The following is a 57,671-nucleotide window of genomic DNA, read 5'->3' as shown; positions in this document are numbered from 1 at the left end:
TAGCGTGTATATGTCATCAAAGTCAGAGTCGACATTCATTGAGATGTCATGGTCAACAACCACCATACCAAATGGCTGACCACCTGAAGTATTCAGCTCTCGGTTAGCGATTAAGTTATAAAGCGCAGTGCGCTTAAGTGAAACTGCTGTGTTAAGCTCATGAGAAAGTTCGTTCCAAGAAACATCGAGAAGCTTTATACGAACTTTCTGATAATTAACAGGGAGAAACGCCAGTGTTTCGACGCCTCTCCAGCTCGCTTCTAGTTGACTAAAATTAGGGTGATGGATGATGTTCGATACCTGCTTCGACATTCGTCTATCGATTTCTGCGATCAAACGAGTCACACCTGCAAAGAAAAGGTCACTTCCCTTAAGCAAGTCTTCATCTAATTGAGCGAGTAGTAATAATGCGTCTTTCAAGAAAGAAGCATCATTACTATTCAATTCGCAAAATTCCGTTTGCAGTTTCGGGTCAAACATCCATCATCCCACTTAGTCATTACATACCAGGTTTTAACCTGGGATTTTCGTTACCATACGAACTGAAGTCGTCAGTTCTTCTAGTTGTAGCCAAGGTCTTAGGTGCGCCACTGCTGAATATGCACCTGGCTTACCTGGTTGTTCTACAACTGAAATCTGAGACTCACAAAGTGGTGTTTTAGAACGCTCTGCATTACCAACGGCACCTGAGTTGGTGTATTGGTCAATCCAGGTTTGCAGTTGTTTCTGAACATCCGTTGCTTCAAGGTTAGAGCCAAGCATGTCACGCCCCATTACTTTGAGGTAATGTGCAATTCGGCTACTCGCCATGATGTAAGGAATACGAGCAGAAATTGCTGCGTTACTTGTCGCGTCAGGGTCTGTATACGTCTTTGGTTTTTGTGTTGTTTGGCTACCAATAAACACACCATAGTTGGTGTTTTTGTAGTGAACCAAAGGTAGGAAACCAAGGTCGCTCAGCTCTTTTTCGCGTTCATCAGTCAAGTTAACTTCAATCGGACACTGCTGCTGAATGTCGCCAGCTTCTGATTTGAACGTTAGGTTTGGTAGGTTTTCTACTTTACCACCGTTATCTAAACCACGAACTGCAGTACACCATCCAAACGCCGTGTGCGCTTGAGTCATTTTTAGACCAAAATCGAACGCAGCGTTAGACCAAACCAACTCAGAGTTGTTTGCTGGTTTCGGATTACCCTCTGCGTCAGTATTAAGTTCTTCAAACTCAAATGCGTCAGTCGACAAACCTTTTTCGCCGTATGGCAGACGAGCCAATGTTTGAGGTAGTGTTAGCACTACATAGCGGGCATCGTCACTCTCACGGAACGCGTTCCAAGACGCATACGCTGGTGAATCAAAGCCAGCCGCTACAGGCTTACCCTCGTCGAAAGTTTCAAAAGAGTTGAACTCAAACATTTCTGGATTTGCTGCTGCAACGAATGGAGCGTGGCTCGCTGCGGCGGTTTCACCCATATAACGTAGCAGTGCTACATCTTCATCTTTGTGTGAGAAAGAGTAATCACCGATGAGTGCACCATATGGTTCACCACCCGCAGTACCAAACTCTTTTTGATACAAGGCATCAAACAGTGGACTGCGGTCAACCGCTGGTGCGTCCTCAAACTGTTCAATTAGCTCATCTTTTGTGAAATCAACAAGCTTGATCTTAAGAGATTGGCCAGTTTCACTTTCGCGAACCAGCTTATTCAGACCACGCCAAGAGCCTTCTAAACGCTGGAACTCATCATCCTGCATTACCTTTGAAAGCTGCTTAGACATTTGCTTGTCGATTTGTGCTATTGCGTTTTCGATAGTCTTTGAGACATTTTTGTCCCAAGTTACCGTACCACTGAGCGCTTGCTCAGCCAGTACAGAAAACAACTCTTTCGTTGTGTCTGCCGGTGTTTGCGTCGTAGCAGCAATCGCTCTGTCTAGAACACTGCCCGCCTCTGCTTCTGCGCCCGCACCTGCTTGGCTTTCTAATTCAGAACTCATCACTCATCTCCTTTGCTTTCGATGCCCAACTCACTAGAAAGCGCGTTAATTTGATCTGCACTTTGCAGAACTTCTTTGAGCAGCTTTTCTAAATCACGAGAACGATCCGCTTTTGACAGCAAGGTTTTAAGCTGTTGGCGGGTCTCAGCAAGTTTTTTGAGTGGTTCTATTTGCTCAACTAGAGCATCAGGTTCGAAATCTTTCATAGAAGAGAAAGATAACGCGGCTTCAAACTGGCTATCATCGTCTTGCAGAGTGTTGTCGACTTTTAACTTCAACTCTGGTCCAACACGTTTCAAAACCGTATCAAAGTTATCTTTGTCGATTTGATAAAACGTTCTCTCTTCTAGGTCTTCGCGATCTTCCTTGTGTGCAGAAAAATCACCAATAACACCCACTACAAAAGGCAACTCTTTCGTTTCAACAGCGCCATTTGTCTCAACATCATAGGTAATACTTACCCGGTTTTTACTTACACGTTTGTGTTGTGAATTCAAAGCCACGTTACTTCTCCCTGTTAATCAGATTAAGCTGCTTTCGACTCTAGCTTGCCGGTCGTGCAGTCAAACTTAACGGTGTCGCCTTTCTCGATCTTACCGCCGTCACCTTCTTGGTAATAAACCTTGGTTAGCGTCGTGTATGTGAGTGAAAAGTCTTCGGTTGGTAGTTGACCGTCTGAGCCAGAAATGTTGTAGCTCGCGATACGCGCCTTCTCCATAGTAATGACTAGGTATGGATCTGCACCTGCACCGTCACGAGATGGTTTAGTCAGTAGAATTTCCACTGTCTTACCTTCTGCACCCGGTGCGAATAGAAAGGTTGTTAGATGAGGCGATGCACCATCTGAAGTTCGGCTAATGTTTAGTGCATCAAGCGATACCATCCCTTTGTCTGCATTGTTCGCATTACCTACGTCAACACTAACACCACGGTTAGCACCCCATGACATATTATCGACAGCAAAGAAGCCTTTCTTGCCACCGATATCACCGATTGTCGCTGCACCTTTAATGCTTGTTAATCCATCAATTCGCATAAAAATAGAAGCCATGATTGTTCCCTTTTTGTATAAATAGTCATTTATGACTGTGAGTAACGATTACCACTCGATGTTCGAAAGCCCTGAATCGGTGTTGCTTTCACTGGTAGTGGTTGTTTCCTTTGGTTTCACTTCTTCCTGAACTGGTTCAATAGGCGTTATCGCTTGAGCACTAGCAGGTACACTATGCGTTGCTTTGTGCTCTGCACTTTCCAGTCCAGCCAAATGTTCGATTCGCTGATGTACGGCACTATTGTCGCCGACCAACTCTTCGAGTAATTCTGGTAATGACATCCCTCCCCAACGTATTGCCCGCTTTAACAGTAAGTAAATCGGGCTATGTGGCTCATGTTCTAAAAAGTAGTCTGCTATTGACTGTAAATTCGCTAATGCTTGTTCTCTCGTCGCTACACCGGCTGTGGGCAATGACACGACATTCAATGGCGCCTGGGCTACGTCAGTCGCAACCTGTATAGGTTCATTCGTATCAGGTTGAACGCCCGAATCAATTTGTTCAGATGAGCTCTCTGGTATCACTTGAACCGTTTCCAAAACGGGTTCAGGGTCCAAAGGCCAATGTGCAAACTGCTCACCCACTAAATATCTCAACGATGAAATAAGTCTCTCTATTGCGTCTTTTACAAACTTGAAGCTAATTGCTGTTGCACCGGCCTCGCGACACTTTTCGGTGAGCAAGGTTTCAAGACGAATCAGAGCATCGAGTGAACCTCCCAATGATCTAATTCGTTCTTCTACTTCAGCTTTTTCATGTCCATATGCAATCACTGCCTCATCTTTAAGATTAGACAAACTTCCGTCTTTTTCCGCCTTGTAAAAACGGCCAAAGTCGATTTCGCCTACCAAAGGCAGCATTTGCAATGGCATGTAGAGCAAGCCACTCTCGGCTGTGTCACCAACAAGTTGCAATAAAGGTTTTATTCGATGTTCAATAATTTCAACAGCTTGCTCTTGCTCTGTGTCCCCTTTGCGCTTTTTTTCCGGTAGCATTGGGTGCAGACTCGACCAAAAACTGTCTACAACAGCTTCCATCGACATCAAGGCACTATTTAGATTGTTAAAAGGCTGCGGTGTAAAAAGCTGAGCAACGGTAAACCAAGAGAAAATCTCGAGGTCTTTAGATTTAGTCGCCAAGCACAGATGGCAGGATTCAGAAAGCTTGTTCCAGTTTGTCGTATTGGCATCAACGAGTTCTGCATCCTCAAGTGCATCTGGAACTTCAACGAGCTGCCTAAACGACGACTGGGCCATGTTGAACTCATTGCGATAACCGCGGAATAAAGAGCGGTTATCTTTGAGATATTCACCACTTGGGGATTCATCAGAAATTGGGGCCAATAAATCATCAAACATCGACTAACTACTCCTATTTCTCGTGGAAGCTCGCGGCAGTACCCGTGATACCGGGCTTGTGCTGTGATTTAGTGAAATTGGACCAAACGAAAGCGGCTAAGTAAGCGATAGCCCACGCTTGCGCTTGATTACTATCTTGACTCTCTGCTTTTTTCCAATTGTATTTGCCACATCTAATGACAAGGGGTTGCTTGCGGTTTTTGTAGTCGTAATGCTTTGCTGAAGGCAAACTTTCACATTCTTTGGAAGATGGAAGTTTAAACTTGTTAGATAGCAACTTAGATAGGATATTGGTTGCTAGGAGTACTGTTTTGTCGCCTTCTGCAAGGCTGCGACAGTGAGTGATAGCGGTACGAAGCTTGTTAGCACATTTACCACTAATATTTGCAGGCACAGTAATGACACACTTTGGATTATTCCACACAAACTTTTCTTCACCATCCAATCGTGCCAGGCGCGACAGGTTATAGAACGCATGACCATAAGCTTTACCCCATGCCATCTGTCCGACATTAAGCTGTAGCTCAACAATATGAGGAATCTTTCGTTTGCCGGTCGGCTTACCATCAACCGTGGTGGAAAAATCAATCTCTACCTGAAGGAAAAACTTTACGTCTTTATACTGATCTTGGATACCCATGCCCCATAGATCCTTTACTGCTTTTCCATGCAAATCTTTGATTGCCTCAAACTCCGGAGTCATGGATATGAAGTCTCTAAAAGCATTCATTTGTGCGATAGTGCTAAATACAATCGTCGCTCGGGAAATATCCTTTACTTGGAGCGGAATTTTGCCGCCTGGTTTATCTGTTTTTGGGTCATCCCAATTGGTAATACCGCATTTAGCAGCAATACGTTCTCGAGTTTTAAGTGGACCTCGTTCATATCTTATTGGCTTGCCACTTTCATTCTTGACTGTGTTGGATAGGTGGCGCATGAATTCATGTAGCTTTGGATCAGCAAGCTTTGCTTGCTCTACCAACTCTTCAATTTGTTCACGTGGATGATCGTTGTCCCAAAACGTTGTTTGAGATATGTGACCCTTAATCGTATATGGTGGTGGCATGGTTCCCTCCGCTCCACTTAGTCCAATTTAATTCGAATTACGTTCTACTTTATCCACCGATCTGAACGGTCGGTGCACCAAACACAATACTGCCGCCATGTGCTGTGGTGTCGCCCATTCGCGCCGCTGGGGTACTATTAATCAATACTGTTGCGCTGCCTTTAACAATCGAGTCTGGCGGTCCAACACATACTAGCGAGTCCCCCATCTTCGCTGCTGGTAAACCGCATATAAGAACGGTGACCGCGCCCGGACCAACTATAGGACCGCCAACATGAGGAATAGGCGGTGTACCAGGTGTTTGCATCGGACATGTGTGCATGTCTGTTAATCTCGCTGCACTAGGCATTAGCTCACCTCCTCGGTTAACTTACCGGAACCGCCATCGGCTATATCCAGTGCCATGTTGAACACTTTCTTGTAATAACCTTTATACCCGGACCATTCAGGTAGTGCTGCAGCCGTGTTGATAGCACCCGCCACAGCCTTTGCATGCAAAAAGTCAGCGGGCATGACTACCGGATTTTCAGCAGGAGCAATGCTCCCCTGACCACTCCAAAACACAGCTTGACCGACCCATTTAGCCGCACTCTCATTCGCAAGTGGCACGATTGATTTCTCTATTTCACGGCGCATCGCTTCATTTGGCTGCTTTACCCAGTTTGCACTCGCTGCTACCACAGAATTTTCTGCTTGAGTTAAGTCGTCGTGTCTCAATCCCGTCGCTAACGTCGCCCACCAAATTGACTCTCGCATTGGTAGTGCGTGTGCAATAAATGTTGTCAAATCAATGTTCAGCGCCGCTTTCTGTAATACCTGTATCACTTCTATCGGCGACAGCGCTTCGTTTACAAGCTCCTTCGCTTCATCTGATAGATCAAAGTAAGATAGGATTTTTTTTGAGTCTTGGTAGGGAATCTTTTTCATTAGTTCACCATTAATATCGTGCCTTTAATGGCAGTTTGACCCGATGAACTGACTTCAGACTGAGCTGCACCAGATAGCTTAGCGGTAACATCCCCTTTAACTTCCGCGTTGAGCCCTTGAAGTTTTGCGCCGGTGCTGCCTTTCGCGGCAAAGCTGGTTGAAGCACTCAACGACATTGAAGTACCCGCCTTGCCACTAAATGCCCCATCAGATTTGATGCTAACGGACGTTCCAGATTGACTCAGACTGCCACCATCGACCGATACTTTAGAACTGCCACTCACTGCTACCGTACCGCTAGAAATTTCAATCTTGTCGCTAGTAACTACAATTTTGCTGCTGCCGACTTTCAACGTTAGAGTGTCATCTGCCGTTAAGGTAATTTCCTTACCTTGCTCGTTAATGCTTTCTTTGGCAGTAAGCTTGTAAGATTTATCGGTGCTGTAGGTAATGCCTTCTTTAGACGTTAACGTAGTTTGCTTCTCAACGGTTTGAGTTATGTTTTTGGTTACCGTCGACTTCATTTCACCACCGATCGTTTCGGTGTAATCGTTGACGACCTCTCGTGTCATATCCTTAGCAGCGTGCACATATAACTGCTCGTTATCTTTCTTGTCGTCAAACCGTAACTCGTTACTCTCACCGGTTAATTTCGTCATTACCCCAGATTGAGTAGTATTAGCTGTTGGGTATGGTGGCTTGTTCCCGCTGTTGTAAACACTTGAGACGACAACGGGCTGATCTGGGTCACCATTAACAAAGCTAACAAGTACCTCTTGGCCTGCTCTAGGTAAGAATTGGGCACCATAGCCTTTACCAGCCATAGGTTGGGCAACTCGTACCCAGCAACTCGTTTTATCACCTGTTTCAGGATCCCAATGAAACTTAATACGAACGCGCCCTAGCGCGTCGTTAGCAGGCTCACCCGCGGTGCTGCCCGCGACTGTCGCGGATTGAAGCCCGTGTAAAACTGGCTTTTCAATGTATTGAGGATAGAACGTCTGACCTTCTGGGATGACTTTTACATCGGAGTGAAACTCTCCTTTTTCGTCATCGAAATCGTACTTAATTTCGGCGACTAAATACTGTCCTATTTGACTACTATCCGTATGCGCGTTGAGCTTGAGAAAGTAACCTGCACAAAGGCTTGCTGAGGTCGTCGTTGCCAACGCGCTATCGTAGTCTGAATCTAGCTGCCCTCGCTGGGTTTCAACGACATCACCCGCTAAATCGGTGTAAGACCCCGTGGCACTTGCTGCCGGATAACGATAATCAGTTAGCTTTGTGTTATTGGACAATGAGTACTTTGATTTTTTCGCCTTACTTGTAATTAGTTTTGACTGGTTGTAGTCATAACCTGCTAGCTCGAGTGAAGCACTGTGGAAACGATGTTCACGCTGCCAAGTATCCAAAATCTCATAATCACCCGATGGTTGCGAAGCGTAATCTAGCGTCACCATTTTGTCGGAAGCAAAGGGCTTACTTGCTTGCTGTAAAAACAGCTTGTTTGCATCGCTGTCTTTACCAAAGTAGAAATGAACACCTTCTTCCGCTAAGAGCCTAGTGACAAATTCGAAGTCCGTTTCATTAAACTGAATGCAGTATTCACGCTTGGTCGACGGCATGCTTTTGACACTGTAGGCTCCTTTGAAACCCAACTCATCAAAAATACTTGTTACGATTGTTTGTACGCTCGCCTCCTGGAATACACGACACTTTCTAGAGTGATGCAGTAGGTACAGCCAAGGCTTGACGGTTAATCGGATACTTGAATAGGTCGAATCAATTCTTTGCGACTGAGACTGTGTTCTAACGACGTAGCCCTGGAATGTTCTAAGCTCGCTTCGGCTTGTTCCCGTTTCAGAGTACAGCTTTAAGCTAATCGGCTCACCGACCCAGTCAGCTGGATTCGCTTTAGTTACTAGCGCATTGACTTGCCACTCATAATCTTTGCTGACGGCTTCAAATCCAAAGAAGTTTGTTGCAACGTACTCTTTGTTATTAGAGTCTGTAACGACTAACAAGCTTCCTTGTGGTTCAATAATCTCTCTCATCGAACCTCCTCAAATCGTGACTTACCAACTAGTTTCATCATCATTCGCTCCTGCTCTTATCAACATTGACAAGCTCCGCAAAGCGAAGAAGCTGTATAGGCGGATAAAGTGACATCTGTCTCGCCACATCCATATTGATAGTGATTGAGTAACTCTGAAGCTCCGCAATCGGCAACTGACCCGGCTCGATATTTTCAAGCAGCACTTTCTTCGCTTGATTAGCCGCCAATTGACCTACGCGATAGTATTTATTTGAAACTGAGATCAATGCGTCCGACTCAGTCACCATAGAATCATAGGCTGATGCCACAGGTAAGTTGTGCTTCAGAGCGGCGCTAGTAAAAGCATCACGGTTGGATAAGTTGTATGAGCTAGAGCCAACATAAACGACATCTACACCTTTTTCTGACAGGCTCTGCATTTTTTGTTCAAACTGGTTTGGAAGTGGTTTGTCATCGTCTCCCAGTTCATATGTTTCAACTATGGTCTTGAACTGCATTTTCTCTTCAAGGGTCTGCAGTTTTTCTGTATTGAGTGCTGAGTTGAGCTCAGCTGACGAATAGACAACGCCAATCGTACTTACTGGGAAGTACTCTCTCATTGCCCTAATCTGAACTTCTTCTTCAATACGGTTTCTAATCCCAGTAACGGTTGTACGTCCTGAGTACGTTGAATCTTTGATGATTCCCGCGCCAACTGGGTCCGCAACAATCATAAATAGAACCGGAATCTCGCCCAGTTTGGTTTCGTTGCCATAGTCTTCCAGTGAGCCAATCATCGCTTTACTCACACTGGTTCCCCAAGTGACGACCAAATCTGGCTTTAACTGCTTGGCCTCGTCCAGGAATGTCGGCAGTTTACTTTTATCTCGGTCAACGTTACGAAGCACAATATCAATTGGGAGTTTGTTAGCCTCAACATAATCATGGAAACCTTGGCAGGCTTCTTCACAGCCACGCCAAACCGTCATATAGATCGTTTTGCGCTCTTCTGAACTCGCGATGCTGGAGTACGTCAAACCTGATATCAAAGTCAGAAGAGGAAACGTGATCAGAGATCTCATACGTCGACTCCTTTGTTAGCTTCAACAGCAGGTTTCTTCAGAATAATTAGGATTGCGATACCCGCTACGATTATCCCACCACCTACGATACTCATGGCTTCACCAAAGGTATGCGTCGCCAGTAGCATCGCAACCAGAATAGGTCCAATTACACTGCCGATACGTTCGGAGGTACGTAAGAATCCTAGCGTCTCGGTTCTGCCAACTTCAGGTGTATCTTCCGACGCTTCAAGAGCACAAGCGATGAGTGGCGCTTTTAGAATAGAATGAGCAACACCCATCAGCGTTACGGCAAGAAGTATCTTGAAAATTGAGTCGTCACCATAGAGAGAAACTAAAATCGCACCTGACAAAATCGTTCCAAGTACAACCAGTTGTTTTGTCTTTTGAGTGCGGTCTGCAATGCCCGATGCGATTGGACTCAAAGGAATAATGACGAGAGAATAGATCATCATAATACGACCTATTTCAGACTGACTCGCATCGAGAGATACGAGATAAAGTGGAACTAAAAAGTACAAGAAGCCAGTCAGTACGATTTTCGCTGGAATTGCGCAGAATAGAATAACGGCCATAAAGCGAACGTTTTTCATCAGCAGCAACACACTTCCTTTTTCGCCTGGAGCTTTTTTACCCTCACCGGCATCCAACTCGCCAATAAACATTCTCCAAGCAAGAACGCCAGCAAACGCAGCAAGTAAGGCTGACAATAAGAACACCGGCTGATAACCGATGCGATCTGCGATAATTGCACCCAGCGCGGTACCACACATAGTGGCAGTCATCAGTACACCGACAAACATTGCCATGCCTTTGGCACGATTCTCTGACGTGACTACTGCCGCGATGTAGCTTTGGCAGCTAATGGTAATAATCGCATAACCAAATGCAGTCACACCGCGGGAGATGACTATGTCCATAGCATCCGTTGCGAATGCACAACCAAAATAACCACCAATCGCTGGAATAAGACCAACGAGGAAAAGCTGCTTCTGTCCCCAGCGATCTACCCACTTAGCGGCAAACGGTGTGCAAGCAGCAATGACAAACATGAATACCGAAATAGGCAGCCCTAGCATCACATCTTTAGAGATCCAGCTGGATGGCTGATAGAACTCGTTGACAAACAAAGGCATAAAGGACTTAGACAGTTCTTCTGCAAAAGAGAACACAAACAACGGGATTCGAGCGTCTACAACATCCCCTTTGTGCATCCCTAGTTTATTCTGCAAACTGAACCTATCGGACACTGACTTCAGTTTAGAATCTACTTCAGAAGAGCTAGAGCTTTGTGGCAATAGCTTGGCAAACAAAGATTTGAATCGCGATTGTAAGTCCTTTGAGTCTTGGTTCAATCTATCAGCAAACGTACCAATAACACCGTGGTAAGTAATCTTCTCGTTTACTGAAAAATCCCCTTTGACTTGCCTTTTTAGAATCGATTCAGATTCTTCCAAAGGTCCGGATACATAGAACATGACGACAACCATCACGACTTCAAAACAGACGAGAAGAACTGCGACCAAAACAATAGCGATATCGAAGAAAATATCGGTAAGCTGCGACTGAACATACGTAGAGCTCAACCCAACATATACTCTACCGCTTACCTCTTCTGCACTTTCTATTGGAAGTTGAAACAGGTCACTACGTGAAGATTCTGAGCTAAATAGAGATGGTAGCAACTGTGGCAGTTCCTTCATCACCACAACAAGTCGTTCGATAAACGACGCACTTAAATACTGACTTGAGGACTTCTCAAACGTGATCGCGTAAGTTGGATCGAGTTCCTCGACAGCACCTGCTTGGTACAAAACAGTGTCGTTTTGAGTAAGCGCAACGAAAGTGAGTTCTGGGTACTTTTTAAGGGTCTCATCAAGGTATGTATCCATACCGCTAATTTCTTGATAAGGCACACCTACGTTGATCGCTAACTCAACGTCATCATGAATGATTTGAGCGATCGAATTAGCTTTTTTTAGAAGTTCTGGCTTAATCGAAAAGTTGAACTCTACGAGCGTGTACGCCGCGCTTAAAAAAGAAGCAATGAAGGCGCTAATAATTGTGATATAAATCAGTCTTTTATTAATTAAGCTCGCAATAGTTTGCGCTTGATTCACTTAACCACCTCAGTTCCATCCTTGGTATTTTCGGTGTTATTTCTTGAAAGCGACTGCAGGCGCTCCAGCTCAGCAGACACTTGTGCTTTCATTTCTTCACTTTGCTTGATTTGTTCAGCAAAGCTTTGGCTCATAGAACCATCTGGTGCTTTTTTTCCGTCAACAGATTTATCACCTGATGAATAGTTGTGAATGAGTTTCAGAACATTTGCCACATCAGCAAATCCAATTCGAACCACTATAAATACGATCAATGCAGTGATAAGAAATATGACCACCGTCGCTTCTAATAAATGAAGTCGAACAAGAGCATAGACACCAAAAAGTGCAGTCTTGTCATATTCGATAACTAGGCTGCCGGTTAGATTACTGAAATCACCGAACGTTTGAAGCCCGCTATAAAGCTTTGTGTCATCACTGTATAGCCAACGCTGCTCGTTAGACGTTAGAGCGCGTCGGATGACATCTTCAGGAATTGCCGTGGGGGAATTTACTGCACTCGTGGTCTGCAATAAAACGCGACCATTGTTATCGATAAGCGAAATAGCGGTCACGTCAGATTCGCGCGCCTTAGCTTGATCAAATTGTTCGATAAGGTTATCAGCTGAATGGAATGGAATACCTAAGCGTTCAACGCGCTGGATAGAGGTATCTAGCGAAGACGAAATAACATCTAGCTTTGAAGACACTACACCAGACATTAAACTGTCAAACTTCATGTAGTTCATCAGGTATAGAAGTCCCAACACAGACATGAGAATTACCCAAACGGTAATCACCAGTCTCAAGTGAACTTCAAAAAATGCTCTCATCTTCCCAACCTCAATAAGTGAAGAAGTACTACTCACTTAAATTCTTTCAAAAATCTTCGCGAATCTAATGCTCAAGTAAACTTTTGTTCGCGTCGTCCTAATCCAAAAGTAGACCATACCTCAGGGTTATGCCTACTAAAGTTCATAAAACGGAATCACCTTTAAAAAATAACAACATAACAACACATTAACAACCATTCAAAAATTGGGTGTAATGCATTCACGCCATAAATCAGTTCTTTTTTGAATTGAAATTGTGTAGATAAATTGTAAGGTTGGTAAAGGCACCACAGGGATTTGTGGAAATTAGAACTTAGGTTCTAATAAGATAAAGTCCGACAATAGCCAGCAAGTTTATTTACATTTATGCTTTATATTTGTTAAGGAAAGACAGATGCCAAATACCCTTTTCTCAAATAATTCCTATGCAAAAGAAACAGTTACTAGCCCACCATTGACGGGCGACATCACCAGTAACAAAAGACCATGGAAGGTACTTCTGGTAGACGACGAACCTGACGTTATTACTGTTTCAAAAATGGCGCTACGAGGCCTTTGTTTTCAAGGTTCTGAAGTCAAAATTCTTACAGCGTCCTCAGCCACAGAAGCACGTAAAGTTTTGAGTGATAATTCGGATATCGCACTGGCTTTTGTCGATGTAGTTATGGAGACAGACTCCGCGGGATTGGAGTTAATACGCTGGATTAGAGAAGAGAGAAATGATCAACATATTCGACTGGTGTTACGTACCGGCCAACCTGGTTCGGCGCCAGAGGAAACTGTCATACAAAAGTATGAGATTAATGACTATAAAAACAAAACCGAACTCAATGCGATTAGATTAAAAACATCTGTGCTTACCGCTTTAAGAGCTTATAGAGACATTAAAATCATCTCCTCCAACCAGAAGAAACTTGAACATGTTCTTAACGCGACCGAGACAATTTTGACTCATTCTAAGGTCAACGGCTTTCTTCTCTCGGCCTATACAGAGCTTAAATCATTCATTAAACAGGATAACGTGAGCTTAGGTGTTTCGATTGAGAGCAATATGCCCTACTCCCAACCTACTCAAAAACAGTTTCATCTCACAGACCATAACACGCTCATTGAAGGAGAATCGATCAGTTCGGTTCAACAAATGCTAGCAGACGTAATCATCTCGAATCCAAACCGCCCTATGGTTAAAATAGAGGATGACCACTACGTTCATTACATGAAAATTAATGAGTTTGAATCCGTCACACTGGTTTTCGATTTTGCCAAACCCATTTCTCAGGGGGTGAAAAACCTTCTTCCCCACTTCACTTCAAATTTCGTCTTGGTCTTCGAAAACTTGCGAGCGAAAAATGAAGTTCAAGAAGTACAACAACAACTCATGCTAATGTTAAGTGAAGCCATTGAAACTAGGTCGAAAGAGACGGGTGCACACGTATTAAGAGTAGCTTTAATCTGTGAATACATCGCTAAGAAACTAGGTCTGGGTGAAAAACATGTCGAAATTATCAAACACTCAGCGCCTATGCACGATCTTGGTAAAATCGGTGTTCCTGAGCGAATTCTTCATAAGCCGGGTCCGTTAGATGATGACGAATGGGCAGTAATGAAAACCCACCCTGAAATAGGTCATAAGTTACTAAGTAAACTCAATTACGGAATTCCTCAGATGGGTGCAATGGTTTCGCTTTCCCATCATGAAAAATGGAATGGCTCAGGTTATCCGAATGGTACAAGTGGACCCGAAATACCGCTCGAGGGTCGTTTAATGGCTATAGCAGACGTGGTCGATGCACTTGGTTCGACTCGTTCTTATAAAAAGGCCTGGAAAAATGAAGACATTATTGCCTTGATTCAAGAACAAAAAGGGCATCATTTTGACCCAGATATCGCTGACATTGTTATCCAAAATTTCGATGAAATAATGGAAATCCGAAAGCAATATCCAGACGCCGATCAGTAATCTCGAATCACGGAAGTATCTATGTACACAAAAAAGCTAACCCGGCTTTTAGACAGCGAACATATTAAGCAAGGCGATGTAGCAGGTTATTCAGCCTTACTACTGGAAACACTTGTTCAATCACTTTACCTTCACGATGCCAGTTTATGGCTAGCGGTCAGCAGTGATCAAATTGACTGTGTTGGCTACCAGACTATCAACAGTGATGAAGCCAAACTCTTTTCACCGATCGATAAACACTCTTTTGGTCAGTTTGCACTGCAACTTTCAAAGAGCAGTCACCTAGTGTATGCCTATAACAATGCTGAAAATGCCAAATGGATGGGTGATGTCGATGTGACCCATTTTAGAGCGATACTTGTGCCAGTGAAGTTACATGGACAGTTGAATGGCTTTATTATGCTTCGCCAAAAACCTCATCAAGCCACGCCAGATAGTGCTGCAATCCAATTTGTGATAAGCACCGTTTTCGCATTAGGTGCTACCATTCAGACAGCTCAGCAATCTTTATCCCTTGACTCGCCTAGTCAGCGAGAGCTTCAACTTGAACAGAGTGTAAGAGAGCATAACAAAGGTATAAAAGAGATGCTTCAGAACCTCGAGAAGGCACAAAACTATCAAGTTGAGGTCGAAAAGATGGAAGCGCTAGGTAAATTAGTGGCTGGCGTCGCCCATGAAGTGAACACCCCTTTGGGCGTTGCAATGACGTCTGTTTCTATCGTCGATGAGCAAATAAAAAAGCTTGAGCGCGCTTACCAAAATCAACAGCTAGACGAGTCAGTATTTGTCGAGTTTCTTGAGTCGTCAATCCCTGCGATTAATATGACGAACACAAATTTGGAGCGTGCTGCTTTATTGGTACAACAGTTTAAGCAAACCTCTGACAACGAAGGCCATGGAACGGCGGAAGTCGTATTCTTTAAACCCTTATGTGAAAATCTTATCGCAAGTATCGCACCACTATATCAACCTTATGATGTTGAATTTATGGTCGATATACCGGAAGCCCTCAAGCTCGAGACCATTCCTGGTGCAGTTGAACAGATACTCACCAACTTTATCAACAACAGTTGTCAGCATGGATTCAAAAGCAGCCAAGAGCCACATAATCTCGTGTTTATTAAGGTATTTAAGGTTGATGACAAGGTCATCATTGATTATCAAGATAATGGTGTTGGAATTGATGACGCAGTAGCTCATCAGGTTTTTACCCCCTTCTATACTACAAACAGAAATCAAGGCGGAACGGGATTGGGGCTCTCTATTGTCTATAACTTAGTAACTCAAAAGTTGAAAGGCGATATTCGAATCGTAGAGCAAGATGCCTCCATTGGAGCGCACTTCCAGATCCGACTACCTATAAATGCTGTTTAACAACTAGCTTTCTAATGTGAGCTCAAAGGTACCTGAAACGCTGTTACCGATAGTACAGATTTTCTTGGCATCTTTGAGCAACTGTTGAGCGGTTTCTGTATCCGGATGAATTCCTCGACTTAACTCAAGTTCATAACTCGCAAAGTGAGCCGGCAAAGTTAGGCCCTTGTGCCCTATCACCCGAATTTGAAATGGGTTGATATCGACTTTTCTTCGCTTCGCCAGTCTTTGGACGGAAATAGCCATACAAGATCCTATTGAATAAAGGAGCATAACAGCTGGATCATCTAACAAAGGGGCATTAGAAAATGGCTCGTTACCCCTTCTAAACTTTACACCTTCACTCTCGCTGAAAGAAACAGTTATTGGCCCTTCACTCGATGGTTTCACTCTCAACGTCATATTCTTGCTCAACAAGGTTAGTTTCTGAAAACACTACTGGATCTTTGGCCTGATGTATATATTCATCGTCAGAGTCTAGATAAGCAACAAACTGCCTCGTAAGTGCCGAACTGTTTTCGTCAAATTGCACTTCTTGCTCATCGACCGCATAGTTTTCTAACCGTCTTTCCAACTCATCAATCAAATACAAATGAGCAAAGTCTACAATGGTCTCATTTGGTACTGAGTAGCTTTGGTGAATATCTTGTACTGAGAAGTCTATGACTTCTTGAAACGTCATCCCTGCTTCATCACGAAGATAGGCAGTAACATTACTCGCTAGCATCTCGACAATTATTGAATGTGGCGGTATCGATGGGTCTGGATCACTCGCATTTTGTTGATATTCGTCAGACATAGACTGGCTACGAAGAGCAATCATGGCGGCAATATCATCCTCGTCATAACCGAGTGACAAATAGAAGGTCAGCCAACATGTGTCATCATAGTACGCTTCTAGGTCTGCGGTAGTTTCTGAGAATCCATTTAGGTTCGTTTTTAACCGGGTTTCATTCAGACCACTTAGTTGCTCGTTGATACGCGTCAATTGCTCTAAATTATCGCGTGGTGTAATGGTCCTTGGATGGTTTTGATTTAACGCCGACTCTGAAGCGGCATCATTATTCGGATTACTCCATGGATGAGTAGCTCCTGCTTCTAACTCCGCATGTTTCGGGTTTTGGTCAACCTTCTCGGACGGTAGTAGATATACCAACACAAATAAGACAATTAGAGGGACCAACATCCAGTGGTGTTTTATCATTTCGCCTTTCACTCCCAAAGTCCCAGCTATAACCAATAGTTAGTAGCAATTGTCGATGATTTACGAAATTATCTATCGTAGCTAGAGAGCTTAGAAGTAACAGGGGGGACTGCGGGGTAATATACTTTCGATGAAAAACGCTGGTTATTTCGTTTGTTGGCTTAACTCTTGCTGCAGGCGAGTCATAATGGGACCGCATTTTCGCTCGCTAACCCAAAACAGTTCGGCTGGAAAGGCGATTTCAACGTTCACCATATCAGAGTGAAACTCAGTTAAGCTTCCTAAAAGGCTACGCTCGTCTGCCATCGCCTTTGGCACTAAGGCCCACCCCATACCTTGCTCAACCAATCTGATTACATCTTCTTGGCTGCTAGCACTCCAAATATCGGGGGAAAACGAGAAGACCGATGCTAGTTGAGGATTCTTGTTCATTGCACTGCAAGTAATCTGTCGATTTTGATACATCTCTTTGTCAGTCACTATCTCTTGATCAGCGAACGGATGATCGGGTGAACACGCCAATACAAAAGTAACCTTATCACATCCTTTTACACTCAGCCTATAATCCAGTTTTTCTCCTGTTACTGCCATAGCCAGGTCAACGTCTCCATCTAACAAAAGCTGTTGAAGCACTTTTGATGTACCTCTTGTTAAAGTAACTTTAACGTTGGGATAATCTCTGGTTACTCTCTCAATAGGAACTTCATAAAGCTGCGAAGGTATCAGCTCGTCAACTCCTATATGAATTTGGCTCTCCATTTCTGCAAAACTATCTTGTGCAATGTGCTCTATCCCATCAAGTTGTTGAAAAAGTACCTGAGTCTTCGCAAAGAGCTGCTCGCCTTGAGGAGTTAATGTCGGTATTCGAGTAGAGCGATCGAATAAGGGGATCCCAAGATGTACCTCTAGATTAGAGATAGAGTTACTGACGGTGCTTACTGCTTTACCAGTGTCGCGAGCTGCAGCTGAAAAGCTGCCTAACTCCGCAGCGGCTTTAAATACGGTAAGTTGTTCTAGTGAAAGCATAAAGAGTAACGTTTGATGAGTTATCTAATAAGAGTAACACTCAAACTACAGAAGGCAAAAAAGACCTCCGAGGAGGTCTTTACACAGTAACTTTAAGACAAAGGTGCCATATTTGGCACGCCAGCATTACGAGATGGTATGAGTGGTGTTGCTGGTTCATGTGATGGTACATCTGTCACCATTGCCTCAGTGGTGATCAATAGAGACGCAACAGATGCCGCAAACTGCAAAGCCGAGCGCGTAACTTTCGTTGGGTCTAAAATCCCCATTTCCATCATGTCACCATATGTATCGTTCGCGGCGTTATAACCCATCGCACCATCGCCCTGTTGTACGTGGTGAATAACGACGGAACCTTCTCCGCCTGCGTTAGCGACGATTTGGCGAAGCGGTGCCTCCATAGCTCGAAGTGCTAAACGTATACCAACATTTTGATCCTCGTTTTCACCCAATAGACCATTCAGTTTTGAAGCTGCTCTTACCAAAGCAACTCCACCACCTGGCACTACACCCTCTTCTACCGCTGCTCGTGTGGCATGAAGTGCATCGTCGACACGGTCTTTCTTCTCTTTCATTTCAACTTCAGTCGCTGCGCCTATTTTTATAACCGCCACACCACCAGCTAATTTAGCAATTCGGTCTAGCATCTTCTCTCGGTCATAATCTGATGTATTCTGATTGAGTTGTTGCTTGATATGAGCGACACGGCCATTTATAGCTTCTTCTGTGCCTGCGCCATTGATAATGGTTGTCGTCTCTTTAGTCACGACAATACGGTTAGCATGACCTAAATGCTCCATTGTCACATCAGCCAATGTCATGCCTGTATCTTCTGATATGACAGTACCAGCAGTTAGAACAGCGATATCACGCAACATTTCTTTGCGGCGGTCACCGAATGCCGGTGCTTTAATTGCTGCTGCCTTTACGATACCGCGCATAGTATTCACTACCAAAGTACCCAAGGCCTCCCCTTCAAGATCCTCAGCGACGATGAACAGTGGACGATTTGCTTTCGATACTTGTTCCAATACCGGAACTAACTCTCGAATGGTAGAGACACGTTTATCAATCAGCAGAGTAAGTGGATTTTCCAACTCAACAGTCCCAGTTTCAGGCTTGTTAATAAAGTAAGGGGATAAATAACCTCTATCAAACTGCATGCCTTCTACTACATCGAGTTCGTCTTCGAGTGTTTGCCCTTCCTCAACGGTAATCACACCTTCTTTGCCTACACGCTTCATCGCATCAGCAAGAATGTCCCCGACCAAACTGTCTGAGTTAGCTGAAATAGTGGCAACTTGGGCTATCGCCTTCTCGCTGTCACAAGGCTGAGACATCGCGCGCAGCTCTTTTACTGCTGCCACAACCGCTTTTTCGATTCCTCGCTTAAGATCCATAGGGTTCATACCTGCGGCAACCGCTTTTAGCCCCTCGTTTACAATGGACTGGGCAAGTACGGTCGCAGTCGTTGTACCGTCACCAGCCGCGTCATTTGCTTTAGAAGCGACTTCTTTGACTATTTGTGCACCGACATTTTCTAGCTTATCTTCAAGTTCGATCTCTTTTGCTACGGATACACCATCTTTGGTAATAACAGGACCACCAAACATTTTATCGAGAACGACATTTCTACCCTTTGGTCCTAACGTCACTTTGACTGCATTAGCAAGGATATTCACACCGTTTAACATTTTAACGCGAGCATCGTTAGCAAAGGTTACATTTTTAGCTGACATAGTATTTCTCTCAATTCTAGTAATCTTGGATTAAATTATTCAGTCACTACAGCGACAATGTCATGCTCGCCAATAAGAACATAACTATCGCCATCTATTTTTTCTTCCATTTGCACTGCAGCAGGATTAAACAAGACGACCTGACCAGGCTTAACTTCTAATGTTCTGCGCGAACCGTCTGCTAACAGGTACCCGTGACCGCATGAAATAACTTCGCCTCTATTAGGTTTATTCACGGATAGTCCCGTTAAAACAATGCCGCCATCTGATTTTGCTTCTTTCTGAATGGTTCTCAGCAGCACACGTTCTTGTAATGGTTGAATATTCATCGTAATCGCCTCTAACTAATGAATGACTTATATAGACCTAAAGGTCATCGCAAAGCAGTCCATATGCAGGGTTACGCAATACAAATCCAATTGTTTGCAAATATGTTCAAGGTTTATCTTTGCCTGAGTATTTCAAAGGTAATTGAGTAGAATTTTGAAGGGTTCGTTTCAACGATATTGATACCGTATCAACGCTCTATTGTGGACATTTACACGACTTATCCTAGCAGTAAGTTGAAGCAAGGAATATTCGTACTCATAACCACAATCCCTTGCTATTCAATCGGCTTACCTACCAATCGCTTTCTTGGGTCTATTATAGATAAATCCTAAAAAGCTCAAAAAAACTAACTTTCGACTGAATCGAAAGATTGAAAAAACGTATGCTGATCAAAAAAGGTCACTCGTAATTGAGTGACCTTTTTAACAGATGACTAAATTTAATTAGTCATATTCACGCCAGATGGAAGAATCAGAACAATCAATTCCACTGTGGAACATCTCCCAAATCGTTTCATAAGGAACCGGGATAGGCTCTATGCCATTTTCCCTCAAGATTTCCATCGATTTTACACAACGACTATCGATGAAGTATTTACCTGTGCCAGTTGTCACACCATTCATCGCCCCCATCTGCTGCTCTTCAAGGGGAATCGGTAGAATCTTCCAATCTTTAATCGCATCTGGCAGTTTTCCGTGATAACCGTAACCTTCGACATCAGGCAAACCACACATGCCATCGACAAGATTCATGTGCAGGCAATCGTGGTGATATGTGAGCTTACTATCGAACCACACTGTTTCACTCGTGTAGCCGTAGTCTTCAAAAACACGACCATACACATCACGCCCTTTTGGTGTACCACCACTAACGATATAAGGATCAATGTCTTCTGAACAATCTTCAGCCTTGGCGGTAGCATAGTGCCAAACGATGTGTTTATTTGGAAAAACGCGCCAATCCGCTTGGTCAACACCAAATAGACCACCACTCGCCGCAGTAGGATCAGGCTCTTTGGTTGCACACTGATACATACGAGAGTTGGGATCCTCTTGTAAAATTGCCGCCACTGCAGCTTGTGCAGCCGACTCCTGACCATAAACACCCGGCGACTTAGCACCAGCCCACAGATTACCTACTGTGATCCAGTATCCACCACCATAGATAGATAAAAACTTAGAACCACCCCAAGCAGCGTTATAGTTAATAATCTCATCTGGATACCATCCAAGCTTGTTACGGATGATAATTACGCCCTCTTTTTCGTAAGCGTCATCACGTGCATCGATTTCGTTAACAATTTTATCGAATAGTTCTGGGTCTGTTTCTTTTAGTGGTTTGTTAGCACGACGCTCCATGGTCGCTTTAAACTCTTCATCGGTATTATCTGCAAATAGCGATTTAAGCTCAGGGGATTCGATATCCGGGCCATAAATGCTAAACGGGTCACCTACAATACAAGCCTTCAGTGGAGCCCCTGCCCAATCACAGAACATTTTAATGCCCTTGCCACGGACTTGTTCTTCCCACATTTCATTGTAGAGTTTCCACTGTTCCTTTTTACATTCTGGTTTAGGAACTGGGTTGTAAGCTAACTCTTTCACGGTTGGATAAGTTCTGTATGTCATAATATTTGCCTCGCAATAAAAAATTTAAAGGCATCCTTGCTCTAACTCAAAAAGTGCCAGATTTAACCATCGATAGTATTTTCGTGAACCTGAACAGACGCACATGATTTATCTTCTGTAGATTCAACGCCACTCTGCACCTCGTCTTCGAAGCAGACTATAAATGAATAATACAAAAGCTCTAAAAAGGGTTCCTTCCGAAATTCGGAAGGATAGTGGCATATTAAGATGCTATGCTTGCGATTAAGGGGACGTAGAGCGTGGTTGGAGAACCTCTTTAACAAAGACATGAACCTGCAGGAGATAGAAGTGTTCACATTGGAACAGTTAAGTGCATTTTGTGCAGCGGTTGAAGCTGGCTCTTTCTCAGGTGCAGCCAGAAAAACGGGGAAAGGGCTCACGACCATCAGCACCGCAATCTCTACCTTAGAAGACCACCTCGGTGTTGCGTTATTCGATCGAGCAGGTCGGTATCCTAGACTGACCTCTAACGGAGAGCGTCTATATGCCCAAGCTAATGTGCTGTTTAGGCAGGTAGAAACAATTATTAGTTCTGCCGAAGATTCGATTTCTTCCGTTGAATCCACTCTCACCATAGGTCTTGGAGAGCTTGTGCCCACCACTATGGTTGAGACCATCATCGAGAATGTCTCAGAAAAATATCCACACACCACTATAGAGATTTTAAGGGCGCCGAGAGAACAACTACTGGCGCTAATTCTGGATAAGAAAATAGAACTCGCACTTATTGCAAGTTTTGGTAACCCTCATGAAGGTATTGAGTTTTCGGGCGTGAGAATGATGCCAATGGCGCTCGGCTGTGCACCCGATTCACCTTTGGCCGATGTCCCTATAGTAAGCGCACAAATGCTTTACAGTAGTCGCCAAATAATATGTAAAAGTATTGAGGATAATCCACTGTTAGCGAACTACATGATCTATTCTCCCATTCACTGGAAAACGACATCGTTGGATGATGCGGTTAGGCTCACTGAGCAAGGAATTGGATGGACATGCTTGCCAGAAGAATTGATTGAAGAGCGTGAAGCGATTGGCAGCATGGTTAGGTTCGAGTCTGACATTATGCGAATAAAGCTCCAGATTCCGATTGACCTTGTTAGCTTAAAAGGTGCAAATGGAGGCGAAGTTCAACTGTTTTTAACTGAACATTTCAAAAGAACTTAGTGCCTTTTCATATAAGAATGGCCCGGTTTAAAAAACCGGGCCATTTCAATTAGTCATTTTCGCGCCAGATGTTGGTATCCGAGCAGTCAATGCCGCTGTTGAATGTCTGCCAGCATGTTTGGTACGGTACTGGAATCGGTTCAAAGCCACGTTTCTCAAGAATATCCATCGTTTTAGTACAGCTAGAATCCATAAAGATTCGACCATCACCGATTGCCGTTGAGTTAGCAACACCTCGAGCAATATCTTCTAATGGTAGCGGAATAATTTCCCAGTCACGGATACACTCAGGAAGCTCTTCATTCCACATACCGTTTTTACCATCGTCCGGTAAACCAATAACACCTTCTTGAACATTCAGCATGATGCAGTCTTGGTGGTAACTAATGTTACTATCGAAATACCACGTATCTTGTTTGATGCCCAGTTTCTCCAAGAGACGCATATAAAGGTCGCGTCCACGAGGAGTACCTGCTGGTGTAAGATCGCCGTTTCCACCTTCAATCTCAGCGATAGATTCTTTCGAAGGAGCACCAAGCCCAAACAGTAGCGTCTTACCCGGCATATATCGCCAGTCGGCTAAATCTAGGCCAGCAATACCTGGGCCGATAACGTTCGGATCGGGTTCAGGGTTAGGGAAAGCAGCAATAGCGCTGTTACCTGTTGGATCTTCTTCAATCAGAGCCAACAGCGCTGCACGTGCAGCGACAGGTGTCGGCTTACAAGGACCTGCCGTTTCAGCATGAAGAATGAACTCTTCTGCTACCTGCCAGCGTGCACCTGCATAAAGAGAAAGGTACTTTTGGTTTGCATATGAAGCATAGTCATTCACAATCTCATCTGGTGTCCAGCCGATACGGTTTTTAACGATGGTAATACCAGCATCTTCATACGCTTTGTCTCTTGCAGCACACTCTTCCACCATTTTTTCATATCTTTCAGGGTCGACGTCACGCATGTGCGCGCCACCATTTTCTAACCATTCTTTTTGAGCTTCAGGTGTCATGTTATCTTTAATCAGACCATGAATTTCTGGCGTCACATAAGGAATGTAAATATCGAACGGGTCACCTACCATACAAGCACGAAGTTGTGCCATTACATGTTCTTCGTACACTTTCAGACCTTTCCCGCGAACTTGGTCTTCCCACATTTTGTTGTATAGCGACCACTGTTCTGCGCTCGTCTCAGGTTTTGCAACGATAGTCATAAAAATCTCCTATTGGATTTGAGTTGATTTATCCATTAAATAAGGTTGTGATTTGACATTCCTTCGCAACGCTGCAAAGTTTGCATTAAAGATGAACGGGTCAATATACTATTTCGGACAACTTTCGTGATGACAGAAAATATTTCAGAAAAACAATAACTACTGTTTTATATTGTGGCTATTAAATAGTCGCCATGTCGACATTAGAACACCGCACGACTATTCTGTTAGAGCAGGAAAAACGGAGGCAACTCTTGAGTGATTATCGACATCATAAGTTAACAGGTCTCAGCCTCTACTTTGGTTCTCAAACCAGTGTTTGTGCACCTCATTCCGCTATACAACTTAGCCCTGGTGACTTAAACATCTCTTTATGGCAGTTAAGCCAAGGGGGTATAGAAATTAGCCGTCAGGTCTGTGATCGCTCTCTTTACTTAGAAACCACCACGCCATCGGATTCAGTCAGATTGCTGTTTTCCTCTAGCGGCGATACGACCTCTCAGTGGCGTGGGTTCAACACCGTAGAAGATACAATACTCGTTATCCCTGATAATTTTGGCTTTTATGCCAGTCCAGAGTCTTGGGAAGACATAGATATCATCATACCTAACCAAATCGCGATGGACTTAGGTATCGACCCATACACCCTTCACACTCTAACCCACCCGTTAATTCGATCGGTGTCTGCACAATTAAGGCTATTGTTTTGTTCATATGATCCTGAACACCAAGAAAGCAACGATTGGTTAAGTAAAATCTTGGAGCAATTGAAAGAGTGTGTTCATCATGCTGATGCGTCTAAAGCGCTTACGCCGAATAGTCGACAACAGCTGGTAGAACGGGCTCTAGAATATGTGCGTAAGCATCAAGAAAGCACCCCGGACATGACCGTAGAGCAATTGAGCAAAGAAATCGGAACGACAGGGCGAACTCTGCAACGTGCTTTTAACGACTCATTGGGAATTGCCCCCTACTCTTTCCTACTTAACGTAAGACTCAATGCTGCTCGTCAGGAGCTGATCGTAAGCCAATCCAATTCGCTGTCTGTCACCGACCTAGGCGCTGAAATGGGTTTTACAAGCACTAGCAAATTTATTGAGCACTACCGTCGATTTTATAACGAAACCCCTTCCGTGACCCTAAACCGCAACCTATCCAAGCCCCTCAAAAAATGATTTTTATCCCTCATTAAACATATAACCTATCTATTTTTTTGCGAGTTACTTACAACGCATATAAAAAAGCCCCAGCAAATGCCGGGGCTTAATTAAATGGCTCGATAATAAATCAAGCCGTCGAGGCTACCTTAGAATTTGAAGCCTACCGATACCGCAGCTTGAGAGCTGTCGGTAAAGCGTGATTCACGCTTTTGTTGTTTTGACAGTTGGTTCTTTTGCATACGGCCGTCAACATAGATACCAATAGGTGTTGTTAGGCGTACGCCAGCTGCCGTTGATAGTGTCGTACCACGTACTCGGTCTGATTCACCCGCAATTTCAATTGTACCGTTTGAGTGAGCTACACCTGCAGCAACGTAAGGCTTGATGTCCCAACCTTGACCAACGTTGAACGCGTAACCAACTTCACCTTCAAGTTTTGCTTCATTGCCCTTCATCTTGTAGCTGCCAGTTTCACCGCGTTGGTCCGTAATAGAACCGTTGACTGAGAATACGCGATTGAAGTCATAACCAGCTTCAATTTTAGCTGTTGGTTTTGATACTTTTGCATCTGCATCAATTGCAGATTTTTGACCAGAAACCGCACCGACACCTACGCGGAAACCGCTGTAGTCATCTTTTGCGAATGCTGCGCCAGAAGTTAAACCAAGAATTAGTGTTAGTGCTAGAGTTTGCTTTTTCATATTTAGCCTCGAAAATTAATTTGATATTTAAAAGGCCATCCATGGTTGTTAGTCACTCATACCATCGAGTGACTGACCATTACTGAAAGGTCTCCCTTGTCAGCGAGGAGAATAATAAATGAATTAAGAAAAACATCATAATTAGGTACCGCTCGAAAAATCGAATAGGTCGTTTATTATTTCACTAAATATCGACACTAGTAGTTACTGTATAAAGCTTTGTTTAATATTCATTAGATACAAAAAAGCCCCGGCATATGCCAGGGCTTATTAAAAAGTATTTATCGTTGATAGTTTACCAAAATACGGCGTACTTAACCCACCCAACGGTGTCATCTTTGTTTAGTCTGGATGCATTCGGGCGGCGAGTCTTATTCGCCCACTTGTGCTCTACCTTCACCTCTAACGAGGACCAGTCATTTAGCATGTAACCGCCACCAAACTCGACCTCCCACTGGTTTTTATCGTACTTTTGGTAATCTGCATTGCGAGGATCGCGAAACTCATGGGTCATTTTAGGATTCGCATATAACCAGTGTCCTCCGTCAAATGCATACATCGCGTACAAGCCCGGTTGAACGACTGGCGTACTGCTTTCCTCATTCGAATGCTTTGATTTTGCGTGACTGTATCCCGCTGCTAGCATAGGGAATACCATAAAGTTTTCAGTCACATTTATCTTGTAGATTATGCCACCTAGGGCCATAGTCGAGTTGGTATTTTGATTGTGTGTACCGATGATGTCACCGCTAAATCCAAGCCCTTCATCCACATAAAAGTAGCGCGCACGGTAATTAAACCCTTTAGTACCTTCTTTACCTTTTTGATCTTTATATTGGCTCGTTAAGTCTACTTGAAAGTAGTTTTTCCCGTGTCCATAAATTATGTTCGCTTGAACACCGCCATCTAGATTATGAAGAACACCAAAAGACTTAAAGATAGCTGTTGGGTCTCCATAGTTAATCTCTTCTTTCTTGTCGGTCGGTTCTTGCTTTTTTTCTAGTGCTGTATCATCACCTGCGTGTGCTCCAAACGCTACAAGTAGTCCAATTGCGCTAAGCAATTTTTTCATTTTCTTTACCTCGATTATAGATATCAAATGCTCAATTTTTCCTCGTAAAAATCAAGCAGAATTGAACGTGGTGAATTTAACGTAATTGCATTGAGGCAGCAAAATAGGTAACGCTCGAGAAAGCGAATAGATCAAAAGCGAACTAAACAAAAAAGCCCTCGATTTCTCGAAGGCTCTCATAATATTTTTCTGTTTATTGATAATGTATCTATCTTAAAAGATATTTAGAATGGGAACACAACACCGACTTTTAGGTTGTCATCTCGACGCTGCACTTTTTGCACAAACGCATTTTCATATTCTACATATGGTTTGAAGTTATCAAAGCCCGTAAAGGTCGCTTTTACCTCTACATTGTTCCAATTCTTCTTGTTGCCAGGTTGCGAATTAATCTGACTATTCTGCTGGTCAAAGTTGATAAGTTTAGCATTCAAGTAAAGATTGTCAGTTAATTGCTTACCTACAAATAAGTCCACACGATTCACTTTAGAACGCGTACTCTCCGTACCTTGAGTATCTCTATCTTCACGGTAACGTAAACTAGTATCAAACAAGCCGTTTAGGTGTGAGCCAATAGTAATGCCTAGTTTCTGTTGGTTGTTTCCATACGTTTTTCCAACATGCTCGGCTTCACCTTTGAGCCAAACGTGCTCCCAACCGTAAGTATAGTTGATGTTTGTTTCCGTCTCTTGAGTATTTTTGTGTTTGATCGATAGACCAACACCTTGGTAGCTCAAAAATAGTTTTGCGCCGAAATCTTGTTTACGCAAAGGCGCTGTATCTCCATTGGGGCCTTCCTTGTCTGCGTGTTTTGCATTGTTCATACTAAACTTAGAATCAAACTCTAACCCACCTTTAAAGTCACCTGCTTTAGTGTTTGCTACAGCCAAATTAGATGTAAAAAGTGCCGCCACGGTTAGTGCAATTGCTGTTTTTTTCATTTTATTACCTCGAAGTAACTATTATCTCGGGTTATTCCCGCTTCGAGGCGAACACTACTGATTTAATTGATACTTTAGAAATTAGGTACCCATCGGGATGTCGAATGGTACTATTTGATTTTCGTGCTAACACTCTCATTCTGACATTTACCGGACAATTTCATCACCTTCCAATTGCACAACTCGCAGATCGCATCAGTAAAAAAAGCCCAATAAATTGGGCTCAACTGTTCTTGGTTGCTTTAGATAAAGAGATAAGCTGATTGTATCTATCCGCTTTATCAACATATTTCGTGAGACTTTCACTAAAATCTTTGCAACTAACATCGCCTCGATGCGCGTTATCAAATGCCAAATAAAATGCAGTATCAAATACAATCACATTCTGTGGACTCCGGATCTTTGCATCGGTAATCTCTTCGAAGCGTCCTTCTCCCAATACTTTTGCTTCACTATCCTTTGAAATTCTCCCCGATAATCTGCACCCTTTCATGGTACCGAATAGTTCACCGAGTATACGGGGGGTGAACTTGTCTTCAATTTCCTCTAATTGACTATCTATTTTTTCCTCCGTGATTTCTTTGCTGTTACCAAATGGAACAACCGAAACAAGGGCTACAATTAATGCTATTAGTTTAATACTCATGTTGGTTACCTCTTAAACGTCTTTTTACTCACCACGGCCGCCACCTTTGGCTAAGTTAGATTCTCTTGTTGACGTGTCGTATTACACAGTAGGCTAAGTCAACTTATGTGTTTTATCTGTCGGCACAGATTAGTAAGCTCCAACTGCGCATGCATAAACAACTAGTAAACAAATAGCTAGAGTCGAAAGTACTAATTTCATATTAAACACCTCTTAAAATTAAACTGTATTTTATATAAGGTGCATCGCATGCCCCTCACCTGTAGCGTCAATGATAATAGAGTCTAATATAGTCGAACAAAGAGGAATCCATCAGCTATTGTGATACTACATGTTGCATCAATCCATTTAAGCATTCAGCTTGTAGGTTGGAAGGTAGTCGATTGTGAGTTTTGCAAAATGATGCTCTAAATTACAAGCCCTTAGATATACCCATCTGCATTTATGATGGGTATCTATTTTGCTGGTTTTTTTTTCATCATGTATTGTCCGCCCCCAATTAATCGAGGCATTTATAATGAAAAAACTAATACTTGGAGCAATCATGCTCCCTTTTGGCGTGGCCGCTAAAAGCCCCATGACTATCGACCCGGTGGACGGAAAGCCTGATGCCAGTCGCTTTCTTCTCGAGCGAGCGACAGGCTTTATGCCAATCCCAATGTTAATTACTGATCCTGCAATTGGCTACGGTGCAGGGCTCGGCGCGATATTTTTTCATGAGACGGAAGAGCAAAAAAAGATCCGTCGTGAAAACCCGGAAAAAGTAACAACAATCGCTCCAAGTATTTCTGGTGTCATTGGTGCTGGAACAAATAACGGTACTGGCTTCGGTGGTGCTTTCCACCAAGGCGTATGGTTGGATGATAAAGTGCGCTTCGAAGGCGGTCTGTTTAAAGCCAATATCAACGTAAACTTCCATGGCTTTGATACGCCAACTCGAATGAACCTTAAAGGTAACTATGCCTTTTCAAACATTGATTTCCGCTTATTCGATAGTAATTTTTTCGTCGGTGCTGGATATCACTATTTCCGTGGTGACGTCACATTCGCTGGAGATGCAGCGACTCGAATGACAAACAAAGGGGCGCGAGCAGACTTACGCCTCACCTATGACAGCCTAAATAATCAGTTTGCACCCACAGACGGCATAAAAGCCAAGATCATCTATTCAGATTACAACAAACGTTGGGGCGGCGACTTCAATCATCAGCGTTTAAACGTCGATGTACGCTCGTACCACGAAATCAACAACAAATGGTCTCTAGCATGGCGAGTAAACACGATTAATACCGCCGGAGATGTTCCTTTCTACGCTCGACCTTTTGTTCAAATGCGTGGTATCGCAGCCCTTAGAAACCAAGGCGACAACGTTGCCTTGGGCGAGGTTCAAGTTGGCTACAACATCAATACTCGCTACCAGATCATTGGCTTTACCGGTTCAGGTACCGCCTATGACCACGGTGCTAGAAAGCTCGACTGGAACAACACCATCGGTATGGGATTTCGCTACACCATCGCCCGCCAACTTGGCATTAAAGCAGGTGTGGATGTATCTAGAAGTGAAACCGACACTGCGATCCAAATTAAATTTGGTACAGCCTTTTAAGGGGGGAAACATAATGAAAAAACTATCTGTCACGCTGGTTGCTGCTTCCGTGTTCAGTACACAAGCCTATGCATCCGTAGAAGATTGCTATGCCACACCAATTACGAGCGCTGTCGACGGAGCTATCATTGGTGGGGTCATCGGTGCAATGGCAGGAGATACAAAAAAAGGAGCACTAATCGGTGCTGGCGCAGGCGTAATTGACGGCGAGTTTGCAAGAGAAGAATGTGCACATGCTGTAGATCGAGCCGAATATGAGTATGAAGTAGAAGCCGAGTATGAATACGAAGCGGAATATGGGGCAGAAGTTGAGTATGAGGTTGAATCACACTATGAACTCGAAACTCAATCAATGGATGATATATGGTAGTTCCACGTATTGGTTTTTCATTTTAAGTTCGTTTTAAGCAAGCGTGGATTACAACTTTATCTATTAACGAACCCGATGGTCACCTAATTCGCATTCAATATTACGTAATAGGACAATAGTTCTACACGCTGAATAGAACAAATCAGTGAATTACAGAATGGATGAATTATTATGACTGAACAAAACCAATTCCCTCAATTACGCAGACTTTGTCGTCTGCTAGATGAAATCAATGACGCTGCTGAATCTTCGCATGCAGAAATGATAGCCGGGAACTATTTGATAGAACGCGCCCTAGTTGTATTACGACGATGCGAGGGCGATAGTCCGCAAGTAGAATCCGGAAGACTAACACTGATCTCTGAACTGGAAAAGCAATCGCTACTCGGAGAAATTTTGGAGGCTGAAAGGGACAAAGAGCCAATACTTAGAAATGATAATAGGTAGACCATGAAAAATATACTCCTACTAGCCATGGCAGTTACACTCTTTGGCTGCTCAAATAACAACGCTTACTTGAAAGGCGCGAATAGTTACCACCTTTGTGCTGCTCTCTCTGAAAATGAGACGATCAGAAACACAAAACTAGCAAGCAACTACCAGTTCTCCGACTCACAAATAAAGTCTGAACTCGAGCGCAGAGGCATCGACCCACTAGGTATCAAGTGTGGGCGAGTCGGCGCGGAGTACCAACACAGTAAAACTATGCGTGAACTTAAACAATCACGACTAACAAACCTTGGTGCAAATTAGCCACCGCACTTCAACAATTGCTCATGGTTTATGTGAACTTCATCTATTCACAATACCGATAACCATCTCATTTGCTGATAACAATCTATTCAATTACCCTACGTGCAGACCTTAATTAAGCCTTTGGTCTGCCTAGGAGGGCAAGGTCTTTAATCTTGCTCTCGACTTATAGATAGGTATTTGCATCCACCTAACTTTGAGTCACATACTTGTTTTCCCTATTGCACCCAAGGATGATAGGACACGTCCGATATATCATTATATCGGACGATTTTTCCTTAATCCAAACGAAGCAAAAGCGGCTTATCAGCATCTGTACTATTCGTTAATGAGGTAATAATGCAAAGCCTTCTACTCGTATTTTTACTACTGATGATTCGTGTTGCAATCGGAATTCAGTACCGTAGTTCTATGTACAAAGTATGCCAAAAGCTAATGGACCTAATTAAGAAATAGTGCTTCCAATTTATTAGTACGTTTCAATGACTCGACTCTTAAATAAAGAGCCGTGCATAAGTAAATTTATATCTTTGAGAACGATATCGGTCTATCCCAATCAACTACCCAAATTGCTGAAGCATGCCACTGTGGATTAGATCGTTCAAGTGGCAACATCTCGCGTGAAAACGACTAATTGAGGTCTGTTCAGCCACTCTACCAAAGCCCAACCTAGCGTTGGGCTTTTTTTTCACAAGAACCAATCAACCTTGCTTTAACAATCCATACACCTATTCGTGTTTTCGAGCGATACCTATTTTGAGCCTGATTTAAAAATACACTACATTAGCGCACATCGAAAAACACACGCTATCGACATCCAAGTCGACCAGTTCTTGGTGTGAGTTAACAATACACCCGGTCTGGGCGCGGATTCTAAACCACTACAGTTACCTAGCATGGATGCCTGAAATATTTTTGAGGCAAATATGAAACAACAACTTCTAGCAGTCGCACTTTTTACAAGCATCACTTCCGGCGCAACCTTCGCCGAAGACTACTCAGGATTCCGTTTAGGGGTGGGCGCTGTCTCTGGACAGGAACTTACCTTTGACGGCATTACAACAAACTCTGGAAACCGCGCAAAAATAGAAGCGGGTTATGACTTCAACCGTGTTTTCGCTATTAATGGATCGGTCACGGCTTTTAGTGGCGCTGGTTACTCTGAATCAGGCGATGGAACTAATGCAGGTAGTGATATCCGCGGCAGAGATGTTCGATTAGAAGCTGAGATGGGTTACGCATTTAACCTTGCCAAAGGCTGGGATATCAAGCCATATGTTGCTGTGGGCAGTGCCTTCATCAATGGTACAAAGCGTGGCTTTATTGGTGGATCCGCATCAGCGCCTCAAACAGAATTAAATAGTTTCAAGGGCACTTACCTCACCACAGCAGCCGGTGTACGCCTTAATACACCAGTCGATGTCTATGTCGACCTTCGAGTTCAGAAGATAAACATGAACGACCAGCAGAAAGCAAATAGCGTTATTAAAGACAACTCTCAAGCAGCATTAGCTGTAGGTATTAAATTCTAACAATAAAGCAATTATCTCAAATAACAGCTTTAAACATACACAACTTACCGAAAATAAATATGTACGAGGGTGGCCGCCCTCTGAACTCGAGGTATCAACAATGATTAGTCAAAGTATCTTAAAATCTATTGGCACTAAAACACTAGCCAGCATTCTACTTTTAGCATCATCATTCAGTTTTGCGGACTATGGTGATTTCATCACCGAAAAACCGGTTGTCCTCGAAAGAAGCAATGGACAACACATCGAGTCAGCCTCATTGAAGAAGTGCTTGTATCAAAGCTCCACAGATATAGAGACAGAAGTAATCGTAAAATCAGATTATACATGCCCTGAAAAGATTACCGCCGGTGTACCAAGCATTGTACAGCAAGCTGTCGCCCCTAACGCTACTCCATCAATGTAGCCAAAACTGATAACAGGAGGCTCTGATGAAGCTGTCAAGCTCACAAACCTTAGTTATAGCGGTATTACGCTCAATGCATGCTATTGGAGAAAAGCGCGTATCTTTTTCTAAACGAAATTTAGCAACACTTATAACATTGGAACGACAGGGTTATATAACCAAGCTCCGTGAGGTAATTGGTCATGAGAATTACCCTTCTATGTTTGAGTGTGAACTATCGGAGAACACATAAAGTCATAACTTAATTAGAGGTATTCATTATGACGATAGCCCCGCTTAGACCGTTTTATATTATTGTTACGTGTCTAGACACAAAGAAAGTACTAAAAAATATTACGATGCGATATAGAACCGATGCCCTAGCACGCGATCGATTTCGGAAGCATTTTGTACCTAAACTTCGTGACACGCTATATCGTGTCACTGTCGATTTGCGCAGAGGCCACCCAAGCCTGGGCAAGGTTATCGAGTCCGTAGCAATAATTAAACAGTGTGAATAATATAATTTCGTAGTTATAAGGTTTTATTCATTCCACAAGTAACAACTAACTAGAAAATTGGTTAGTTCTAATAATTGTTTATTTAAAACAAAAGAGCAATCAAATCGATGGAACGGTTTTGTAGCTCAGCAAACAACTCTTCCTTTATTACATGTAGAAGAGCAGCGCATTGAGGCAACAATGAACATATTAAATAAAGCTATGCTGCTTGCAGCAGTAGTGTCTTTTGGCACATCCGCCGCCATCTCAGATATTAATGGTGGCGCTAATTCTACCGACGAAGACTATGGGCGCACCTTACCATTTTATGGTGATGAAGTCCGAGATTTAGGAATTAAACTACCTAAGCCCATCGGCATATCGGTATTCACTCATTCTCAAGAAGACAAGATGGGCCTTGATAACTTTACATTACAAGGCGACCCAAACATTGCTGAAGACATGCCCGACGGTGTCAGTGGTACAGTAAACACTACAAACTTGCTAGCGCTTCGCGCAGACATGTGGGTATTACCATTTCTCAACCTACACGCAATGATTGGTAAAGCCACAACGTCTTCAAATATAACCTTAGGAATGAATGATTTCGACGGCACCGTGACTCGCGACCATATTAATGGCTTAGGCACAACGAGCGACATCATTGGTGTTGGCGCGGTTTTAGCAGCGGGCTATGGCAATTGGTTCGGAGCTGTAGACACAACCTACGTTGCTACTTCCGTAAATGGGGTTGGCGCTAATCTTAATGCCCTGGTTATTACACCAATGGTGGGCTACATGCTACCGAACGACTTCAGGATCATGGTAGGTGCGCAGTATCAGTCTTACGACAGATACATTCGAGGAAATATTGATGGCCACGAGTTCAGTGTAAGACAGCACAATGACTCTTGGTCAACCATGGTAGGTGTATCTAAAGAGTTCGATGACAACTGGGAAGCGTCTCTTATGTATCAGAAGGGTCGTACACGAAATGGCGCGACTCTCATCTTAGGTAAACGATTTTAAAAGGTAACTAGTATGGTAATTTCACTCATTGTTGTTTTGTACACAGGTATCGCTTTATTCCTTGGAAACGAGGAGCGAAAAATAAGACACACAATGACCGAGCGAGTGAATCGCTCAAAGGGTAATAGCCTGTTTGATACGGTTGTAACTAAACTGTCTGGATCTTAATACTTCTAATCGATAAACACAAAAATAGCGGCTGAGGCCGCTTTTTGCGTAAATAAGCCTGATAATTTTCACTGCACTCGTATAAGAACAGGTATGTAGACAGAATTAATCCAATATCTTTTATTTTTACATGTCCCATTTCGTCATCATCCTCGCGAATATGAAGTTCTCTCGAAACTTGTAACCTAATGACAAAAAACAGAGTCATGTAACTGGCATTCACTGCTCGTTGGTAAAGTGAAGTCCCCTTTGTTATGGAATGACAGTAGCTCTAGGGTTGGGTAAATCTTGGCGACAATTAATTGGGACTTAGTCAATAGGCAACTATTCGACTCAATAATATGACCTAACTTATCTAACCTTGCCTCTTAGCCTATCATCAAAGCCCCCGGTGAAACTGGATACAAAAAGGTATATAAGAAATGAATATGACGCGAGTTTCTAGACGCTGGTGGCAAAAGCTAATCGGCATAAAAGAAGTTTGGCGACGTCCTGATGGCTCACTTTTGATTGTGAGATAGGACATGACAGAAAGATCTACAAACGGTCTATTTAAGGTGAAAGGTATCTTGAAGCACGGTCCGAAGTTTTACGACTACAGCAAAGTCGATTATAAGACTGCACACAAAAAAGTGACTCTAATTTGCCCTCTACACGGTGAGTTTGAACAAACTGCTACTAATCACCTGTCGGGCAATGGTTGCCCAGAGTGCAAAGCCGATAGGTTAAGCGAGCTTTATACACGCACACCAAGCAAAACGAGAAACGCGTTTTCAAAACATGCTGTACAGTTGAACACTTTTTTTAAGTGAAGGTATTAAGACGGGCCTATTAACCTAGTTTAAAGCTGTGGCTTACAAGCAGTTTATATTGTGTTACTCAGCCATCCCACAGTAGATGAGGGTTCAGTGTCAAAATCGTTTTTGAAAAATATCAAGGATTTAAAAAGCCCGACAAAGAGTCGGGCTTAGATTTACTTACCAATACTAATAATGGCTGCGAACAAATTGTGCATACCTACCGGCTTCATTTTGGACTGACAATGACGCGCCTCAATATCTTTCAAGTCAGGCGTGAAAGCCGAAATAACACCGTTTTTTGCGGTTAGTTCAATTTCCACTTTCGTTGCATAAGTACCTTTCTGTCCAATGGGTGTAACAGGCGTCGAGCACTGGAAGATGTAGTCTACCGATACAGTTCCCTTCTCTGCTATCACTTCGGCTGACTGTTTAAAAACATCACCCTGAATATCACGAAGATGAACGTTTTCCGCTGCAGCACTGAATGACACGGCCATTGCCAATAGTGTAATAAGTTTCTTCATTTTGTACCTCGAATAGATTTGTTAGGCGACTTCAATCACGCATTTAGACATCTTGATTTGGTTTGATGTATCTCTTACAAACCTCCACACCTCTTTGCTGCGTAAATCTAAGGGCTGTCCTTTAAATTCACTATCTTCGAAGCTCTGTCCCACCATATGCATACTCAAAATCGCCTCACAGTAACCATCAGTTTCTCTTATAACCATGTGCTCTACCGTGTGTTTACAGTTGGGCTTTATCATTGCCCTAGCTCCTTGAAGGAAGTCATCAAAGTGCTCCTTCCCATCGAAGCAAAAACCCGGGGAGATCCACTTAATGTCGTCGGTTAAGCGCAGTGTGAAAAAGTCCGAACTGGCTGGCATCGTGTCCATTTGTTCAAACCATTCCTGTATGTAGTTGGTGACTTCTGCTTGAGTGATACTTTTGTTCATACTAATTGCCTCTTATCGTCTTGTTGAGGCGAACAATATCAAGCCTATCTGGACAAGAACAATTAGCATCCATCACACAGACTGATACTAAAATCAATGTACAACTTTGAGCATTTATACAGTTCGGCTTTATGCTTTTTTACTGTGTAGAAAGTTGTATTAATAGATATAAAAAAACTCACTAATCAGATAGTTGATTAGTGAGTTTTCATTAATTGAACTTAACTAGTAGACACTGTTCAGAGGTTATGTCAGCTAATTGTTCTTGCGTCCTGGTCTAGATGCCGTATCTGCGAATAGACTCGCTCTCCTCGAGCGGTCAGCCGATACATGCGTTTCGTTTTAAGATACACGATCAGCTTACGACCAATTAAAGTACGCCAGGTACGAGGGTCAAATGGTGAAGCTTTGTTTACCACTTCGACTATCGCACCTTGACCCAAATGGCGGATAAGTGCGACCTGTTTTTGAGTAAGCCCATTCATGACTGAGCCTTCAACGTATCAATGAGTAGATCTTCAGCTTCTTCGAACGATATGTACTGCATTTCAAACATCGCCTCTACAATTGAGGCAAAGGCCGAATTAATAAGGCTACTTGGTGCACCATTATACATCCTTGCGCACTTGTCCACGTACAGTAAAACATAGCGTTTGAGGCCGTCTCTGTCATAGTCAGTACGACAACCCATTGGTTCACCTATTGGCGGTTCTTTCTCTTCAAGTTCACCTTTAGAAACAAACACAGACCCATTGAGTTCACCAGCAATCGCTGCTTCATATGGCATTCCAGCAAAACGCTCAGCATGTTCGTGAATCAACTCTTTCATACATTCCATGCATTTACGCGTATCAGCATCATTCTTGTGGGTCGAATAATATTTACTATCTCGCGCATACGTAAACAGTGACATATGGTTACCTCAAGTTCTAATTTAACTATTTAAGTAATATCATTCCTTGAAGGGGTTGCAAGTTATAGCCCAAATATTCATCAGGGCAGGAAACCCGCTCGTCCATTGTTAAGCAGCAATGTAAAGGAACTTGTATTGGGTGTCGAGTTAGGTACTTATCGACTAAACTGATAGATTGATAAATTGCTAAATCATCATCCACACTCAACTCTAAGACCGGTCAATCCCGACCTATTTCAACGTGTCGATAGCTACTATTGAAGGTTCTGGCGTGTACGTTTATTGTTCAATAGACGACAAAAACAAAACTGTTTATCATCGAACGTGCTTGAGCAGTACAACTCATTGCCTCGAAAGTGTGGTGTTCGAGCTTTGGTGGGAAGGGCGGCCACCCTTCCCACTCTTTCAATCCTTTATTGACGAGTAAATCGCCTACCTAGTAACTCCTTAGGGCTTTTCTCTTACTATTTTGCTATTCAGTAATACATTGTTTAACAACAAAACGAATCAATTATGCAACTTCCAATAAATTTAAAATTATCCTAATACAAAAAAGCCTCCAACGAAGGAGACTTTTCTATATTTAGCTGAAGATTCAGCTGTTCAAAGATACATTGTTTATTTAAAGCTGAACTGCGCACCAACTCCGGCTGATGTATCAGCCTTAGTATGGCGACCCTCTGTTTCGTGGTTTACCGTGAACGACCCTGACCACTGATCATTGAATCGATACGCACCACCTATAGCAATCGCTTTCTTGCTACCTGAGGCACCCAAGCCCGCGCCCACAGCAAATTCGCCGACATCATACGCCACAGGACGTGCGTTAGTGATTGCATGCATAGATGCCTTTACGCCATCGTATCGCTCACGCATTTCCTCACCCTGCTGTTTAAAAGCATTTTCAAGATTATCTATACGCTTAGAGTTTTGCCCAATCGCTTCACGGTTTTGAGCGATAGAGTTGCTGTTACCATCGATCTGACCTTGCTGAGAATTAAATTTTGAGTCAATCGTGCGACCTGCTGATTGCCAATCTTTTTGAGCTTGTTGATCCCATTTATCGGCAGTTCGTTGGATATCTTCAATCTTGTTGCGGTTGCTACCAATTTCATCAGCTGCTTTCTGATTATCGCGTTCCTGGTCTGCATGTGCACGGTCAAGATCTTCACCGGCTTGCTTACCTTCGTCTTCGATGCTTTTAATTCGATCACCGTTATTGCTAATATCTGTTTTGTTTTTATCAATGTCGCCACGGTTCTCGTCAACCTTGCCGTCAATGCGTGCGCGGTCTACGTCAGCTTCACGCTTGTTGTCATCGATGCGCTTACCATTGTTAGCGATATCTTCTTTGTTCTTATCGATTTCACGCTGTTGGTTCAGGTTGTCACGCTCGTTTTTCTCGATGATCTCGCGGTTACGGTCGATGTTGCCAGCGTTCTTATCGATGTCACTACGGTTGCGATCCACACCTTCGGTATTGCGGTCAGCCTGTTCATCACGAGCTTTAATGTCAGCGTCGATAATATCAACGTTACCCTCTGCACCTTCAGCTGCAGTGCGGTCACCTTGATTTGGTGCGTCTTTTAGCGCTTCACGAGCTTGATCGCGTTCTTCTTTAGTTGTGTGCTTGCGGATAACATCACCCATAGCACGTTGATGGTCATTACTTGGCGTGTTAGATAATGCACCTTTTAGATCTGCTGCGATGTGATCGCCAGCACCCCACCCATTCTCATCGCTGCCAACTTTAGTAGTGATAGCGTTAGCGATGTCGTATAACTCGGGGTTTTGCTCTGCTGCTTCGGCAAACTCCAGAGCACCTTGTGCGCGTTGTTCAGGGGTGGCATTACCGTCGAAGTACTTATCGAAGCCAGGAATTCCAGACTCACGAGCGATTTCGAAACCAGTGCCATTGACGATTGTTTCGTTGATGATTCCGTCAATAAACTGTGGCTCTGCTTCAGCCAATGCAGCACCAGAAGTAATAGCCGCCACTAGAGCCATTGCGATAGTTTGTTTTTTCACCTTAATTTCCTCGAAGACCGTTTGTACGTGAATTAAAAGTGATGGGCTATCCCATCAAGCGGCGCGCATAATACGGCTAAGAGGGTCTTTCCAATAATTAGGTGGTTGGCGGGACCTCGAATACTAGAGGCTTGACTTATAGGTAATAATTATTTTGTACTATAATAATATGCAAAAAGACAAGTTGTAGTACTAAGATACACCTAGGTTAGAGAAAGTTTGGTAGAAACTTTTTATATAAGGACATACCTCTTCTATTCACACACTCTGCAACTCCAAAACATTCATAAAATGTCGCAATTCTCCACTGGCGAAAATCCATAAACTCAACTTAACATTTAAGTAACAATGGATACTTATACTCGAAGGAGCGACATCTATGATCTCCTCTTTGCACCTCAAGTTAAACGCAATCAACAACAATAAGTACTTTCAATCGTTAACTGTCATTGTGATCATACTGGCAGCACTTACAATAGGCGCGAAGACGTTTGAACTACCTGATGCTCTAGTCGAAACTCTTCAATGGTTAGATGCATGTATTTTGCTGTTTTTCTTAGTTGAAATCGTCATCAAGTTCTTCTCTTATCGAAACAAACTCGATTTCTTTAAAAGTGGTTGGAATCTATTTGATGCTGCCATCGTCATCGGTAGTTTGATTCCTGCAGCAGGACAAGGCATCTTAATCGCTCGTTTGCTAAGAGTATTTCGAGTATTAAGATTGGTATCTGCAATCCCACAACTCAAGCTACTCATTAACGCACTGATTAAAGCGATTCCCAAGATGGGCTACATCGCTGTTCTCATGTTTATTATCTTCTATATCTATGCAGTCGTTGGTAGCTTAGTCTTCTCAGACATCAACGATATACTGTGGGGAGATGTATCAATCTCCATGCTCACCTTGTTCCGCATTGCCACTTTTGAAGATTGGACGGACGTTATGTATGAGACAATGGAAGTTTATCCCATTAGTTGGATTTACTACCTGACGTTCATTTTTCTCACTGCATTTGTCTTTTTGAACATGATGATTGGTGTCGTGATCGAGACGATGACGGCCGAGCATGCCATTGCAGAGAAAGACAAGGAATCCGAAATACCTTTACTTACTTCAGACCATACGGCAAGACAAATACTTGCGACTCATCAGCAAGTGGAAGATATCCATCAGGAGCTGCAAGAAATAAAAAGTTTGTTAAAATCGAGATTGCACTAATAGCTACCTCGAAATCACCTACATCTAAGAATTAGGCCTCCTATCGCACACGTAGTGATGGATAGAAAGCCTAATTCTATAATCTACTTAACTCGTCGAATAATTTCATCGATAGCAGACAGCATTTCGTGGTCGTAAGCATCTACCACTGATTTCTCGGCTGATGCTTGTCTAACGACGACCACATTTTCTGTTGGATCTACATAAATCCACTGCCCAAAAATCCCCAGAGCTGTATAAGCATTGTTGTCGTTCATGGTATGCCAAAACTGGTTTTTATATGACCAACCTTTTAAAGCACCCTCACCGTATCCGCCTTTTGCGAACTTGCTTGGGTCGCCACCTTGCTCAGTTTCAGCTATCGCATCTGGGTGAATCACCTGCTCACCAAGCAAGTTTTTACCACCATCAGCTAGCATCTGACCAAACCGTGCCATGTCTCTAGCGGTACCGTTGAGTCCTCCTGAGGCAAGACCTACCGATGCAGGGTCAGACATCAGATAGGCACCGCGCTCCATACCCAACTGAGTCCAAATACGTTCTTCCAAGACTTCACTAAATGGCTTCCCTTCCACTGTTGAAATAAGCCAAGCAACTACGTCCGTGTTTGCAGTTAGGTAATGGAATTCTTCGCCATGAGAACGATCTCCGTCTTTTTGGAGTTCCGCTAAAAACTGATGGATGGTTTTCGGGCCATTATAACCTTCCTCTTTTGGCGTTAAGCCAACCGTTTTTGCATGTTTAAATACCTCAGCATTTGGATCTTCATAGGACTCCGAATAATTTAGGTTGTTGGTCATATCAAGAACCTGGCCTACTGTCGCCATACCAAAAGCAGACTGAATCAACTGCGGAATGTAAGCGCCGACTAGAGCTTTTCTGTCCAATTTACCCTCCGCAACTAAAGATGCTGCGATGATGCCAGTAAACGATTTAGTCACACTCATCATTTGATGGTGAGTACGTTCACTTTGACCATCGAAGTATTGCTCAGCGACGATCTTTCCGTCCTTTAGTACAATGAAAGCATCAGCACGATGCTTGTGTAACACATCGAGCAAGTTGAGTTGCTTACCAAGGTGGTCAAAATTCATATTTAAGTTAAGAGGCTTTTTCGATTTGCGTAGCTCGATGACTTGCTTGTAGCCACCATTATCGATCTGCTTTGTGTGAACAAACTCACTTAGGTTTTTATAGGTGTAACGGTTTAGATCTGGATGCAAAATATTGAATTGCGTTGCCCCCATTTCCACTCGAGTTTTACCCTCTGAACTTGTAGCGTGTGCGATACTCAACGTGCTTGATGCGATGATAGCGAGAGCAATGATTGATTTCTTCATGGTTATTTACCTTTATCTATGCTTTTTAGCGTTTTGCTGATGCATTGATTTTAAGCAAATCAAAAATCATGTTAGTGTTAACTCTTGCAACCTAAGGTTTGAAGTAACGATGTATATCACTATAGAACGACTCAAATACCTTGTCGCCGTAGCGCAACACGGCAGTTTCTCGGCCGCCGCTCGAGAGTTAGGCGTCAGTAATACAGCGGTTAATAAAACCATCCAAGCACTAGAGTTTGATTTAGAATTGGAGATATTTAACCGACACCATGGTAAACGACCTACTCTCACAGACGCAGGCAAGAAACTCTACGTACAAGCACTTGATATATTACCCAAAGTAATTCTCATGGAGCAGCATGCAGAGATGCTTTCCAAAGGCGTTGAATCTAGTCTAGTGATAGCCGTTCATCCTTATACTCTCTCTTACGATTTCAATCTTAGGATCAAGTCTCTGACCAACAGTTACCCCACCGTTGAGCTCAAATTTATAGATGCTGAGTCACTTAGTGGTTATGACGATGACTTCGACATTTATGCAGGTCCTACACGACATGAAGTACCAAGGGGGATGAATGCATCTATGGTAGGCCATCTTGAATGGCGAGTCGTGTGCACCCCAGATTTTCCGCTTGCATCACAACAGGGTCGTCTTGAGCCAGAAGATTTAGAACAACATCCGCAACTACTCCTTAATGAGGGCTTTTGCACTAAACCAGAATACCGTGAAGCAATGCGATACTCCGCACAAGTCATCTCTGCAGACAGTTTCTACCAAATACGCGAAATGCTCTTGGCGGGCGTGGGATTTGCCGTCTTTCCTGCACACCTATGCAAACCACTTGTTGAAGCTAAACAACTGATAGATCTTGAATATGATTTTGGTAGCGCAGGTAACCTATGGCCGATAGAAGTGCTTTGGCGAAATCAACTCGGTGTTGCTGGGGAGTGGTTTGTTGAGCAGTTGTTAGAATGAAACAACTTGTTGAGAAGAGAGTTTACTTTAAGAGTGGAGCGACTTTGAAAATAATACAGAGTGTCGCCAATTGCTGGCGACACTCTATAAAAGGCTATTTTATTCCCAATCGAGAATAACCTTACCAGACTGACCACTGCGCATAACGTCGAAACCTTCTTGGAAGTCATCAACTTTGTAGTGGTGAGTGATGATTGGTGTTAGATCTAGGCCAGATTGAATCAAGCTTGCCATCTTGTACCAAGTTTCGAACATTTCACGACCGTAGATACCTTTGATCACAAGACCTTTAAAGATAACTTGGTTCCAGTCGATGCCCATGTCTGATGGTGGAATACCTAGGAGTGCGATACGACCACCGTGGTTCATGGTTTCTAGCATTGAGCTGAATGCTGCTTGTACGCCAGACATTTCTAGACCAACATCGAAACCTTCCGTCATGCCTAGCTCAGCCATCACGTCTTTTAGGTTTTCTTTTGCTACGTTAACTGCGCGCGTTACGCCCATTTTCTTAGCAAGATCTAGACGGTATTCGTTAACATCAGTGATAACCACGTGACGAGCACCAACGTGTTTTGCAACCGCTGCCGCCATGATGCCGATTGGACCCGCACCGGTGATAAGTACATCTTCGCCTACTAGGTCGAAAGAAAGCGCAGTGTGTACCGCGTTACCAAACGGGTCAAAGATAGATGCTAGGTCATCAGAGATACCTTCAGGGATCTTAAACGCGTTGAACGCTGGGATAACGAGGTACTCAGAGAAAGCACCTGTGCGGTTAACACCCACACCTACTGTGTTACGACATAGGTGAGTACGACCGCCACGACAGTTACGGCAGTGACCACAAGTGATGTGGCCTTCGCCAGAGACACGATCGCCAATTTCGAAGCCGCGAACTTCTTGACCGATACCGACGACTTCACCCACGTACTCGTGACCAACAACCATAGGTACAGGAATTGTGTTTTGTGACCACTCATCCCAGTTGTAGATGTGAACGTCAGTACCACAGATAGCGGTCTTTTTGATGCGAATTAGGATGTCGTTGTGACCAAGCTCAGGCTTGTCTACTTCGGTCATCCAGATGCCTTGTTCTGGCTTAAGCTTTGAAAGTGCTTTGATTTTCATAATATTTACCAAACTGTGCCCCGAGCCAAAAGCTCAGGGCTAAAAATCAATGAGAGAGCGATTACTTGATAAGCCCCATGTCTTTACCCACTTCGATGAATGCATCGATAGCGCGGTCTAGTTGCTCACGAGAGTGTGCTGCTGACATCTGAGTACGGATACGTGCTTGACCCTTAGGTACAACTGGGAAAGAGAAACCAATAACGTAGATGCCTTTCTCTAGAGCACGCTCAGCGAACTCAGCCGCTACTTTCGCATCACCTAACATGATTGGAATGATTGCGTGGTCAGCACCGCCCATAGTGAAGCCCGCGCCTTCCATACGAGTACGGAAGTGAGCTGCGTTTTCCCATAGACGGTCACGTAAGTCACCGCTTTCTTGTAGCAGGTCTAGAACGCGGATAGACGCGTTAACAATTGCCGGTGCTACTGAGTTAGAGAATAGGTATGGACGAGAACGCTGACGCAACCAATCAATCACTTCTTTCTTACCAGAAGTATAGCCGCCTGACGCGCCACCCATTGCTTTACCTAGCGTACCTGTGATGATATCGATACGGTCAACCACATCGTGGAACTCGTGAGTACCTGCGCCGTTTTTACCCATAAAGCCAACAGCGTGAGAATCATCAACCATAACCAGTGCGCCGTACTTGTCAGCAAGGTCACAGATAGCTGGTAAGTTTGCTACAACGCCGTCCATTGAGAAAACACCGTCAGTCACGATAAGCTTGTGGCGAGCACCTGCTTCAGTCGCGGCGATAAGTTGCTGTTCTAGTTCAGCCATATCGTTGTTCGCGTAACGGTAACGCATCGCTTTACATAGACGAACGCCATCGATAATAGATGCGTGGTTTAGTGCATCAGAGATGATTGCATCTTCTTTGCCTAGGATAGTCTCGAACAAACCTGTATTTGCGTCGAAGCAAGAGGTGTAAAGAATCGTGTCTTCTTTACCTAGGAAAGTAGAAAGCTTCTGCTCAAGCTCTTTGTGAATGTCTTGAGTACCACAGATAAAGCGTACAGACGCCATACCGAAGCCATTTTTATCCATACCCGCTTTACCCGCTTCAATAAGCGCTGGGTGGTTAGCTAGACCAAGATAGTTGTTTGCACAGAAGTTAAGTACTTCTTCGCCCGTTGAGATTTCAACAGCCGCTTGTTGTTGAGAAGTAATAACACGCTCAGATTTGTACAAACCTTCCGCTTTTACTTCTTCAATCTGATCTTGGATTTGCTTATAAAACGAAGCAGACATAGTGGATTCCTTTTTCTATCCTATTTCTCAATAGGTTATGTAGGGGATGAGATAGCCAAATTCTATTGATTTGGTGTATCTAACGAATGCAATCATTTTAGTTCATTGTGCTGCAAACGATTATCCCTTAACATGGAAAACCATTAGTGAATCTGAGGCACGAATCATGTTCAGCCAGAAGCTTATCGCGCTCCTACCCGACTTGGCGTCTTATATATTGGTCGTTAACGAAGGCAGTTTTACCGCGGCTGCTAAGAAGTTAGGCGTTACACCTTCAGCCTTGTCTAAAACCATCACTCGGCTAGAAAGCGCCCTGTCTGTAAAGCTGTTCGAACGAACGACTCGAAAGCTGATAATCACTCAAGCAGGCCAAAAGGTTTACGATCAGAGTGTTCTAATGGTTAACGCCGCTCAACAAGCGGTTGAAGTGTCACAGTCGGACCACGCCGAACCCAGCGGCTCTATCACCGTGGCAGCGCCAGAAGCTTTCCTTAATTCAGTACTGCAACCTTTCATTGCGCCATTTCTGCAGCACTACCCTGAGATTCAGCTAAAAGTGCGCGCCATTGATGGTGATTACGATCTCTTAAACCTTGGGATAGACGTCGCGTTCAAGCTAACCGACACACCTGATGAAAACCTAGTCATGAAAGAGCTAGGACCAACAAATCTAGTATTGTGCGCAAGTCCAGATTACATCCGAAACAATGGGCTCCCTACTTCACCTAGTGATTTGGAGCATCACGATTGTTTGTATCTGGCGGAAGTCGACAGAGACAACATTTGGGATTTTCTCAAAGACGATGATTTCCACACGGTGACCGTTACCGGTCGGTATGCCATCAACCACTCACAAATGCGACTTAGCGGTGTAAAACAAGGCTTAGGTATCGGTATCTTCCACGACTTCGTGATAAAAGAGTCACTCGATGACGGCAGTGTTATTCCCGTATTACCAGATTGGACGATTAAAAGTAATTACCACGGGGCTATTGCACTTCAATACGCGCAAACCAAATATATGCCGGCTCGTTTGAGAGTGTTCATCGACTATGTAGCACGTGAACTGCCATCAAAACTCATCAAATAAAAAGGACTTGTAACATGCTCAAAGGAACACATCATATCGCCGTTATCTGTTCTGATTACCAAATATCAAAGCGCTTCTATACACAAATACTCGGTTTGAAAGTACTAGCAGAAAACTATCGAGAGCATCGCGATTCCTACAAGTTGGATTTGGAGCTACCAGATGGCACACAAATAGAGCTGTTCTCTTTTCCCGAAGCGCCGCCTCGTCCCAGCTTTCCCGAGGCACAAGGATTGAGGCATCTTGCTTTTAGCGTAGATGATATTGATAGCGCAGTATCACAGCTTGTGGAGCAAGACGTCTCAGTAGAACCGATTCGCGTCGACGAGTACACGGGCAAACGCTATACCTTCTTCCAAGATCCAGATGGTTTGCCACTAGAGCTTTGCGAAGAGGTGACAAGGTAACAAATTCAATAGAAAAAGCCCAAAATCTTGGGCTTAACTCTCCCGTTTTAATAATATTTTGAACAATATCTCGCCAGAATCATATTTCAACTCGAAACAATCCGAGCTTCAAAAAGCAGTCTATATCACTAACAGGACAACAATTGATAGTTTTTTCTTTCTCACATAAGTCACTGTAAGGTTATATTTACTGCCAAACAAAGTACCAATTGAAGCAAAAATTAACAATTTGTTTACACTTATAGTATCCAAGTGTTTGAGACACTGCGTATAAACACGTATCTGATTTCAACCTTATCGACATCACTCTTACCCAGAGTATGTGAAAAGGAGTTCGAGATGAACGTACAAGCATTACCCATGCATCGTTTTATCGACTACCAAGGAAACTTAGTCAACTCACTACCCGATTGGGCTGACAAAGAGACCCTAATCAAGCTGTACCGCGACATGGTAGTCGCACGAACCTACGATGCTAAAGCTGTCGCACTACAACGGACAGGTAAACTCGGTACCTACCCTTCGCACCTCGGCGCTGAAGCAATAGGGATTGCCATCGGTCATGCCCTATCTCATCGAGACGTCTTTATTCCCTACTATCGTGATATGCCAGCCATGTGGGTGCGTGGCATCCCGATAGAAAAAAACCTTCAATACTGGGGTGGTGACGAACGCGGAAGCGATTTTGAGTTTACCAACAGCGACAATCCCTGTACTGACTTGCCATTCTGCGTCCCCATTGCAACCCAATGTACCCATGCCGTTGGGGTTGCTGCAGCGCTCAAAATAAAGGGAAACCACGATGTAGCCCTTGTGACATGTGGCGATGGCGCAACATCCAAAGGTGATTTTTTAGAATCGATAAACTGCGCTGGCGCGTGGAACATTCCTCTTGTGTTTGTCGTTAACAACAACCAGTGGGCTATCTCTGTGCCTCGCGCACTTCAATGCGGTGCCGATTTTCTTGCAGATAAAGCACAGGGCGCAGGCATTCCAGGTCTCAAGGTCGACGGCAACGACGTCGTTGCCATGATGGATGTCATTACTACGTCGATTGCCAACGCTCGCAAAGGCAAAGGAGCGACGCTCATCGAGGCAATAAGCTATCGACTCAGCGACCACACTACTGCCGACGATGCCACTCGATATCGCTCTGACGACGAACTGGATACGGCTTGGGAATACGAGCCGATAGCGCGATTAAAAACCTTTTTAGAAACTCAAGGATGGTGGGAAGAATCCAACGAGATAGAACTCGCTGCGGAAAGTAAGAAGCTCGTTGAGGAAGCTGTCGCACGCTATTTGAATACTCCTCCTCAAGCTCCAGAAACCGCGTTTGATTACCTTTACGAGCAACCGATAAAGGAACTCAGACCTCAAAGAGATGAACTCATCAATAAATCGATGCGAATGCAAGGAGGACAACATGGCTGATCAACTACATATTGAACCTCTCGCGAGCCCGATAGCATCGGTGGAGTCCACGCTAGTCGACGCCGTAAACCTAGCTTTGCATCATGAAATGGCAAGGGACAGACGTGTTGTCCTGTTAGGTGAAGATGTTGGTGATAATGGCGGTGTGTTTCGAGCAACAGTCGGACTAAAAGAGCGCTTCGGTCTTAAGCGAGTGATTGACACGCCCTTAGCAGAAGCGCTAATAGGCGGTGTCGCCGTTGGTATGGCCACTCAGGGGTTGCGACCAATCGCTGAGTTCCAGTTTCAAGGATTTGTATTTCCCGCCATGGAACACATCATCTGCCACGCTGCACGGATGAGAAACCGAACTCGCGGACGCTTATCCTGCCCAATCGTCTTTCGTGCTCCGTTTGGTGGTGGTATCCATGCCCCAGAACATCACTCTGAAAGTGTCGAGGCTTTGTTCGCACACATTCCTGGTTTAAGAGTCGTTATTCCTTCTTCGCCGCAACGTGCTTATGGACTATTGTTGTCAGCTATTCGCTGTAACGACCCCGTAATGTTCTTTGAGCCTAAGCGTATTTATCGCACTGTTAAATCCAATGTTGTCGATAACGGCGAAGCTCTTCCACTTGATACTTGCTATACGCTACGCAAAGGGCGAGACCTTACCTTAGTCACTTGGGGAGCATGTGTAGTAGAGTCGCTTCAAGCTGCTGATACTTTGTCTCGTTCTGGTATCGAAGTCGAAGTGATTGATCTTGCCAGCATCAAACCTATCGATATGGAGACGATATTCAAGTCGCTTGAGAAAACCGGTCGTTTGCTCGTGGTGCATGAAGCAAGCAGAAGCCTTGGCGTCGGTGCTGAGATTATAAGCCGCACATCAGAGCAAGCTATGTGCATGCTCAAAGCGCCTCCGAAGCGTGTGGCTGGTCTTGATACCGTTATGCCGTACTACAAAAACGAGGATTACTTTTTGATTCAAGAAGAAGACATCGTTCAAGCGGCTAAAGAACTGGTGGAGGGCTGGAAATGAAGTCATTTTTATTGCCAGATTTAGGGGAAGGTCTTGCAGAGTCTGAGATTGTCGAATGGCATGTTAACGTTGGAGATGATGTTGAGCTAGACCAAGTGATATTGACAGTAGAAACTGCGAAAGCCGTAGTTGAAGTCCCTGCCCCTTACAGCGGCAAAATCGTGAAGCGCTACGGTGCGGAAGGCGATGTCATTAGTATCGGCAGTCTACTGATCGAAATAGAAGAAGCCGTAACGGAAACCAACGGTTTATCATCTAGTTCCACTACAAATGACGCAGCGACCGTGGTTGGTAATGTTTCCAACCACACCCACCACATCGAAGTGGACGATTTCTGGGTGGGGCCTGCCCATCACACCTCCGACGAACAATCCATTACTGCCATGCCATCTGCTCGTCTTCTCGCGAAGAAACTGGGTATCGATCTACTTCAAATTAAAGGTAGTGGGCAAGATGGCGTCATCATAGACAGCGATGTCTACGAGCAAATCGGTAAGCAAGCGCCAGGCACCGAAGTACTCAAGGGTGCAAGAAGAACCATGGTCGGCACTATGTCGGAATCCCACCACTCTGTAGCCTCTGTGACCATTACCGAAGAAGCGTTGCTTAACAGCTGGGCGGACACAGAGGACATATCTGGACGACTGATTAAAGCCGTCGTTCATGCTTGCCAAGAAGAGCCTGCATTAAACGCTTGGTTTGATGCAGAGACAATGACTCGCTGTGTGCATTCGAAAGTGAATATTGGTATCGCAGTCGACAGCAGTCATGGGCTTTACGTACCAGTGCTCAGAGATGCAAACGAATACGATCAGCAAGGGATCCGACAGTGGCTTAATCAAACCGTTGAAGGTATTCGCGCAAGGCGGATAGGTCGAGAGCAGTTGCAACACGCGACCATTACGCTTTCTAATTTTGGTGCAATCGCCGGGATCTTTGCTACACCGGTTGTCACACCGCCTCAAGTGGCTATTGTGGGTGCGGGTCGCATCATTCAAAAAGTCATATTACGCGACGGACAAGCGGTTGGTGTTAAAGCACTACCCTTGTCGATTACCTTTGACCACAGAGCGTGTACTGGTGGTGAGGCCGCGAGGTTTGTCAAAGTACTCGTCGAGCACTTACAGCGGGCTTCCGCAAATTAGTTAAAACACCTTTAATACGAAAACGCCCCTATCGAGGGGCGTTTCTATTACTAATCACGTGAATTATTTCAGGTATTTACCGCTACTACCGATCTGTCCGCCGCCATTTAGTACCCAGACTCGTACAGAATGTGCAGGAACATTAAATGTAAAGCTGCCACCACTCACCTGTTTAGTTTCACCCGATACAGCATCGGTATAGGTACCGTTCTGTACGTTGCTAACGTTGATCTGCTGATTACCACCAGCCGCTAATCCAACGACTGCATAGCTACCTTCTGAGCTCAAATCACGAACGAAACTCATACCAGCACCCCATTCGTTTACTTCACTCATCGGAGCCTTTTGTAGCGCTGGCACGGCAGAGCGAATCATATTAAGACGTTTAATATGCTGATAGAGCGGATGTGACTGAGTAGCTTCAGCGTTTTCTAAGTGCTCGCCATAGTAAGCACGACCGGTCTGATCAATGGTGTCATTTGCACTCGCAATGTCTTGTGGAAGACCCGCTTGGAACATGATTTCTTCACCATAGTACAACGTAGGGATACCGCGAGCGGTCCACAGCAAGTTGTAAACCATCGCAGCGTTTACTTCCTCGCCACCGAATCGGTATTTAAAGTCATTATCTGGCCCCACATCATGGTTTTGGAAAAAGGTGACGAGTTTAGTTGCATCGCCATATACCCAATCCATCGAGAATATGCCCCCTACACCACCAAAGTGACCTCGTGTGACATTGTCACGGAACGTGGAGAACAATGAAAAATCAAGTACCGAGAAACCAGAGTCGCCACCACCATTTGGGTTCGATGGATCTTGAGTTGTTCGGGTATACCACCAAGGACGGATGACAGCCGACGCATTATCGTTGGCAATCTCAGAGCCCCAACCAGTGCCCTTCACCAAGTTCTCACCAAACACAAACAGATCGGGTTTGTGGGCTTTCCAGTTATTCACATACTCTAAAAGCTCATCGCGTTCGACATGTTTAACCGTATCCAAACGGATGGCATCAACGCCCATATCGAGATACTGACGTATCGCACCATTGATGTAGTCTTTAACGTTTTGGTTGCCAGTGGCTAAATCTATTGTATCGCCAGCCATATGCTTGCGTTGAAGCGCTTCGGGATTTTCCCAGTCACCACCTGACATAAACCCATCTAGATGATACCAATCTGGGTCTAGCCCTTGAGCATCAATGCCAAAGAAGCGATTGGGGTCGTAGCCAGCAAGCGGCAGCGTTACTCCTGTTTTCGGATCGACGATGGGCTGGATTCCCTCTGGGTCTGAGTTACATGCATCGCGATACCACGGTGGTGCCACTGGGTTATCATCATCACATCGCTTGACCGTTGAATAGTCACCCAGGTTTCCTTGGTACGGGCCGTTATCAATCAGACCTTGAGTTGAACCTTGTGGGACGTAGTACTTGATTGGCATATGATCTATCCAAACATGGCCACGCAAACCGTATTGGCTTGAATGGTTAATTACCACATCTTGAATGACCTTAAGCCCTTTAGCATGGGCCGCATTAATGAAGTCTTGATAACTCCCGCCCTCCGATTCTAACCTGGGATCAACCGTGTAGAAGTCATAAGCATGATAACCGTGATAGTCGAGACCCGAGCGGTTCTCAACCGGTGGCGTCACCCAAATCGCGGTGAAACCGAGGTCTTTAATGTAATCCAATTGCTGAATCAAACCTTTAAAGTCACCACGCCATTGCGGATCACCTTCTTTGTAACGGTCTCGATTATAGTAATTGTTACTGCTATCACCATCATAGAATCGTGCTGTCATCAAGAAGTAAATCGTCTCGCTTCTAAAGTCTCCCCCACCAATACTTGTATCACCGATACGGTACTGAAAAGACTGAAGCTTCCGATTACCCGACGCATCAACAGCCAACGTGCGGATCTCCAAGTCAACGCCAGAAGTAATATCATTGGCAGTAAACACTTGGTTGTTATATTGGCTGCTTTGCTCAGTTGGTTCTGAGCCATCTGTCGTGAAATATAGCTTAGGGGCGCTATCTTGATTGTCATTGACGCTGAGCGTTATTGACTGACTATCGGCATAGCTGCCCGCACTTGGAGATGCAACCACAGAAGGCGGGGTTGTATCCGCGCCACCCTGCTGAGTGACAACTAAACTCTTGTCGACCGCATTAAAGCAAATCTCATAGTCTCCCGCGTTTGCAATACGGTAATCTTCTGCTGGATAGCTTTCGGTCCAATCGCCGTAGTGATCAACTTTGAACCTAGGATCCGCTCCGCCAAAGCTTTGCTCTGTGCAATACAAATCCGCACCAGAAGATGTCATTTTAAGTGCTGCCCAATTGTTTGGGGTTCCACGGAAGTACCATGAGTCGGTACTCGTTGCTCCGACTGATATCATCAAGCTCGCTTGTGCCGATAGTCCCTGATTATCTTCCACCGTAACGGATACTTCTTGTTGTCCCGCTTGATTAAAAGTCACATCGATCGATTCTGTCGTTTCCCCTGTATTCCACAGGAAAGACGCAATTGAGCCATCAGGATCATAAGAGTTAGCCGCGGAGAAGGTTACCGTCGTACCAACGTCGACTGACGAGCTAGCGGAAGAGTCAATCTGAGCCACAGGAGCTTGATTTTCGTCCCCTGTTTGAATCAAAGTATAAGCGAGTGTTTGGTCATCAACCTCAACATCATAGGTACCAATAACGCTGGTAATAATGTCATCACCTGAGAAGTCTAGAACTCCGTCGTTATCATTATCACCATAGTTTTGAGTCCAGTCTCCGAGTACATCGAATTTGAACCTTTGGTTAGACTGCCCATCAAAGTTAACAGAAACACGCCACAAGCTTTCTGATACTCGTGTCATTGGCGTTGAAGCCCAATTGTTCGCCGTACCTCTAAAATAGAGCTGGCTAAAACGCGAGTCTGATGCTGATTCACAACTGGAAGCCGCTTCGACCGATACTTGCTTACTGTTGGCATCAAACTGTATAACTAATGTTTGGTCGTTGCTAACGGTATAGTCACTCGTAGGATAACTCTCTGTCCAATTGCCATCTCGGTCGACCTTAAACCTTGGTCCTCCTGATTGATCACCACTGCTAAACACTTGGCAAATCTCATATATGTTGCCCCCTTTTGAAGACATTTGTGCTACCGCCCAATCATTGGACGTACCACGATAGAACCATTCTGCGGACACTGGCGACGTTACCGTCGCCACGCCGAGCATGGTCAAAATAATCTTGCTCATGCTCGTGTTCCTTACTGTTTGGTTATGGTGATTTGCTTAGTTGCGCTATTGAAGTCAATCTTATAGCTCGCGTAATCCCCAACTTCGTAGTCACTACTCGGGTAGGCCTCAGTCCAGCTGCCACTATCAATTTTGAAGCGTGCAGGCGTCTCTTCTCCATTAAAACTTTGCTGCGTTGTATAGAGACCAGAGTTAGCATCGTAGGTCAGCTTAGCTAAGCCCCAAGCGTTTGAAGTGCCGCGGAAATACCAGGTTTCATCGCCGCCAACCGCTGTACTTTGACAGTTATCCAGCGACTGCCATTGACCATTCTTGAAGCAAAGTTCGGGAGCTGACGTGCTTAAGTCTGCGGATTTATTGTTACCAGCATTGCTAAAGATCGCGTTGAGACTTTGTACATCCACACCAAAATCATGGCAGTACACACCATTTTCTTCTTTCAACATCACGCCAGGCCAGGTTGCATTAGCTACGGACTGATCTGCAACCACACTCCAGTAATACAGCGTTGGCTCTGAATGATTTTCTGCGTTGTCATAGCAGACCTTACTGCCGACTACGGGATCTGGACCGCCGTTATCACCACCGTCATCATTAACCGTGAAACCACAAGCTACTAGTGAGTCCCATTTGCCGTTTGAGAAACATTGACCAGAACTTGCGATTAAGTCCTCAGTTTGATTTGCACCATTATCAGAGAAAATCACATTAACACTGTCTACTACGACACCAAGATCGTGACAGAAGTAATCCCCATTCGACGCCATTGATACACCTGGCCACGTCGCGTTAGCTATGCTGCCTGCCGGCGTTGCATTCCAGTAATACAAGTTCGGATTATTTAGTCCCGCACGATTGTCGATACAAATCGCGGTCGCATTGACTGGACTATCAGGCGTTGGTGTTGGTCCTGGCGTCGGGTCAGTACACCCTGCACACACTTTTGCTCCTACGTGAATTGCCGCTGCATCATGCTTGGCAACCGTAAAGTGAGCGTAACCAGACGAATCGACCGAAATAGTAGGTCCGTCACAGGTGCCTGTGTCAGAATCAAAGTTGCCTGCAATCACATCACAATACTCACCAGAAGGCATTCCGGTTTGAAACCCTTGGTCTATGGATTTATTGTCATCGCGGTTGATCGCTACGAAGCCTAACCCTCCTCGTCCAAAGGCAACTTGGTTATACCCATCATCCCACCAATTGGTGACACGCCACTCTGAAGCGGTATGATTTCGGAACGCGACCATATTGGCAACACCTCGCCATTTGTGTTCGCATACCCAGTTACCGCCATCGAATCCACAAGCATTACCTGAGTGGACACCTGCTGAAGGTGGTCCAGCATCAAAATCATTATTGAAGTAGTAACCAGACATAATTTTGGGATAACCATACGGATAGGCTAACGTGAACACATTTCCTAGCATGTATAAATTACCAAAATCTTGATGACTCAATACTTGCCCTGGATTGTGTCGCTCTTCATCGTGGTTAGTGACAAAGGTCACCGCCTGATCACTCGATAGCCAACCACCCCAACTGCCAATACCTTGCAGATCTTTAATTCCGCCATGCTTAAACTTAGGCCCGAGCGTTCTTGCAAAATTGAACTCTGTCACATCACCAATATAGGTGTATTCACCGGGCTGAACTGGTTCACCGCCCGCTCCAATCACTTCTTGGAATATATAAGGATTTCCATTTAGCTTACTTTTAATGGCAGCAATATCGCCTGCTGGCATGTGTTTCGCTGCATCTATCCTAAATCCAGTCACGCCCATACTTATAGCATCATTCATGTAATCCGCTATTTTCTGACGGACATATTCAGATTCCGTTTTTAAGTCATTTAAACCTACTAAGTCGCAATTCTGTATGGACCAGCGATCACCATAATTTATATCGTCGGTACAATTGTGAAAATCATTGCCACCAAACGGGACCTCTGGGAAATTGCGGTCCCATGCAGCCATATGGTTAATTACGGCATCAACGTATATATCAACCCCAACCGATTTACAGCGGTCTACCATACTTTGAAATTCTTGACGGCTACCACTTCTGCCTTCAAAAGAGTAGCTTACTGGCTGATAACGAGACCACCATGCCTGATTATCAACGCTCTTTTGAGGTGGAGATACTTGCACAGCTGAAAAACCTTTAGGGCCTAAGAAAGTCTCACATTCTGTCGCAATATCATTCCAGCGCCATTCAAATAGATGCACAAATGTGGTTCTCGGTACCTCTGACGCGGTGCTAATAGAGGGAAAGGCTAGTCCCGCAAGAATTAATCCCGCAGCCAAGCTTAACTTAGGTTTCATTTCTATTCCTTATTTATAGATTTAATTTCAAACAACATAAACAACCAAAAATAAGGTAGGCACTAAGTTTACATCTGTAATTATCTATTTTTTCTAACGTGAGTAGCATCATATATTGTACAATAAACACACAATCCGATTGAAGCAAAATCACTAAATGTGTATTTAAATTGTATTTCGTGAATAAAAATTCAGGTAAATATAACTATCACTATATTTACCTGATTTATAAAAGATATTTTCTCGTCTTTGCTGATGTCACATTTTGTTTGACTACATACAGTGATCAAAATTACGTTTTTTGAATATAACTTTCACTATTTCAACAATGGAACACCGGATATGAAAGGAGAATTAAAGAATAGATTTGAGTGAATCACTCTATTTGCACAGTTTATTTGAACGGTTGAACACTACTCGACATCGATCCCGAGTTCTGCTCTTTTTCGTTTGCTTAATCCCAATGCGACAATACGATATGATTCGCCGATATAGTATCGTAACTCCTCATCGAGATGTCCTTGCGTCTCGGTTTGTTGAATCCATTTCATTCCACGATTAGCGAAATACGGTGCGGGGCGATATCCCTCATGGTCACTGAGAAAATCGAAGTTTAGATCCGAGGTCTTGAAGATATACGCTTCACTGCCCTCTTTGCTCCATCCTCCGATAGCAAAAACCTTTCCTCCAACCTTCCAAACATGCGCACCTCCCCATTGGACTACATGCGATGTCGCCGTAAATGAGCTGCAAAAGTCATTAAACTCATCATACTTCATGGTATTTCTTCCCTTTTACGCCGTTAGTTCACAAACTCCAGCAGCGCTGAAAGTGCTTCATCTGCCTTAGTAGATTGCACAAAGATATGGTCGTGATAATAGGCAGCTACGACATTTGCACTAATACCTCGCTCGGAAAGCTTGTTAGATACTGCCGCAGTTAAACCGACGGCTTCGAGGCTAGAGTGGACATTTAAGGTGATCATTCTAAAGACACCTTCATACTCAAGGTCTGCTTGCCTAGCCTGCGATAAAGGCAGTATCAGGGTGAGTCCTTCTCGCTCTTTAAAAGACCCTATAATGTCGAGTTCAGTGTATTCACTTAGCGCTCCGTTACAGGTGCAAAAGACATACTCTTCATCGACCAAACTCGGCTCCATGGAGGCTAGTAGCTGGTCTAAATCGGTAATCCCTGACATTTCGTATCCTTTGAGTTCCCATTTGTGGTCTGGGATATGTTGCTCTTCGTCGATGCCTACAGCAAGTATCAATAACTTAAAATTATTAGGCCATCACGAAACCAAAGCAATCCCTATGATATAGTCACGACCCTTGCAGAAGTCGGGACGCTGGTTCTGATTCAATAATACTAATATAGGTAGGAAGCCGTTCGTTTTGAATAGAGA

General features: G+C 44.0%; 54 protein-coding genes and 1 pseudogene (2 of these 55 running past the window's edge). 20 read left to right on the top strand and 35 right to left on the bottom strand.

The window, feature by feature from the left end; all coding sequences use genetic code 11:
- The 12 genes in view from LY387_RS24195 to LY387_RS24140 are tightly spaced (at most 49 nt apart) and all read right to left on the bottom strand, a layout consistent with a single transcriptional unit that may run on beyond the window.
- Positions 1–480, bottom strand: partial view of a type VI secretion system contractile sheath domain-containing protein gene (locus tag LY387_RS24195; RefSeq protein WP_234496708.1) — the beginning only. It extends 945 nt beyond the left edge of the window; only the first 480 of its 1,425 coding nucleotides appear in the window; it begins with the start codon at positions 478–480; its stop codon lies off the left edge, out of view.
- A gap of 33 nt (positions 481–513) precedes the next feature.
- Positions 514–1,992, bottom strand: coding sequence for a type VI secretion system contractile sheath large subunit (gene tssC / locus LY387_RS24190; protein WP_128649652.1), 1,479 nt, complete (start codon positions 1,990–1,992; stop codon positions 514–516).
- Positions 1,992–2,495: a type VI secretion system contractile sheath small subunit gene (tssB, locus tag LY387_RS24185; RefSeq protein ID WP_042497780.1), complete on the bottom strand. Its 504-nt coding sequence runs from the start codon at positions 2,493–2,495 to the stop codon at positions 1,992–1,994. Before tssB ends, tssC begins: the two co-directional genes overlap by 1 nt.
- A gap of 23 nt (positions 2,496–2,518) precedes the next feature.
- Positions 2,519–3,043, bottom strand: coding sequence for an Hcp family type VI secretion system effector (locus LY387_RS24180; protein ID WP_042471713.1), 525 nt, complete (start codon positions 3,041–3,043; stop codon positions 2,519–2,521).
- A gap of 48 nt (positions 3,044–3,091) precedes the next feature.
- Positions 3,092–4,402, bottom strand: a complete 1,311-nt coding sequence (locus LY387_RS24175) for an ImpA family type VI secretion system protein (RefSeq protein WP_234496707.1) — start codon at positions 4,400–4,402, stop codon at positions 3,092–3,094.
- 13 nt (positions 4,403–4,415) lie between these two features.
- Positions 4,416–5,468, bottom strand: coding sequence for a hypothetical protein (locus tag LY387_RS24170; RefSeq protein ID WP_042471719.1), 1,053 nt, complete (start codon positions 5,466–5,468; stop codon positions 4,416–4,418).
- Between the two features lie 49 nt (positions 5,469–5,517).
- Entirely contained in the window at positions 5,518–5,817 is a 300-nt protein-coding gene (locus tag LY387_RS24165) for a PAAR domain-containing protein (protein WP_042471724.1), read from the bottom strand.
- A complete protein-coding gene (locus tag LY387_RS24160; protein ID WP_234496706.1) occupies positions 5,817–6,395 on the bottom strand; it encodes a DUF6931 family protein in 579 nt (192 codons plus the stop codon). Before LY387_RS24160 ends, LY387_RS24165 begins: the two co-directional genes overlap by 1 nt.
- Positions 6,395–8,449 (bottom strand): type VI secretion system Vgr family protein, encoded by a 2,055-nt coding sequence (locus tag LY387_RS24155; protein WP_234496705.1) that lies wholly within the window; start codon positions 8,447–8,449, stop codon positions 6,395–6,397. The genes LY387_RS24160 and LY387_RS24155 overlap by 1 nt, the downstream gene beginning before the upstream one ends.
- Before the next feature lie 40 nt (positions 8,450–8,489).
- A complete protein-coding gene (locus LY387_RS24150; protein ID WP_234496704.1) occupies positions 8,490–9,512 on the bottom strand; it encodes an ABC transporter substrate-binding protein in 1,023 nt (340 codons plus the stop codon).
- Positions 9,509–11,632 carry an MFS transporter gene (locus tag LY387_RS24145; protein ID WP_234496703.1) on the bottom strand — a complete coding sequence of 708 codons (2,124 nt, stop codon included), beginning with the start codon at positions 11,630–11,632 and terminating at the stop codon, positions 9,509–9,511. The genes LY387_RS24150 and LY387_RS24145 overlap by 4 nt, the downstream gene beginning before the upstream one ends.
- Complete coding sequence (locus tag LY387_RS24140; RefSeq protein WP_234496702.1) at positions 11,629–12,444, bottom strand: hypothetical protein; 816 nt, start codon at positions 12,442–12,444, stop codon at positions 11,629–11,631. Before LY387_RS24140 ends, LY387_RS24145 begins: the two co-directional genes overlap by 4 nt.
- 394 nt (positions 12,445–12,838) lie before the next feature.
- Between LY387_RS24140 and LY387_RS27290 the strand changes: the two are divergent.
- The 3 genes and pseudogenes from LY387_RS27290 to LY387_RS24130 form a co-directional block, all read left to right on the top strand.
- Positions 12,839–13,741: pseudogene (locus tag LY387_RS27290) on the top strand (DUF3369 domain-containing protein); the annotation flags it as partial.
- Positions 13,742–13,822: 81 nt separating this feature from the next.
- Positions 13,823–14,404, top strand: a complete 582-nt coding sequence (locus LY387_RS27285) for an HD-GYP domain-containing protein (RefSeq protein WP_419153476.1) — start codon at positions 13,823–13,825, stop codon at positions 14,402–14,404.
- Positions 14,405–14,425: 21 nt separating this feature from the next.
- Positions 14,426–15,778, top strand: a complete 1,353-nt coding sequence (locus LY387_RS24130; protein ID WP_234496700.1) for a sensor histidine kinase — start codon at positions 14,426–14,428, stop codon at positions 15,776–15,778.
- Between the two features lie 3 nt (positions 15,779–15,781).
- Here LY387_RS24130 and LY387_RS24125 read toward each other — a convergent pair whose 3' ends face one another.
- The 6 genes from LY387_RS24125 to LY387_RS24100 form a co-directional block, all read right to left on the bottom strand.
- A complete protein-coding gene (locus LY387_RS24125; RefSeq protein ID WP_234496699.1) occupies positions 15,782–16,024 on the bottom strand; it encodes a hypothetical protein in 243 nt (80 codons plus the stop codon).
- Positions 16,025–16,151: 127 nt separating this feature from the next.
- Positions 16,152–16,982, bottom strand: coding sequence for a hypothetical protein (locus LY387_RS24120; RefSeq protein WP_234496698.1), 831 nt, complete (start codon positions 16,980–16,982; stop codon positions 16,152–16,154).
- A 144-nt stretch (positions 16,983–17,126) separates the two neighbouring features.
- Complete coding sequence (locus tag LY387_RS24115) at positions 17,127–18,008, bottom strand: LysR family transcriptional regulator (RefSeq protein WP_234496697.1); 882 nt, start codon at positions 18,006–18,008, stop codon at positions 17,127–17,129.
- 92 nt (positions 18,009–18,100) lie between these two features.
- Positions 18,101–19,747 (bottom strand): chaperonin GroEL, encoded by a 1,647-nt coding sequence (gene groL, locus LY387_RS24110; RefSeq protein ID WP_234496696.1) that lies wholly within the window; start codon positions 19,745–19,747, stop codon positions 18,101–18,103.
- A gap of 35 nt (positions 19,748–19,782) precedes the next feature.
- Entirely contained in the window at positions 19,783–20,076 is a 294-nt protein-coding gene (locus LY387_RS24105) for a co-chaperone GroES (RefSeq protein ID WP_234496695.1), read from the bottom strand.
- A gap of 444 nt (positions 20,077–20,520) precedes the next feature.
- A complete protein-coding gene (locus LY387_RS24100) occupies positions 20,521–21,705 on the bottom strand; it encodes a hypothetical protein (protein WP_234496694.1) in 1,185 nt (394 codons plus the stop codon).
- 309 nt (positions 21,706–22,014) lie between these two features.
- Here LY387_RS24100 and LY387_RS24095 point away from each other — a divergent pair, with 309 nt between their 5' ends.
- Positions 22,015–22,890 (top strand): LysR family transcriptional regulator, encoded by an 876-nt coding sequence (locus LY387_RS24095; protein WP_234496693.1) that lies wholly within the window; start codon positions 22,015–22,017, stop codon positions 22,888–22,890.
- Positions 22,891–22,939: 49 nt separating this feature from the next.
- On the opposite strand, the gene LY387_RS24090 is transcribed toward LY387_RS24095, so the two are convergent.
- A complete protein-coding gene (locus LY387_RS24090) occupies positions 22,940–24,100 on the bottom strand; it encodes a hypothetical protein (RefSeq protein WP_042471758.1) in 1,161 nt (386 codons plus the stop codon).
- 194 nt (positions 24,101–24,294) lie between these two features.
- Between LY387_RS24090 and LY387_RS24085 the strand changes: the two genes are divergently transcribed.
- Positions 24,295–25,275 (top strand): helix-turn-helix domain-containing protein, encoded by a 981-nt coding sequence (locus LY387_RS24085; protein ID WP_234496692.1) that lies wholly within the window; start codon positions 24,295–24,297, stop codon positions 25,273–25,275.
- 131 nt (positions 25,276–25,406) lie between these two features.
- Here LY387_RS24085 and LY387_RS24080 read toward each other — a convergent pair whose 3' ends face one another.
- The 4 genes from LY387_RS24080 to LY387_RS24065 form a co-directional block, all read right to left on the bottom strand.
- Positions 25,407–25,961: a porin family protein gene (locus LY387_RS24080; protein WP_234496691.1), complete on the bottom strand. Its 555-nt coding sequence runs from the start codon at positions 25,959–25,961 to the stop codon at positions 25,407–25,409.
- 295 nt (positions 25,962–26,256) lie between these two features.
- The gene (locus LY387_RS24075; RefSeq protein WP_234496690.1) at positions 26,257–27,033 is read right to left on the bottom strand and encodes a hypothetical protein; all 777 of its coding nucleotides are present in this window, start codon (positions 27,031–27,033) and stop codon (positions 26,257–26,259) included.
- A gap of 224 nt (positions 27,034–27,257) precedes the next feature.
- The gene (locus LY387_RS24070) at positions 27,258–27,974 is read right to left on the bottom strand and encodes a hypothetical protein (RefSeq protein ID WP_234496689.1); all 717 of its coding nucleotides are present in this window, start codon (positions 27,972–27,974) and stop codon (positions 27,258–27,260) included.
- A gap of 223 nt (positions 27,975–28,197) precedes the next feature.
- Entirely contained in the window at positions 28,198–28,620 is a 423-nt protein-coding gene (locus tag LY387_RS24065; RefSeq protein ID WP_234496688.1) for a hypothetical protein, read from the bottom strand.
- Positions 28,621–29,137: 517 nt separating this feature from the next.
- Between LY387_RS24065 and LY387_RS24060 the strand changes: the two genes are divergently transcribed.
- From LY387_RS24060 to LY387_RS24030, 7 genes are all read left to right on the top strand, one after another.
- The gene (locus tag LY387_RS24060; RefSeq protein WP_234496687.1) at positions 29,138–30,226 is read left to right on the top strand and encodes a BamA/TamA family outer membrane protein; all 1,089 of its coding nucleotides are present in this window, start codon (positions 29,138–29,140) and stop codon (positions 30,224–30,226) included.
- Positions 30,227–30,239: 13 nt separating this feature from the next.
- Positions 30,240–30,596, top strand: a complete 357-nt coding sequence (locus LY387_RS24055) for a glycine zipper family protein (protein ID WP_234496686.1) — start codon at positions 30,240–30,242, stop codon at positions 30,594–30,596.
- A gap of 450 nt (positions 30,597–31,046) precedes the next feature.
- On the top strand, positions 31,047–31,349 hold the full coding sequence (locus LY387_RS24050) for a hypothetical protein (protein WP_234496685.1): 303 nt from the start codon (positions 31,047–31,049) through the stop codon (positions 31,347–31,349).
- A gap of 926 nt (positions 31,350–32,275) precedes the next feature.
- Entirely contained in the window at positions 32,276–32,881 is a 606-nt protein-coding gene (locus LY387_RS24045) for an outer membrane beta-barrel protein (protein ID WP_234496684.1), read from the top strand.
- 100 nt (positions 32,882–32,981) lie between these two features.
- Entirely contained in the window at positions 32,982–33,287 is a 306-nt protein-coding gene (locus LY387_RS24040) for a hypothetical protein (RefSeq protein ID WP_234496683.1), read from the top strand.
- Between the two features lie 680 nt (positions 33,288–33,967).
- The gene (locus LY387_RS24035; RefSeq protein WP_234496682.1) at positions 33,968–34,795 is read left to right on the top strand and encodes an outer membrane beta-barrel protein; all 828 of its coding nucleotides are present in this window, start codon (positions 33,968–33,970) and stop codon (positions 34,793–34,795) included.
- Between the two features lie 692 nt (positions 34,796–35,487).
- A complete protein-coding gene (locus tag LY387_RS24030) occupies positions 35,488–35,775 on the top strand; it encodes a DUF723 domain-containing protein (protein WP_234496681.1) in 288 nt (95 codons plus the stop codon).
- 161 nt (positions 35,776–35,936) lie between these two features.
- Here the strand turns inward: LY387_RS24030 and LY387_RS24025 are convergent, their stop codons facing one another.
- The 5 genes from LY387_RS24025 to LY387_RS24005 form a co-directional block, all read right to left on the bottom strand.
- Entirely contained in the window at positions 35,937–36,287 is a 351-nt protein-coding gene (locus LY387_RS24025; protein ID WP_234496680.1) for a hypothetical protein, read from the bottom strand.
- 21 nt (positions 36,288–36,308) lie between these two features.
- The gene (locus tag LY387_RS24020) at positions 36,309–36,719 is read right to left on the bottom strand and encodes a nuclear transport factor 2 family protein (protein WP_234496679.1); all 411 of its coding nucleotides are present in this window, start codon (positions 36,717–36,719) and stop codon (positions 36,309–36,311) included.
- A gap of 251 nt (positions 36,720–36,970) precedes the next feature.
- Positions 36,971–37,204 carry a hypothetical protein gene (locus tag LY387_RS24015; RefSeq protein WP_234496678.1) on the bottom strand — a complete coding sequence of 78 codons (234 nt, stop codon included), beginning with the start codon at positions 37,202–37,204 and terminating at the stop codon, positions 36,971–36,973.
- A complete protein-coding gene (locus LY387_RS24010) occupies positions 37,201–37,632 on the bottom strand; it encodes a hypothetical protein (protein WP_234496677.1) in 432 nt (143 codons plus the stop codon). Before LY387_RS24010 ends, LY387_RS24015 begins: the two co-directional genes overlap by 4 nt.
- A gap of 618 nt (positions 37,633–38,250) precedes the next feature.
- Positions 38,251–39,660, bottom strand: coding sequence for a YadA C-terminal domain-containing protein (locus LY387_RS24005; RefSeq protein WP_234496676.1), 1,410 nt, complete (start codon positions 39,658–39,660; stop codon positions 38,251–38,253).
- Between the two features lie 379 nt (positions 39,661–40,039).
- Here LY387_RS24005 and LY387_RS24000 point away from each other — a divergent pair, with 379 nt between their 5' ends.
- Positions 40,040–40,879 (top strand): ion transporter, encoded by an 840-nt coding sequence (locus LY387_RS24000; protein WP_234496675.1) that lies wholly within the window; start codon positions 40,040–40,042, stop codon positions 40,877–40,879.
- An 83-nt stretch (positions 40,880–40,962) separates the two neighbouring features.
- Here the strand turns inward: LY387_RS24000 and LY387_RS23995 are convergent, their stop codons facing one another.
- Positions 40,963–42,219 carry a serine hydrolase domain-containing protein gene (locus LY387_RS23995; RefSeq protein ID WP_234496674.1) on the bottom strand — a complete coding sequence of 419 codons (1,257 nt, stop codon included), beginning with the start codon at positions 42,217–42,219 and terminating at the stop codon, positions 40,963–40,965.
- A gap of 109 nt (positions 42,220–42,328) precedes the next feature.
- Here LY387_RS23995 and LY387_RS23990 point away from each other — a divergent pair, with 109 nt between their 5' ends.
- Positions 42,329–43,195 carry a LysR family transcriptional regulator gene (locus tag LY387_RS23990; protein WP_234496673.1) on the top strand — a complete coding sequence of 289 codons (867 nt, stop codon included), beginning with the start codon at positions 42,329–42,331 and terminating at the stop codon, positions 43,193–43,195.
- A gap of 99 nt (positions 43,196–43,294) precedes the next feature.
- Here LY387_RS23990 and tdh read toward each other — a convergent pair whose 3' ends face one another.
- Both tdh and LY387_RS23980 read right to left on the bottom strand, forming a co-directional pair.
- On the bottom strand, positions 43,295–44,326 hold the full coding sequence (tdh, locus tag LY387_RS23985) for an L-threonine 3-dehydrogenase (protein WP_042470405.1): 1,032 nt from the start codon (positions 44,324–44,326) through the stop codon (positions 43,295–43,297).
- Between the two features lie 61 nt (positions 44,327–44,387).
- Positions 44,388–45,584, bottom strand: coding sequence for a glycine C-acetyltransferase (locus tag LY387_RS23980; RefSeq protein WP_234496672.1), 1,197 nt, complete (start codon positions 45,582–45,584; stop codon positions 44,388–44,390).
- A 166-nt stretch (positions 45,585–45,750) separates the two neighbouring features.
- On the opposite strand from LY387_RS23980, the gene LY387_RS23975 reads away from it, so the two are divergent.
- The 5 genes from LY387_RS23975 (at position 45,751) to LY387_RS23955 (ending at position 50,681) form a co-directional block, all read left to right on the top strand.
- Positions 45,751–46,674 carry a LysR family transcriptional regulator gene (locus tag LY387_RS23975; protein WP_234496671.1) on the top strand — a complete coding sequence of 308 codons (924 nt, stop codon included), beginning with the start codon at positions 45,751–45,753 and terminating at the stop codon, positions 46,672–46,674.
- A 14-nt stretch (positions 46,675–46,688) separates the two neighbouring features.
- Positions 46,689–47,081, top strand: coding sequence for a VOC family protein (locus LY387_RS23970; protein WP_234496670.1), 393 nt, complete (start codon positions 46,689–46,691; stop codon positions 47,079–47,081).
- A 339-nt stretch (positions 47,082–47,420) separates the two neighbouring features.
- Positions 47,421–48,515 (top strand): pyruvate dehydrogenase (acetyl-transferring) E1 component subunit alpha, encoded by a 1,095-nt coding sequence (pdhA, locus tag LY387_RS23965; RefSeq protein WP_234496669.1) that lies wholly within the window; start codon positions 47,421–47,423, stop codon positions 48,513–48,515.
- Entirely contained in the window at positions 48,508–49,536 is a 1,029-nt protein-coding gene (locus tag LY387_RS23960) for an alpha-ketoacid dehydrogenase subunit beta (protein WP_234496668.1), read from the top strand. The genes pdhA and LY387_RS23960 overlap by 8 nt, the downstream gene beginning before the upstream one ends.
- On the top strand, positions 49,533–50,681 hold the full coding sequence (locus LY387_RS23955) for a dihydrolipoamide acetyltransferase family protein (protein ID WP_234496667.1): 1,149 nt from the start codon (positions 49,533–49,535) through the stop codon (positions 50,679–50,681). Before LY387_RS23960 ends, LY387_RS23955 begins: the two co-directional genes overlap by 4 nt.
- Before the next feature lie 63 nt (positions 50,682–50,744).
- Here the strand turns inward: LY387_RS23955 and LY387_RS23950 are convergent, their stop codons facing one another.
- The 4 genes from LY387_RS23950 to LY387_RS23935 form a co-directional block, all read right to left on the bottom strand.
- Entirely contained in the window at positions 50,745–53,942 is a 3,198-nt protein-coding gene (locus tag LY387_RS23950) for an alpha-amylase family glycosyl hydrolase (protein ID WP_234496666.1), read from the bottom strand.
- Positions 53,943–53,953: 11 nt separating this feature from the next.
- Positions 53,954–56,266 (bottom strand): starch-binding protein, encoded by a 2,313-nt coding sequence (locus tag LY387_RS23945; RefSeq protein ID WP_234496665.1) that lies wholly within the window; start codon positions 56,264–56,266, stop codon positions 53,954–53,956.
- 413 nt (positions 56,267–56,679) lie between these two features.
- Positions 56,680–57,045, bottom strand: a complete 366-nt coding sequence (locus LY387_RS23940; RefSeq protein ID WP_234496664.1) for an MmcQ/YjbR family DNA-binding protein — start codon at positions 57,043–57,045, stop codon at positions 56,680–56,682.
- Positions 57,046–57,068: 23 nt separating this feature from the next.
- Entirely contained in the window at positions 57,069–57,464 is a 396-nt protein-coding gene (locus LY387_RS23935; protein ID WP_234496663.1) for an ACT domain-containing protein, read from the bottom strand.
- 196 nt (positions 57,465–57,660) lie between these two features.
- On the opposite strand from LY387_RS23935, the gene LY387_RS23930 reads away from it, so the two are divergent.
- Positions 57,661–57,671 carry the 5' portion of a hypothetical protein gene (locus tag LY387_RS23930; RefSeq protein ID WP_128650124.1) on the top strand. It continues 199 nt past the right edge of the window, so the window shows 11 of its 210 coding nt (coding positions 1–11); it begins with the start codon at positions 57,661–57,663; the stop codon falls past the right edge of the window.

This window comes from Vibrio maritimus (assembly GCF_021441885.1).
In the GTDB taxonomy this organism is placed as follows: Bacteria; Pseudomonadota; Gammaproteobacteria; order Enterobacterales; family Vibrionaceae; genus Vibrio; species Vibrio maritimus_B.
Note: the sequence above shows the minus strand (reverse complement) of the source record. Positions and strands in the feature narration are given on the sequence as shown.

Bases quoted from the DNA above. Each gene is read 5' to 3' on its own strand.
- LY387_RS24155 (WP_234496705.1), bottom strand. From the start codon at position 8,449: ATGAGAGAGATTATTGAACCACAAGGAAGCTTGTTAGTCGTTACAGAC.
- LY387_RS24050 (WP_234496685.1), top strand. From the start codon at position 31,047: ATGAAAAATATACTCCTACTAGCCATGGCAGTTACACTCTTTGGCTGC.
- LY387_RS23955 (WP_234496667.1), top strand. From the start codon at position 49,533: ATGAAGTCATTTTTATTGCCAGATTTAGGGGAAGGTCTTGCAGAGTCT.
- LY387_RS24150 (WP_234496704.1), bottom strand. From the start codon at position 9,512: ATGAGATCTCTGATCACGTTTCCTCTTCTGACTTTGATATCAGGTTTG.
- LY387_RS24065 (WP_234496688.1), bottom strand. From the start codon at position 28,620: ATGAGTATTAAACTAATAGCATTAATTGTAGCCCTTGTTTCGGTTGTT.
- LY387_RS24075 (WP_234496690.1), bottom strand. From the start codon at position 27,033: ATGAAAAAATTGCTTAGCGCAATTGGACTACTTGTAGCGTTTGGAGCA.
- LY387_RS24090 (WP_042471758.1), bottom strand. From the start codon at position 24,100: ATGACTATCGTTGCAAAACCTGAGACGAGCGCAGAACAGTGGTCGCTA.
- LY387_RS24015 (WP_234496678.1), bottom strand. From the start codon at position 37,204: ATGAATGGGCTTACTCAAAAACAGGTCGCACTTATCCGCCATTTGGGT.
- LY387_RS24115 (WP_234496697.1), bottom strand. From the start codon at position 18,008: ATGCTTTCACTAGAACAACTTACCGTATTTAAAGCCGCTGCGGAGTTA.
- tdh (WP_042470405.1), bottom strand. From the start codon at position 44,326: ATGAAAATCAAAGCACTTTCAAAGCTTAAGCCAGAACAAGGCATCTGG.
- LY387_RS24125 (WP_234496699.1), bottom strand. From the start codon at position 16,024: ATGGCTATTTCCGTCCAAAGACTGGCGAAGCGAAGAAAAGTCGATATC.
- LY387_RS23970 (WP_234496670.1), top strand. From the start codon at position 46,689: ATGCTCAAAGGAACACATCATATCGCCGTTATCTGTTCTGATTACCAA.
- LY387_RS24140 (WP_234496702.1), bottom strand. From the start codon at position 12,444: ATGAGAGCATTTTTTGAAGTTCACTTGAGACTGGTGATTACCGTTTGG.
- tssC (WP_128649652.1), bottom strand. From the start codon at position 1,992: ATGAGTTCTGAATTAGAAAGCCAAGCAGGTGCGGGCGCAGAAGCAGAG.
- LY387_RS24010 (WP_234496677.1), bottom strand. From the start codon at position 37,632: ATGTCACTGTTTACGTATGCGCGAGATAGTAAATATTATTCGACCCAC.
- LY387_RS23960 (WP_234496668.1), top strand. From the start codon at position 48,508: ATGGCTGATCAACTACATATTGAACCTCTCGCGAGCCCGATAGCATCG.
- LY387_RS24040 (WP_234496683.1), top strand. From the start codon at position 32,982: ATGATTAGTCAAAGTATCTTAAAATCTATTGGCACTAAAACACTAGCC.
- LY387_RS24070 (WP_234496689.1), bottom strand. From the start codon at position 27,974: ATGAAAAAAACAGCAATTGCACTAACCGTGGCGGCACTTTTTACATCT.
- LY387_RS23945 (WP_234496665.1), bottom strand. From the start codon at position 56,266: ATGAAACCTAAGTTAAGCTTGGCTGCGGGATTAATTCTTGCGGGACTA.
- LY387_RS24100 (WP_234496694.1), bottom strand. From the start codon at position 21,705: ATGACATACAGAACTTATCCAACCGTGAAAGAGTTAGCTTACAACCCA.
- LY387_RS24030 (WP_234496681.1), top strand. From the start codon at position 35,488: ATGACAGAAAGATCTACAAACGGTCTATTTAAGGTGAAAGGTATCTTG.
- LY387_RS23935 (WP_234496663.1), bottom strand. From the start codon at position 57,464: ATGTCAGGGATTACCGATTTAGACCAGCTACTAGCCTCCATGGAGCCG.
- LY387_RS23950 (WP_234496666.1), bottom strand. From the start codon at position 53,942: ATGAGCAAGATTATTTTGACCATGCTCGGCGTGGCGACGGTAACGTCG.
- LY387_RS23990 (WP_234496673.1), top strand. From the start codon at position 42,329: ATGTATATCACTATAGAACGACTCAAATACCTTGTCGCCGTAGCGCAA.
- LY387_RS24165 (WP_042471724.1), bottom strand. From the start codon at position 5,817: ATGCCTAGTGCAGCGAGATTAACAGACATGCACACATGTCCGATGCAA.
- LY387_RS24045 (WP_234496684.1), top strand. From the start codon at position 32,276: ATGAAACAACAACTTCTAGCAGTCGCACTTTTTACAAGCATCACTTCC.
- LY387_RS24130 (WP_234496700.1), top strand. From the start codon at position 14,426: ATGTACACAAAAAAGCTAACCCGGCTTTTAGACAGCGAACATATTAAG.
- LY387_RS24080 (WP_234496691.1), bottom strand. From the start codon at position 25,961: ATGAAAAAGCAAACTCTAGCACTAACACTAATTCTTGGTTTAACTTCT.
- LY387_RS24160 (WP_234496706.1), bottom strand. From the start codon at position 6,395: ATGAAAAAGATTCCCTACCAAGACTCAAAAAAAATCCTATCTTACTTT.
- LY387_RS24000 (WP_234496675.1), top strand. From the start codon at position 40,040: ATGATCTCCTCTTTGCACCTCAAGTTAAACGCAATCAACAACAATAAG.
- LY387_RS24170 (WP_042471719.1), bottom strand. From the start codon at position 5,468: ATGCCACCACCATATACGATTAAGGGTCACATATCTCAAACAACGTTT.
- LY387_RS23995 (WP_234496674.1), bottom strand. From the start codon at position 42,219: ATGAAGAAATCAATCATTGCTCTCGCTATCATCGCATCAAGCACGTTG.
- LY387_RS27285 (WP_419153476.1), top strand. From the start codon at position 13,823: ATGCTAATGTTAAGTGAAGCCATTGAAACTAGGTCGAAAGAGACGGGT.
- LY387_RS23975 (WP_234496671.1), top strand. From the start codon at position 45,751: ATGTTCAGCCAGAAGCTTATCGCGCTCCTACCCGACTTGGCGTCTTAT.
- LY387_RS23940 (WP_234496664.1), bottom strand. From the start codon at position 57,045: ATGAAGTATGATGAGTTTAATGACTTTTGCAGCTCATTTACGGCGACA.
- LY387_RS24180 (WP_042471713.1), bottom strand. From the start codon at position 3,043: ATGGCTTCTATTTTTATGCGAATTGATGGATTAACAAGCATTAAAGGT.
- pdhA (WP_234496669.1), top strand. From the start codon at position 47,421: ATGAACGTACAAGCATTACCCATGCATCGTTTTATCGACTACCAAGGA.
- LY387_RS24035 (WP_234496682.1), top strand. From the start codon at position 33,968: ATGAACATATTAAATAAAGCTATGCTGCTTGCAGCAGTAGTGTCTTTT.
- LY387_RS24105 (WP_234496695.1), bottom strand. From the start codon at position 20,076: ATGAATATTCAACCATTACAAGAACGTGTGCTGCTGAGAACCATTCAG.
- LY387_RS24060 (WP_234496687.1), top strand. From the start codon at position 29,138: ATGAAAAAACTAATACTTGGAGCAATCATGCTCCCTTTTGGCGTGGCC.
- LY387_RS24085 (WP_234496692.1), top strand. From the start codon at position 24,295: ATGTCGACATTAGAACACCGCACGACTATTCTGTTAGAGCAGGAAAAA.
- LY387_RS24175 (WP_234496707.1), bottom strand. From the start codon at position 4,402: ATGTTTGATGATTTATTGGCCCCAATTTCTGATGAATCCCCAAGTGGT.
- LY387_RS24025 (WP_234496680.1), bottom strand. From the start codon at position 36,287: ATGAAGAAACTTATTACACTATTGGCAATGGCCGTGTCATTCAGTGCT.
- LY387_RS23980 (WP_234496672.1), bottom strand. From the start codon at position 45,584: ATGTCTGCTTCGTTTTATAAGCAAATCCAAGATCAGATTGAAGAAGTA.
- LY387_RS24120 (WP_234496698.1), bottom strand. From the start codon at position 16,982: ATGATAAAACACCACTGGATGTTGGTCCCTCTAATTGTCTTATTTGTG.
- groL (WP_234496696.1), bottom strand. From the start codon at position 19,747: ATGTCAGCTAAAAATGTAACCTTTGCTAACGATGCTCGCGTTAAAATG.
- LY387_RS24055 (WP_234496686.1), top strand. From the start codon at position 30,240: ATGAAAAAACTATCTGTCACGCTGGTTGCTGCTTCCGTGTTCAGTACA.
- LY387_RS24020 (WP_234496679.1), bottom strand. From the start codon at position 36,719: ATGAACAAAAGTATCACTCAAGCAGAAGTCACCAACTACATACAGGAA.